The 57,671-nt window shown below is 72.3% G+C and carries 49 protein-coding genes (1 of these 49 running past the window's edge); 14 read left to right on the plus strand and 35 right to left on the minus strand.

Annotated elements, in window-relative coordinates; genetic code table 11:
* The 3 genes from E1166_RS05710 to E1166_RS05725 form a co-directional block, all read left to right on the plus strand.
* On the plus strand, positions 1–1,188 hold a 1,188-nt coding region (locus E1166_RS05710), incomplete at its 5' end, for a hypothetical protein (protein ID WP_207914030.1).
* 33 nt (positions 1,189–1,221) lie between these two features.
* Positions 1,222–1,698, plus strand: coding sequence for a DUF5946 family protein (locus E1166_RS05715; RefSeq protein ID WP_207914032.1), 477 nt, complete (start codon positions 1,222–1,224; stop codon positions 1,696–1,698).
* Positions 1,699–1,813: 115 nt separating this feature from the next.
* Entirely contained in the window at positions 1,814–2,296 is a 483-nt protein-coding gene (locus E1166_RS05725) for a maleylpyruvate isomerase N-terminal domain-containing protein (RefSeq protein ID WP_132336435.1), read from the plus strand.
* A gap of 64 nt (positions 2,297–2,360) precedes the next feature.
* Here the strand turns inward: E1166_RS05725 and E1166_RS05730 are convergent, their stop codons facing one another.
* Positions 2,361–5,378: an RICIN domain-containing protein gene (locus E1166_RS05730; RefSeq protein ID WP_207914033.1), complete on the minus strand. Its 3,018-nt coding sequence runs from the start codon at positions 5,376–5,378 to the stop codon at positions 2,361–2,363.
* A 414-nt stretch (positions 5,379–5,792) separates the two neighbouring features.
* Here E1166_RS05730 and E1166_RS05735 point away from each other — a divergent pair, with 414 nt between their 5' ends.
* The gene (locus E1166_RS05735; protein ID WP_132336439.1) at positions 5,793–6,026 is read left to right on the plus strand and encodes a hypothetical protein; all 234 of its coding nucleotides are present in this window, start codon (positions 5,793–5,795) and stop codon (positions 6,024–6,026) included.
* A 233-nt stretch (positions 6,027–6,259) separates the two neighbouring features.
* On the opposite strand, the gene E1166_RS05740 is transcribed toward E1166_RS05735, so the two are convergent.
* Positions 6,260–6,916 carry a MerR family transcriptional regulator gene (locus E1166_RS05740; RefSeq protein ID WP_132261336.1) on the minus strand — a complete coding sequence of 219 codons (657 nt, stop codon included), beginning with the start codon at positions 6,914–6,916 and terminating at the stop codon, positions 6,260–6,262.
* A gap of 486 nt (positions 6,917–7,402) precedes the next feature.
* Between E1166_RS05740 and E1166_RS05745 the strand changes: the two genes are divergently transcribed.
* Positions 7,403–8,140, plus strand: coding sequence for a helix-turn-helix transcriptional regulator (locus E1166_RS05745; RefSeq protein WP_132336499.1), 738 nt, complete (start codon positions 7,403–7,405; stop codon positions 8,138–8,140).
* Positions 8,141–8,312: 172 nt separating this feature from the next.
* On the opposite strand, the gene E1166_RS05750 is transcribed toward E1166_RS05745, so the two are convergent.
* The 9 genes from E1166_RS05750 to E1166_RS05790 form a co-directional block, all read right to left on the minus strand.
* A complete protein-coding gene (locus E1166_RS05750) occupies positions 8,313–9,653 on the minus strand; it encodes a cytochrome P450 (RefSeq protein ID WP_243710202.1) in 1,341 nt (446 codons plus the stop codon).
* Between the two features lie 20 nt (positions 9,654–9,673).
* Positions 9,674–10,213: a flavin reductase family protein gene (locus tag E1166_RS05755; protein ID WP_132261338.1), complete on the minus strand. Its 540-nt coding sequence runs from the start codon at positions 10,211–10,213 to the stop codon at positions 9,674–9,676.
* Positions 10,214–10,236: 23 nt separating this feature from the next.
* On the minus strand, positions 10,237–10,665 hold the full coding sequence (locus E1166_RS05760) for an acyl-CoA thioesterase (protein WP_132261339.1): 429 nt from the start codon (positions 10,663–10,665) through the stop codon (positions 10,237–10,239).
* Positions 10,666–10,667: 2 nt separating this feature from the next.
* The gene (locus tag E1166_RS05765) at positions 10,668–16,442 is read right to left on the minus strand and encodes a type I polyketide synthase (protein ID WP_132336443.1); all 5,775 of its coding nucleotides are present in this window, start codon (positions 16,440–16,442) and stop codon (positions 10,668–10,670) included.
* Entirely contained in the window at positions 16,439–17,446 is a 1,008-nt protein-coding gene (locus E1166_RS05770) for an enediyne biosynthesis protein (RefSeq protein ID WP_132261341.1), read from the minus strand. The genes E1166_RS05765 and E1166_RS05770 overlap by 4 nt, the downstream gene beginning before the upstream one ends.
* Positions 17,447–17,451: 5 nt before the next feature.
* Positions 17,452–19,422 (minus strand): CRTAC1 family protein, encoded by a 1,971-nt coding sequence (locus E1166_RS05775; RefSeq protein WP_132336445.1) that lies wholly within the window; start codon positions 19,420–19,422, stop codon positions 17,452–17,454.
* A 3-nt stretch (positions 19,423–19,425) separates the two neighbouring features.
* Positions 19,426–20,400 (minus strand): DUF1702 family protein, encoded by a 975-nt coding sequence (locus tag E1166_RS05780; protein WP_132336501.1) that lies wholly within the window; start codon positions 20,398–20,400, stop codon positions 19,426–19,428.
* 170 nt (positions 20,401–20,570) lie between these two features.
* Positions 20,571–21,557 (minus strand): DUF1702 family protein, encoded by a 987-nt coding sequence (locus tag E1166_RS05785; RefSeq protein ID WP_132336447.1) that lies wholly within the window; start codon positions 21,555–21,557, stop codon positions 20,571–20,573.
* A gap of 80 nt (positions 21,558–21,637) precedes the next feature.
* Positions 21,638–22,714 (minus strand): carboxymuconolactone decarboxylase family protein, encoded by a 1,077-nt coding sequence (locus E1166_RS05790; RefSeq protein ID WP_132336449.1) that lies wholly within the window; start codon positions 22,712–22,714, stop codon positions 21,638–21,640.
* Positions 22,715–22,926: 212 nt separating this feature from the next.
* Here E1166_RS05790 and E1166_RS05795 point away from each other — a divergent pair, with 212 nt between their 5' ends.
* Positions 22,927–23,958 (plus strand): SDR family NAD(P)-dependent oxidoreductase, encoded by a 1,032-nt coding sequence (locus E1166_RS05795; RefSeq protein ID WP_132336451.1) that lies wholly within the window; start codon positions 22,927–22,929, stop codon positions 23,956–23,958.
* A gap of 147 nt (positions 23,959–24,105) precedes the next feature.
* Here E1166_RS05795 and E1166_RS32450 read toward each other — a convergent pair whose 3' ends face one another.
* On the minus strand, positions 24,106–25,155 hold the full coding sequence (locus E1166_RS32450; RefSeq protein ID WP_279433209.1) for a carboxymuconolactone decarboxylase family protein: 1,050 nt from the start codon (positions 25,153–25,155) through the stop codon (positions 24,106–24,108).
* A 111-nt stretch (positions 25,156–25,266) separates the two neighbouring features.
* Here E1166_RS32450 and E1166_RS05805 point away from each other — a divergent pair, with 111 nt between their 5' ends.
* The gene (locus E1166_RS05805; RefSeq protein WP_132336455.1) at positions 25,267–25,806 is read left to right on the plus strand and encodes a helix-turn-helix domain-containing protein; all 540 of its coding nucleotides are present in this window, start codon (positions 25,267–25,269) and stop codon (positions 25,804–25,806) included.
* A gap of 33 nt (positions 25,807–25,839) precedes the next feature.
* On the opposite strand, the gene E1166_RS05810 is transcribed toward E1166_RS05805, so the two are convergent.
* Together E1166_RS05810 and E1166_RS05815 are read right to left on the minus strand one after the other, a co-directional pair.
* Positions 25,840–27,495, minus strand: a complete 1,656-nt coding sequence (locus E1166_RS05810) for a GMC family oxidoreductase (RefSeq protein ID WP_132336457.1) — start codon at positions 27,493–27,495, stop codon at positions 25,840–25,842.
* The gene (locus E1166_RS05815) at positions 27,492–28,022 is read right to left on the minus strand and encodes a DUF5987 family protein (protein ID WP_132336503.1); all 531 of its coding nucleotides are present in this window, start codon (positions 28,020–28,022) and stop codon (positions 27,492–27,494) included. Before E1166_RS05815 ends, E1166_RS05810 begins: the two co-directional genes overlap by 4 nt.
* 274 nt (positions 28,023–28,296) lie before the next feature.
* On the opposite strand from E1166_RS05815, the gene E1166_RS05820 reads away from it, so the two are divergent.
* The 4 genes from E1166_RS05820 (at position 28,297) to aroH (ending at position 30,918) form a co-directional block, all read left to right on the plus strand.
* Positions 28,297–28,887, plus strand: coding sequence for a hypothetical protein (locus E1166_RS05820; RefSeq protein ID WP_132261349.1), 591 nt, complete (start codon positions 28,297–28,299; stop codon positions 28,885–28,887).
* Position 28,888: 1 nt separating this feature from the next.
* On the plus strand, positions 28,889–29,515 hold the full coding sequence (locus E1166_RS05825; protein ID WP_132336459.1) for a copper resistance protein CopC: 627 nt from the start codon (positions 28,889–28,891) through the stop codon (positions 29,513–29,515).
* Positions 29,515–30,318, plus strand: coding sequence for a TIGR03084 family metal-binding protein (locus E1166_RS05830; RefSeq protein ID WP_132336461.1), 804 nt, complete (start codon positions 29,515–29,517; stop codon positions 30,316–30,318). The genes E1166_RS05825 and E1166_RS05830 overlap by 1 nt, the downstream gene beginning before the upstream one ends.
* A gap of 192 nt (positions 30,319–30,510) precedes the next feature.
* Positions 30,511–30,918, plus strand: coding sequence for a chorismate mutase (gene aroH, locus E1166_RS05835; RefSeq protein WP_243710198.1), 408 nt, complete (start codon positions 30,511–30,513; stop codon positions 30,916–30,918).
* An 82-nt stretch (positions 30,919–31,000) separates the two neighbouring features.
* Here aroH and E1166_RS05840 read toward each other — a convergent pair whose 3' ends face one another.
* The 20 genes from E1166_RS05840 to E1166_RS05930 form a co-directional block, all read right to left on the minus strand.
* Positions 31,001–32,452 (minus strand): multicopper oxidase family protein, encoded by a 1,452-nt coding sequence (locus tag E1166_RS05840; RefSeq protein WP_132336463.1) that lies wholly within the window; start codon positions 32,450–32,452, stop codon positions 31,001–31,003.
* A gap of 78 nt (positions 32,453–32,530) precedes the next feature.
* The gene (locus E1166_RS05845) at positions 32,531–33,688 is read right to left on the minus strand and encodes an epoxide hydrolase family protein (RefSeq protein WP_132261353.1); all 1,158 of its coding nucleotides are present in this window, start codon (positions 33,686–33,688) and stop codon (positions 32,531–32,533) included.
* A gap of 23 nt (positions 33,689–33,711) precedes the next feature.
* On the minus strand, positions 33,712–35,097 hold the full coding sequence (locus E1166_RS05850; RefSeq protein ID WP_132336507.1) for an FAD-dependent oxidoreductase: 1,386 nt from the start codon (positions 35,095–35,097) through the stop codon (positions 33,712–33,714).
* A 30-nt stretch (positions 35,098–35,127) separates the two neighbouring features.
* Positions 35,128–35,547 carry an SgcJ/EcaC family oxidoreductase gene (locus E1166_RS05855; protein WP_132261354.1) on the minus strand — a complete coding sequence of 140 codons (420 nt, stop codon included), beginning with the start codon at positions 35,545–35,547 and terminating at the stop codon, positions 35,128–35,130.
* Between the two features lie 374 nt (positions 35,548–35,921).
* On the minus strand, positions 35,922–37,103 hold the full coding sequence (locus E1166_RS05860; protein WP_165944252.1) for an acyl-CoA dehydrogenase family protein: 1,182 nt from the start codon (positions 37,101–37,103) through the stop codon (positions 35,922–35,924).
* Positions 37,104–37,308: 205 nt separating this feature from the next.
* The gene (locus tag E1166_RS05865; protein ID WP_132336465.1) at positions 37,309–38,694 is read right to left on the minus strand and encodes a condensation domain-containing protein; all 1,386 of its coding nucleotides are present in this window, start codon (positions 38,692–38,694) and stop codon (positions 37,309–37,311) included.
* 171 nt (positions 38,695–38,865) lie between these two features.
* Positions 38,866–40,635 (minus strand): non-ribosomal peptide synthetase, encoded by a 1,770-nt coding sequence (locus E1166_RS05870; RefSeq protein WP_132336467.1) that lies wholly within the window; start codon positions 40,633–40,635, stop codon positions 38,866–38,868.
* A 79-nt stretch (positions 40,636–40,714) separates the two neighbouring features.
* A complete protein-coding gene (locus E1166_RS05875) occupies positions 40,715–41,941 on the minus strand; it encodes a cytochrome P450 (RefSeq protein WP_207914035.1) in 1,227 nt (408 codons plus the stop codon).
* 2 nt (positions 41,942–41,943) lie between these two features.
* The gene (gene hppD / locus E1166_RS05880; RefSeq protein WP_132336471.1) at positions 41,944–43,023 is read right to left on the minus strand and encodes a 4-hydroxyphenylpyruvate dioxygenase; all 1,080 of its coding nucleotides are present in this window, start codon (positions 43,021–43,023) and stop codon (positions 41,944–41,946) included.
* Between the two features lie 66 nt (positions 43,024–43,089).
* Complete coding sequence (locus E1166_RS05885) at positions 43,090–43,293, minus strand: MbtH family protein (protein ID WP_132336473.1); 204 nt, start codon at positions 43,291–43,293, stop codon at positions 43,090–43,092.
* A gap of 256 nt (positions 43,294–43,549) precedes the next feature.
* Positions 43,550–44,980, minus strand: coding sequence for an extracellular solute-binding protein (locus E1166_RS05890; RefSeq protein ID WP_132336475.1), 1,431 nt, complete (start codon positions 44,978–44,980; stop codon positions 43,550–43,552).
* Between the two features lie 73 nt (positions 44,981–45,053).
* A complete protein-coding gene (locus E1166_RS05895) occupies positions 45,054–46,637 on the minus strand; it encodes an MFS transporter (RefSeq protein WP_132336477.1) in 1,584 nt (527 codons plus the stop codon).
* A gap of 134 nt (positions 46,638–46,771) precedes the next feature.
* Positions 46,772–48,142: a class I adenylate-forming enzyme family protein gene (locus tag E1166_RS05900; RefSeq protein WP_165944253.1), complete on the minus strand. Its 1,371-nt coding sequence runs from the start codon at positions 48,140–48,142 to the stop codon at positions 46,772–46,774.
* Positions 48,136–48,651 (minus strand): hypothetical protein, encoded by a 516-nt coding sequence (locus E1166_RS30770; protein WP_165944254.1) that lies wholly within the window; start codon positions 48,649–48,651, stop codon positions 48,136–48,138. Before E1166_RS30770 ends, E1166_RS05900 begins: the two co-directional genes overlap by 7 nt.
* Positions 48,638–49,771 (minus strand): beta-ketoacyl-[acyl-carrier-protein] synthase family protein, encoded by a 1,134-nt coding sequence (locus E1166_RS05905; protein WP_132336481.1) that lies wholly within the window; start codon positions 49,769–49,771, stop codon positions 48,638–48,640. Before E1166_RS05905 ends, E1166_RS30770 begins: the two co-directional genes overlap by 14 nt.
* Positions 49,768–50,244, minus strand: coding sequence for a beta-hydroxyacyl-ACP dehydratase (locus E1166_RS05910; protein WP_132261365.1), 477 nt, complete (start codon positions 50,242–50,244; stop codon positions 49,768–49,770). Before E1166_RS05910 ends, E1166_RS05905 begins: the two co-directional genes overlap by 4 nt.
* Entirely contained in the window at positions 50,237–50,704 is a 468-nt protein-coding gene (locus E1166_RS05915) for a thioesterase family protein (RefSeq protein WP_132261366.1), read from the minus strand. Before E1166_RS05915 ends, E1166_RS05910 begins: the two co-directional genes overlap by 8 nt.
* Positions 50,701–52,083, minus strand: coding sequence for an aminotransferase class III-fold pyridoxal phosphate-dependent enzyme (locus E1166_RS05920; protein ID WP_132261367.1), 1,383 nt, complete (start codon positions 52,081–52,083; stop codon positions 50,701–50,703). Before E1166_RS05920 ends, E1166_RS05915 begins: the two co-directional genes overlap by 4 nt.
* Positions 52,080–52,337: an acyl carrier protein gene (locus E1166_RS05925; protein ID WP_132261368.1), complete on the minus strand. Its 258-nt coding sequence runs from the start codon at positions 52,335–52,337 to the stop codon at positions 52,080–52,082. Before E1166_RS05925 ends, E1166_RS05920 begins: the two co-directional genes overlap by 4 nt.
* A gap of 369 nt (positions 52,338–52,706) precedes the next feature.
* Positions 52,707–53,258, minus strand: a complete 552-nt coding sequence (locus E1166_RS05930; protein ID WP_279433210.1) for a dihydrofolate reductase family protein — start codon at positions 53,256–53,258, stop codon at positions 52,707–52,709.
* A 221-nt stretch (positions 53,259–53,479) separates the two neighbouring features.
* Here E1166_RS05930 and E1166_RS05935 point away from each other — a divergent pair, with 221 nt between their 5' ends.
* Genes E1166_RS05935 through E1166_RS05945 form a run of 3 tightly spaced genes read left to right on the plus strand, consistent with a single transcriptional unit; the run spans position 53,480 to position 56,376 of the window.
* Positions 53,480–54,526 (plus strand): ketoacyl-ACP synthase III family protein, encoded by a 1,047-nt coding sequence (locus E1166_RS05935; RefSeq protein WP_165944255.1) that lies wholly within the window; start codon positions 53,480–53,482, stop codon positions 54,524–54,526.
* Between the two features lie 39 nt (positions 54,527–54,565).
* Positions 54,566–54,814, plus strand: coding sequence for an acyl carrier protein (locus tag E1166_RS05940; protein WP_132261370.1), 249 nt, complete (start codon positions 54,566–54,568; stop codon positions 54,812–54,814).
* A complete protein-coding gene (locus E1166_RS05945) occupies positions 54,811–56,376 on the plus strand; it encodes an amino acid adenylation domain-containing protein (protein ID WP_132336485.1) in 1,566 nt (521 codons plus the stop codon). Before E1166_RS05940 ends, E1166_RS05945 begins: the two co-directional genes overlap by 4 nt.
* A 163-nt stretch (positions 56,377–56,539) precedes the next feature.
* Here the strand turns inward: E1166_RS05945 and E1166_RS05950 are convergent, their stop codons facing one another.
* Positions 56,540–57,671, minus strand: the 3' portion of a protein-coding gene (locus tag E1166_RS05950) for an MFS transporter (protein ID WP_132336487.1). It continues 497 nt past the right edge of the window; only the last 1,132 of its 1,629 coding nucleotides appear in the window; its start codon lies off the right edge, out of view; the stop codon is at positions 56,540–56,542.

A 57,671-nucleotide genomic window follows, 5' to 3' on the forward strand; every position in this document is an offset into this window, starting at 1 on the left:
TCGCGGCACAGGGTCGGGCGGGCCGGGCGCACCGGCAGGCCCAGCCGCGCGCCGACCAGCCACGCGCCGACCAGCCGCGTCGCGACGACGCGCAGGACCGGCGCCGACACCGCCGCGGTTGAGGTGGCCCGCCGCTCATCCGGCTGTCTGCCGGTTCTCGTCCTGCTCCTGGCACCGTGTTTCCTCGGGTACGCGATCGGCCTTCCCGTACTCGCTCTGGCCTCACCGGCGCTCGTGCCCTATATCTACCTCCACGATCCGGCCCAGTTCGCCGAACACCGCACCATCGCACTGTCGACGCTGGCGGCCGCGCCGGTGCTCGCCTTCCTGCTGGTCCGCTGGGCCAGCCCCGCCGGCGGGCGGTTACGCGGTAGGCGCACCCGGCACGCGCCACCGAAGGGCCGGTTCAATCCCCGCGCCCGCCGCCCCAACCCGGTGCTGGGCTACCTGGGTCGGATCGCCCTCCTGCTGACCGCCACCTCCACCACGGCGCTGTGGCTGCTGCTGCGCAGCAACGACGGACGCGGTCCGCAGGCGATGCAGGAGACGCTGACCCTGGTCGGCGGCGTCGCCGGGGCGACGGTCGTGGTGCTCTTCGCCATCCGCCGCTGGGACCGGCCCTACATCGCACCGGTCACCCTGGCGACCGTCCGCACCCAGGCCCGGCAGGCCGAGAAGGCGCTGCGCCGGGTACGCGCCGACAACGTACGCGTCGAACGGCTGGTGGCCGAGGTCTCGGCGAAGCTGGTGGACGCGCACACCAGAACGGACTTCGCCACCCTGCGTACCCTGCACACCGAGTCGTACGGATGCGCCGACAGCGTGTACGCCCACTACCGCTCGGTGCAGGAGACGCTGGACACCATGACCCACACGGTCCGGAGCGTGCGGATGGGCAGGTGGCAGCCGACGGGTGCGGTCATCCGGGCGGTGAGCCGCGGTGCCCGCACGGAGGCGGCGCAAATGCGAGTGGCCACGGCCGGGCTCGCCGCGACGGTCGCGAGCCTGAACGCCGAAACGGCCCGCAACCGGAAGCTCGTCGATCAACTCAACATCCGCACGGCGGAGGTCAAACACCGGATCCGCGACGAGTGCGGTGCGGTCGGGTTGCGGTGGTTCGAAGACCTGGAGGCACGCCGGGAGGCGGCCCGCGCCGCCGAGGGCAAGCCGCTGCGCGCGGCACGCTGACCGGAAGCGACGCTGCCGATGGAGGATGCGGACGTGGCACACACGACCTGCGCGGAGTGCGGCGCGCCGCAGATGCCGCGGCCCTGCCAGGACCTGTTCCACGAACTGCTGGCGTTGGACTACTCGCAGCGGGCGCCGTGGGCGCCGGTGCACACCGTTTCGGTCGCGTGTTTCTACCTGCAGCACTCCTCGCACGTCCCGACAACCGGTCGCGACACGCACTGGGCGATCCTGCAGATGTATCTCCGGGATGGCCTGAGCGCTTTGCTGCCGGCAGCCCGGCAGGCCGTCCGAGGCAACTCGCATCGCTTCGGCGGTCGCAAACCCGCTGCGGACGACTTTGCCGGCGGGCCGCCATTCCCGGTGGCCGCGCCCGTGCCCGGGCGGTTCACCACCACCATCGTCGACGTCGCGCTCGACGGCACGTTCCCGCCCGAGGGCCACGAGGACCGCGTACGGCGCTGGGCCGCCGACACGGTCGCGGCCTGGACCCCCGCTGTGGACCGTTGACGGCGCTCGGGCACCGGCCCGTCCGGCAACCGGGCCGGTCATCACGGTGCGGACGGCAGCCGGGCGGCACCCGCCGACGGCGATCGGGAGATCGACGGTCATCGGCTGAGTCAACGTGGAGCGCTATCTCGACGCGCCGGTCCCCGAGGGCATGGACCAGATCGACGCGGTGCGGTACTTCCTGGCGGCCGGTGACCCGCAGGCCGGGCCCGAGGACCCGACCCAGCGACACATTCGCGCCCGAGGCGAGCAAGCCGCCGGAGGCGGTCCCGCCGATCTCGCCGACCGGTTCGACGCCGCCCGTGCCCGTCTGGGACTCCGCCTCGCCGACCTGCCAGGCGAACACCCGGTACTGGTGTTCGACCGCTGGGCCATGCCTCTCGACCAGTGCCTGATCACCCGCCTGATCGAACTCGCCGTCCACCTGGACGACCTCGCCGTGAGCCTCGACATGCCCACGCCCGCCATCCCCGACGAGGCCGCGGATGTCGTGGTCACCACCCTGGCCCGGATTGCCAGAGCACACCACGGCACCCTGCCGCTGCTGCGTACGCTCTCTCGCCGCGAGCGGGCACCCGACGGGATCAGCGCCTTCTGAAAGCGGTGCGGGCGGCTGGAGAGAGCGTTCCCGCCCTCTCCAGCCGCCCGCGCCGATCGATCTGTCAGCTCACCGTGACCAGTCTCCAGAGGTGGTCGTCGGTGCCGGTGTCGTTCCACTGGATCGCGGCGGCCCCGGCCGCGGTGGACATGTTGTTGATTCCGAGCACCAACCCGCTGTTCTTGTTGACCAGCTTGACGTACCCGCCACCGGCGTCGACCACCTGCCACAGGTGGTCCGCCGTCAGGGTGTCGCCCCACTGCAGAGCGGTCGCGCCGGCGGTGGTGGAGGCGCCGTTGATGCCGAGGACGAGACCGCTGTTGCGGTTGAAGATCTTGTAGTAGCCGTTCTCGGCCGGCGTCAGCTGCCACTGGTGGTTCAGGCTGGTGTCGGCCGCCTGCTGGGTGGCCGCCGCTCCGAAGCTGGGCGAATCGCCGGCGATGCCCAGCTCCAGGTTGCTGTTCTTGTTGACGATCTTCACCGGTGCCTGCACCGGGTACCAGGACTCCAGCTCGGTCACGCCCACGTACTTGCCGGCCTGTGGGGTGAACACGACCCGCAGCTGCGAGGTGGTCACCGTGGAGAACTTCACCTCGTTCGGCTTGTTCGCCACCGGGGTAACCGGCGTCTTGACCTGGTTCGGCACCGACTGCCACGTGCCGCCCGACAGATACTGCACGTCGAAGCTGACCGGGACGCGGACGTTCTGCCCGTCGTCGTACGTGTAGATCTTCACCTGGTTGACCGGGCGCTGGTACCCGAAGTCCACGCCGAGGTGATCGGTGCTGTTCGGCGAGCCGGCGTTGGTCCACCGGTCGTCCGGGGTCCGGTCGTACCGGATGTAGCCGTTGGTGGCCTTCAGCGGTAGGTCGTACGCCTCCACGCAGCGGGGGTTGTTGGCGCTGCGGCAGCGCTTGCCGTTGGACACGGTGTTGGTGTACGAGGCGAACGCCTTCGGGAACTTCTGCGTGTAGGTGCGGTTGTCCCAGCCCTTGAACCACTCCTGGTCGGCGTTCCAGGCGTTGGCCGCCACGTTCTCCAGCTTGGGCGTCGCCGCCGGGGCGACCGGGGCCGCCACCTGGACGGTGGTGTTGCCGAGGCTCGCCGACTGGTGGATGCGCGTGCCGTCCTGGAAGATCTGCAGGCCGGAGCCGTTGTTGTAGTGCGTGCCGTCCCGGTCCCACACGATGGTGTACGTGTGGCCGTGGTACGGCAGGTTCTGCAGGGCGAAATAGTTCCAGCCGTCCGGCACCAGCGGCTTGAGCACCAGGGTGTCGTCCGCCTGGGGCTTGATGCCCAGCAGGCCGCTGAGGACCAGGTCGACGAAGCTCGAGTGGTTGTAGTGCTCGCTGAAGTTGACCGCGTCGTAGACCCACTCGCCGGTGTCGCCGTTGGCGGCCTCGGCGACGTACGGCTTGCCGTTCTTGTACTGCAGCGCGGCGAACTGGCTGAGCAGAGTGTTGTAGGTCTGCTTGGTGACGTGGCTCTGCGCCGGGTAGTCCTGGAGCAGGTTCGCCAGCCCGGTCAGCGTCGCGCTCGTCGCGAACGGCCAGCTCGGCCCGTTCCAGTGGCAGCAGTTCGTGTCGTCGAAGTTCTGCGTCGCCGGGTACGCCTGGTAGTTGAAGTAGGGGTTCGCGGTGATCCGGTCCAGTTCCGCGTACCCGGTGGCACCCCTCATGAACTTGAGCGTGTTGGCGCCGGCCTTCATCGGCACCTGGACGGTCACCACCTGCGAGTTGGAGAACGAGCCCCAGGCACCGGTCACCGGGTAGCTCACCGTCATGGGCGTGGTCGCCCCGTTGACGTACAGGTTGTGCGTCGAGGTGGCACCGGTGGCGTTGGCGTAGTAGATGTTCACCGGGTACGTCCCCACGCCCGGAGCGTTCACGGTGAACGTCACGTGGCTGTCGGAGAAGTCGATCTGCCCGACGTACTGGCCGTTCGAGGCGCTCGACGCGGTGCGGATGTTCGCCCGGCCAACCGTGGCCTGCTCGGCCTCGAAGTCGTGCACCCGCTCCAGCGTGTAGGGGCCGTACGCCCCGGCGAAGCGCTGCGGGTCGGTCAGGTACTTCCAGGCCGCGGAGTACTGCGGGTCCGGCAGCCCGAACGCCCAGGGGGCGAAGCCCATCGCCTCCCGCCACGTGGTGCGGGTCCAGGCGATGCCGCTGTTGGTGGAGTGGTTGTTGTAGACGTGCATGAAGAACTGCCGCTGCGGGTCCCACAGCGAGTTCTGCACCCCGGCCTTGAGCGCGGCGGCCCTGGCGGCGTAGTCGTTGGCGGTCGTGGTGTCCCCGGTCATCGTGGCGATCTTGCTGATCGCCTGGGCAGCCGCGTACATGTAGCTGTTGATCGTCGGCCGGTAGCCCAGGCCACCACCGAACCAGTCCGTGCTGCGCATCGAGGTCTCGGTGTACTCGGTGGCGTCCGAGAGCGGGGACTGGAAGTACAGGTCGTCGGTGGTCGGGGCCCCGTTGACGGTGATGTTCTGGGTGAAGTTGGAGTCCCACTTCTTGTACAGCGCGATGAACTGCGGCAGGTACGCCTTGAGCTGCGTCGCGTCGCCGGTTGCCAGGTAGCGCTGGTACGCCGCGCTGGCGATCCACTCGCTGAAACCGCGGTTGCTGCCCACCCCGGACCCACGCAGCCAGTATTCCAGGTAGTCGTCGGTGTACTTGCGGTCACGCAGCCACCGGCCGTCGAGGATGTGGTATCCGGCCGCGTCCACCAGGCCGCTGTAGGAATCAGCGCGTGAGTACCAGACGGGCTGGTCGTACTCGGTGGAGATGTATCCGGTGCCCGGCACCGTGTAGCGCAACGCTCGCTTGTGGGTGCTCCACCGGTAGTAGTAGACGTCGTTGATCTTCGTGTCGGGAGTGTCGAGGAACGGGATATTGTCCTTGTACCACTGCGGCTCGTCGAGACCTTGGGCGGCGAGGATGCCGTCCTCGTCGAGCACCGAGGCGCCGGCGGCCCGGGCGGGGGTGTCGCTCTGGGCCTCCGTCACGCCCCAGGCGAGGCTGGCGACCAGCGCTAGCGAGAGGGCAGCGGGAAGCGTACGGCGACGAGGGTGGGTACTGCGCACGAAATCTCCAACCGTGCGAGAAGTTGCGGGGTGGGGTTTTGTGGTGTGGGAGGCGGGGATGGCTGTTAGCGCTAACATGCGGGGTGGTCCGATTGTGGCGGGCGGCAATCCGCTCGTCAACGGCCACTTCACCGGCACCATCGGGCACCCTCGCGCCGGCCGACGCGTTCCCCGGCCGGGCGTCCATGCGGTGCGGCCGGGCGGTGACATCTGCACGCCGGACCTGGTGGCGCTGGCCGGAGTACCCGCCGGCCCGTCGCGCCGCACCTCTGGCGAGGAAGCGGACCACCGGACTCAGTGCTGCACGTTCGGGGTACGGGTGGGCGGCACCCGGGGCCGGGACGACATGGTCACCGTCACGGCCGTCCGGTACCCCAGGACAGTAGGGCCGCGGACGGCGACGGCGCGGCACGGATGGCCCACCGGTACGCGCTCCACCGGTATCGCAGGGGTGGACAGGTCCGTGACGTCACCGGGCTCGCCGCAGCCACCTTCGTGGAGCCGAGCACGCCGCCCGTGACAATGCTGGCCGCCTACGACGGGAACCTGCGGGTGGAGGCGATGTGGCTGGGCAGCCGCCGCGACGACCCACAGGACGTGCAGCGGCGACTGGTCGCGGTCGCCGATTCCATCGTGGCGAGACTCTGACAGCACGACGACCCACCAGAGGGCCCCTGCATTGGTCAGCGCCGTGTTCGCGGGCGTCCACCGTGGTGGGTGCCGCGCCGGGCGCGAACGCGACGAGGCCCGGTGAACTGCGGCAACGCTAGACGGGAGCATCGGTCAGCGACCGCCCAGGCCGCTGGACGGCAGGTTTCCCGTCAGATGGGTCCTCCCTCTGGAGGCTTTTCTTCCACGTTGCTTTTCCCGTCCCAGGAACGCTACTCCGCGTGAGATCCGCCGATGCCACCCTGTGCACGCAGGGCCAACTGGTGCTCCTGGGCGAGTGCCCGCAGCGCAGTGAAAGCCGCCTCGAACAGAACCAGCCGGGCAACCCAGGCACTGGCCAAGGCTTCCGTGGCAGTCTCACCGGAGAGCGACTCGATGTCGTACGCCGACAGCCGATCGGCCGCCCGGACATAAGGGGCGAGGTAATCCATGTCGAACTGGTCGTCGAGTTCACGTAACGCCACAAGCACCTGAACCAGTGCGGACCGGGCCGGCGCCCGCGGGTCGACCTGCCAACCGAGTCGACTGATGCACTCATCCACCTGCCCTCGGAGCCTCCCGACCTCCGCAGGCTCGTCCGGAGTCGGCGGCAGTGCGGCGAACAGCGCGTCGTTGACGGCGGCACAGAGCCCGGCCAGCGACATCTCTCGATCGTCGATGGCGGCCAGGATCCCGCGCACCGAGGCCAGACTGAAGCGGCCGACGACGGTGAGGACCTGGATCAACTGCAGGCGCGACAGGTGCCCCTCGTCGTAGTTCGCCTGGTTGCGAGCCGTACGGGCGCCGGGCGGAAGCAGGCCTTCCCGCAGGTAGAACTTGATGGTGGCAACCGGCAACCCGCTCCGCCTGCCAAGTTCCGAGATGCGCATCGAGCTCCGTGGGAAATGGTGACTCTACCTCCCGACAGTCTGCCACACCCACCCTCGTATCGCGATTGTCCGGTATGCGGCTGCTGGCCGAATCGTCACCGCGGCCACCCGCCGGTAAATGGATAGCAGGACTGACTAATCATGCATTGTCCCGCTAGTCGGTGACTGCGCTGGGTGACATCGACACCGGGCTTAACTGTCACGATGAGTAATCACATGATCACGACACATATTGCCGCCCGGACCTGGGTCGGCTAGCATCGGTTCAGTCATTGGGGCAACGATTCCCGGCGTCAATACCGTCACTCGTCGTACATGCCGGCCTGGCAGCGAAGAGCACATGAATAACTGTTGACGAAGCCGTGTTGCCGCACCCTGGGCAAAACATCTGGCAGTTCCGGGAAACCGTTGTCGAGGTGGCCATCGAAAAAGGGGGAGAAATTGACGGAGCCGAGCGAGAAAGCCGCCGAACGCGTCATCGAGTTCATGCACGACAATCTCGGTGAGCAACTCACGATTGACGACATGGCCCGGGCGGCGCTGTTCAGCAAGTTCCACTTCTCTCGGATCTTCCAGCGAGCGACGGGGTTGTCGCCGGGTCGGTTCTTGTCGGCCCTGCGGTTGCAACGGGCCAAGCAGCTGCTGGTGTCCACGTCCCTGAGCGTGGCGGACGTCAGCCTCCGGGTCGGTTACGCCAGTGTCGGCACCTTCAGTTCCCGCTTCACCCGTAGCGTGGGCCTGTCACCGACGACGTACCGGCGGCTCGGAGGGTTCACCACGCGGGTGCCCGTCGAGGACGGACAGGCCATCGTCAACCGGCCAGCGGGCCGCGTCCAGGGCCGGTTGACATGTGCCCCGGAACTGCCGGGCAGCCGAATCTTCGTCGGCGTGTTCCCGGAGCGCATCCCCGAGGGCCGACCGGTGCAGTGCTGCATCCTGGACCGGCCCGGGAAGTTCGTACTCGACCGGGTTCCCGCCGGGGTGTGGCACATCCTGGCCCACTCCGCCGCGGAGGAGCACACCGCGTCCCCGACCACCGGCACCCTGGTGGGCAGCCACGGCCCGGTGGCCGTCCGGCGGGACAGCGTTGTGGAGGTCGAGATGACCCTGCAACCGATGCGGATCATCGATCCGCCGGTGCTGCTCGCCCTGCTGGACGTTCGGCGCTCGGCCATCGAGCGGGTCGCCGCCGAACGCCGGCCGGTCGGAGTCAGCAGCCGCTGACCAGCCCACCACCCGGCCCGGCCGGGTACGACGGCCGTGCTTGATCGACTCCGTTCGGCGCAGATGGCGGTGTCCCGATGCAGGGACACCGCCATCTGCGGCACACGGCCGGGGCGGCCCGGCAGAGGGCCGGGCGGCCCGGCGGCCAGGCGGGCCTACCCGACCGCCGCGGTCAGTCCAGGGGCTCCACCCGCACCGGCAGCCCGCCCCGCACCCGCAGCGACAGCATCGGCTCGGGAACGACCTGGTGGGTCGGTACCCGGGTGAGCCGCAACTCCCGCGACACCAGGGCGAGAACGAAGGTGGCCTCCAGCATTCCCAGGTTGTTGCCGACGCAGAACCGGGGACCGGCCCCGAACGGCACGTACGCGTACCGAGGCCGGTCGGTCGGCCGGCCCGGGTCGAAACGCTCCGGGTCGAAGCGGTCCGGCTCCGGCCAGAACGCCGGATGGCGGTGCAGGGTGTACGGGCAGATCAACACGTCGGCGCCGGCCGGCACGTCGTACCCGCCGACGGTGTCGGGCCCCTGTGCCTTGCGCGACAGCATCCACACCGGCGGGAAGAGCCGCATCACCTCGTGCAGCACCATCGTGGTGTACCGCAGCGCGGACAGATCCTCGTACGTCGGAAGCCGGTCCCCGAGCACCGCGACAGCCTCGGCGTGCAGCCGCTCCCGGACCTCCGGGTAGCGGTCCACCAGATAAAAGCTCCACCCCAGGGTGCTGGCCGTGGTCTCGTGCCCGGCCAGCAGCAGGGTGACCAGTTCGTCGCGCATCCGCTGGCGCCCCCGCCGGGGGTCCGCCTCCCGCCGGGTGGACTGGATCAGCCGGGACAGGGCGTCGTCCCCGTCGGGGTTCTGCCCGTCCCGCGCCACCCGCTCGGTCACCATCCGGTCGACCACGCCCTGCAGGTCCCGCCGGGCTCGCCGGAACCTCAGCTGCTTGGGCAGCGGCACCCACATCGGCACCATGCTCATCGTGGCCAGCTCGAACATGGCCTGGTCCTGCATCGCCTCGAAGGACCGACCGATCGAGTGGTACGCGCTCAGGTCCGTGTCGAGCAGGGTACGACCGAGCACCCCGAGGGTCAGCGCGGTCAGCTCCTGGATCAGGTCGACCGGACCGTCGCCGCGCAGCGCCCGGAGCCGGGCGACGAAGCCGGCCGCCTCCTCCGCCACCACCCCCGCCTGGCCGGCGATGCGCTTGGCCTGGAACACCGGCTGGGTGGCCCGGCGCTGGGTGCGCCACAGTTCCCCCTCGCTGGTGAGCAGCCCGTCGCCCAGCGCCCGGCGGGCGTGCACCAGACCGATGCCCTTGTGGTAGTTCTGGCTGTTGTCGGTGAGTACGTGCTTGGCGTGGTCGGGATGGTTGAAGAAGTAGAACGGCCGCGGCGGCGGCGCCAGCCGGACCGCGTCGCCGTACCGGTGGGCCGCCGACGACATCAGCCCGAGCCGGTCGGACCCGAACTTCCACAGTGTGCTGATCAGTTCCCGGCCGTGCGGACCGGGCGGCACGGCGCGGACACCGGTGAGAGTCACCTCCGCACCTCGCTCCGGTCCGGCCCGACCTGACGGAACCGTCCCCGCAGGAACAGCATGGGCTCCTCCTCACTGAGCCGCTCCACCGTCAACAGCCGGCCGATGAAGATGGAGTGGTCACCGCCGTCGTACGCGCGCCAGAGCCGGCACTCGAAGCCGGCCAGGGCGCCGGAGATCAGGGGCGCCCCGGTGGCCCGGCCGGGCACCCAGTCGACCGTGTCGAACTGGGCCCGGCCGAGCGGCCGCCACCGGTTGGCGAAGTGCCGGGCGACGGGCTCCTGGCCCGCCGCCAGGACGGAGACCCCGAACGCGCCGGCGGCGTGCAGGGTGTCGTGCATGACCGCCTTCCGGTCCACGCAGACCAGGATCAGGGGCGGATCCAGGGAGACCGAGGTGAACGAGTTGGCGGTCATGCCGTGCGGTTCCTGCCCACCGACGGTCACCACGGTGACCCCGGTGGCGAACGTGCCGAACGCCCCACGCAGCTGTTCGGGGTCGACCAGCTCGCCGGTCGTCGGTTGATGGTTGACGGTCACGGTGGTCCTCCCTCCGCCCGCGGTCACGCCCGGTACGGCTGCAACGCGCGGACCAGTGGTTCCGGCACCCGGGCCGGGACGGTACGGGTGTTCGGTCCCCGCATGCAGGCCACCCGCTGCCGGCCCCGGGCGATCAGCGTCTCGCCGCCCCCGGGGTCGAGCCGGACGTAGTCGAAGCTGAACTCGATCTGCGTCTGCGCCAGGTCGACCAGGCGCATGCGGATCGACAGTTCGTCGAAGGCGGTGATCTCCGCGAAGAACTCGCAGTCGACCTTCAGGGTGAACAGCTTCAGGTCGTCCTGGAGTTCGGCCAGCACCTCCGGTGCGAGCCGCTTGAGGAACATCTCCCGGCACCGCCCCTGCCAGCGCAGGTAGTTGACGTAGTAGACGTTGCCGACGATGTTGGTCTCCTCGAAGCCGACCGTGTGCAGGTACTCGAAGTGGTCCGCCACGATCAGTCCTCCTTCCCGCACAGCACCGCGAAGACGATCGGCTCGGGCCGGTCGCGGAGGGTGGTCACCAGCGTCGCGATCCGCAGCGTGCCGCTGGCGAACACCAACCAGCCGTCCCGCCGTTCCTCGGACAGGGCCAGCGGGCCGCCCGTCGTCAGACCCGCCTTCTGCAGGCACTCCAGAGCGGTCCACACCCGGGTGGCGGCGACGTCGGCGCCCTCACCGGTCTCTGCCGTGATCAGTTCGGCCAGGGGCCGGTGGCCACCGAGTAGCTGTCCCCAGTCCTCCGGGCTGCGCTGCGCCACCGACTCGACGTCACAGCCGACCGGGCCGGTGGCCGCGACCGCCACCGTCAGCCCCGCGCCGTGCGCGGCGGAGACCCGGTGGTCCCCGTCGATGGAAGGCGCCCCGTCCGGCCGGTAGCGGAGTGCCACCGCGCGGCCCAGGGCCCGGCCCACGGCCACCGCGGTCCGTTCCCGACGGGCGGCGACGCCCTCGGCCGGATGGGCCGGGTCGTCCGGTTCCACCGCCACCGCGACCGCCGCACCGAGCAGGTCCCCCACGGCCCGTTCCAGGTAGGAACCGAGCAGCGGCGCGACCCAGGGGCCGGAGCCGTCCTTCTTGCGGACCGCCCGCAACCGCAGGCCAGCCCACCGCTCGACGACCTCGCCGGCGGCGTCGCGGACGGCGATGTCGTAGACGTAGGTGTCCCCGTCCCGGCTCCGTTCCGTGGCGCAGTACCGCAGTTGGCCGTCGGCCGGCCGGGCGCCAGACGGGACGATCCGCTCCACGCCCTGCGGCAGCAGGGTGCCGTCCGGGACGCAGACCTGGTTGCCGTGCATCAGCGCGTCCCGCATGCCGGGGTCGCCGAGCAGCAACTGGGCCGGCAGGAAGCCGGCGAACCAGTCGCCGTCCGCGACGACGGCCACGTCGGCGTCGACGTCGCGGGCCGCGGCCCGGTGGTACCGGAGCAGCCGCCGGAACCGGTCGCCCTGGAACAGGGTGTCGCCGTACAGGTCGCGTGCCGGGTCGAGCGGTACGGCCGGCAGTCCGTCGCCGACCTGCTCCGGCGGTCCGGCGAGCACGCCGGGGTCACCGAAGCGCAGCCGGGCGCGGAAGTGGTCGGCCGCGAATCCGGTCTCGGCGCTGCGGATGGCGATGTCCACGGTGTCGTCGTCGGTGACGACACCCGCGATCCGGACGGTGGTGCTGCCGTCCGGCGGCACCACGATGGGCCGCAGGAACTCGGCCTGCTCGATGACGGGTACCGTGCTCCGGCCGGTCAACGCGGTGGCCACCTGGGTCATCGCCTCCATGCCGAACACCGCCGGGAACAGCAGGTTCCCGTCGAGCAGGTGGTCGGCGAGGTAGAGGTCGGCGCCCGGGCTGAGCGTGGTCTCGGTGACCAGCTCCACCTGGTGGTAGTGGACCAGGGGTTTGTCGACGAACCGGAGCAGCGGCAGCTCGGGCAGGTCGTAGCGGACGGTGCCGAGACCCTGGGTCCGGCCGCTGACCACGACCACCGAGGGGGCGTCCGGATCGGTGACGAGCCGGCGCATCAGGGCCACGCCCTGGTCCAGCGAGACGGGCGTGACGCCCTCACGGGACAGGCTCTCCACCACCGACAGCCGCTCGCCCATGCCGACACCGGACCAGACCGACCACTCCACGCAGAGGCTGCGGCAGTCGGGGTGCCGGCGGCCGAAGTCGGCGGTCAGCTCCGCCAGCCACTCGTTGGCGGTCGCGTAGTGCGCCTCGCCCCGCAGCCCGGCCCGCCCGATGATGCTGCCGAAGGTGACCAGCAGCCGCAGCCGGTCCGGGTCGACCGCGTCGAGCACCGCCCGCAGGCCGCCGACCTTCGGGGCGAAGGTGCGCCGCACCGTGGCCATGTCCAGGTTCCCCAGGGCCGTCGGCTCGTTGCGGCCGGCTCCGTGCAGGACCGCGGTGACCGGACCGAGCGCGTCGGTCACCTCGGCCACCGCCCGCCGGACCTGTTCGGGGTCGGTGACGTCGGCGCGGGCGTAGTGCACCCGTACCCCGCCGGCCGCCATCCGCCTCAGGTTGTCGGCCAGTTCGGCGTCCTGGGCGGGGTCGGAGCGGCCGAGCACGGCCAGCCGGGCCCCGCTGTCCATGGCGAGCGCCAGCGCGCACTCGGCGGTGATGCCCTTGCCGCCGCCGGTGACCAGCAGGACATCGTCGTCGCCCAGGGGCGGGGCGGACCGGGCCGGCCGGACCGGCATCGCCCGCAGGATGGGTACCCGACGGACGCCGTCGGCGTCGTAGTGGACCTCGACGAAGTCCTCCGTCGCGGCCACCTCGTCGCGGATCCGTTCGGCGGTGACCACCGGCAGTGGCGCGTGCACGACGGTCACCCGCAGGTGGGGTGCCTCCAGGCGCAGGGTCTTGGCCAGTCCCGCCGCGCCCCGACCGTCCTGCAGCAGCACGTACCGGGTGCCGGGGCCGCCGCCGAGCGCGGCGCGCGCACCCAACAGGGCCAGTTCCAACTGCTCGTCGACGCAGTCGGTGGGCAGGCAGACCAGCACACCGGAACCGACAGCGCCCTGTTCCAGCGCCTCACGCAGGTGACCGGCGAGTTCGTGGTCCTCCGGCGCGTAGACCTGCCAGCGTCCGTTGCCCTCGCCGGTGCGCGGCTGCGGCGGCGGCACCACGTCGAGGTCGACGGTGAACGCCCGGGCCCAGGCGGCGGCCCCGGTGACCGGGGTGCTGCGGGCGCTGTCCTCGGGGCGCGCGGTGCTGACCAGTTCGTCGAGCGCCTCGGCCAGTTCCCGGACGGTGGCGGTGGCGAAATTGGTCGGTGTGTCGGCCGCCGCGATGCCCTGGCGCTGGGCGGCCTGGTTGACCACCTGCCCCACGGTGATCGAACTGAGGTGCAGGTCGTCGAGGAGCCGACTGTCGTCCCGCACCATCTCCAACGGCAGTTCGGCCCGCTCGGCGGCGAGCCGCCGCAGCAGTTCCAGGCTCGACTCCCCCTCGCGTGCCGCAGCGGTCTCCACCGGGGCGGAGGCCACCGCTGCCCGCTTCACTTTCGGCGCGGCCACCTGCGGCGCCTGCTCGCAGGGGCTTTCGAAGAAGCGGAACTGGCGACCCAGTTCCAGGGGCCGGACCAGCCGTCCGTGCAGCAGCCCGGTCTGCAGGTCCCCGGCCGCCGTGACGTACGCCGCGGCGGCCACCCGCAGCAGCCCGCCGAGGGATTCGTCGTCGGTGTCGAGGGCGACCGCGGGAACGTCGGTGACCTCCGCGGCCAACCCGCTGAGCACCCGCCCCGGGCCGACCTCGACGAACAGGTCGATGTCCTTGGCGGCCACCTCCACCGCCTGGGCGAAGAGCACCGGATCGGTGATCTGCCGGTGCAGCAACGCCGCGAGGTCGGTCTCCGGGGCCAGCACGTCGCCGGTCACCGTGGAGACCACCGACCGGCCGACGGCTCCGAAGCGTTCCCCGGCGAGGTGCCCGGCGAACGCGGCGGCGGCCGGAGCCACCAGCGGCGAGTGGAAGGCGTGCGAGACGGCGATCCGGTTGGCCCGCAGGCCGTCCTTCCGGGCTCGGGCGCACAGTGCGTCGACGGCGTCGACCGGGCCGGCGACGACGGTCTGGGTGGGACCGTTGTAACCGGCGACGACCAGCGGTGTACCGCTGATCAGCCCGGTGACGACCTCGGCGGAGGCCGCCACGCTCGCCATCGTCCCGGACGCGCTGTGTTCGGCCATGGTGCGCCCCCGCACCCCGGCCACCCGCAGCAGCGTCGCCTCGTCCATGGCCCCGGCCCAGTGCAGCGCCGACAGTTCGCCGAGGCTGTGCCCGACCGCCACGGCGGCCTCCAGCCCCAGCTCGGTCAGGGCCGTCAGGCCGGCCATCGAGCCGGTGACGATGCGCGGCTGGGCGACCGCCGTGGCGACCATGTCGCCGCTGGTGGGCAACGCCGCGCGGGCGTAGACCCGGTCCACCTCGGGGAAGCGGCGGCGCAGCGCCCCGCCGCTGGTGCCCCGGCCGGAGCCCTGGCCGGGGAAGAGGTAGCCGACCCGGCCGGTGCCGTTGGTGTGGTTGAGGAAGCAGCGGCCGTCCGGGGAGAACATCCGGGTCTCGCCGCCGTCGAGCGCGTCCGCGATCCGCCGCAGCTGGTGCTCGGCGTCCTCCGGGGAGGCGACCACCACGGCGGCCCGGTAGGGCAGGTCGCGCAGCTCGGCGTGCAGGGTCGCGGCCAGGTCGGTGAGCTGACCGTACGCGACGGTCGGCACGAACTCGATCAGCCGGCCGACGCGGTCGCGCAGATCCCGGGCGGAGAGCGCGTCGAACAGCAGCAGCTCCAGGTCCTGGCGGGACGACGCCAGCGCCCGGGTACGGGTGTCCAGCGCCCCACGCCGCCGGGGCCTGCGCTTCTCCAGCACGACGTGGGTGTTGATGCCGCCGAAGCCCATCGCGGTGATGCCGGCGCGGACCGGCACGTCGGTGGGCCAGCCCTCCGCCTTCGGTAGCACCCGCAGGGCGGCGTCGTCGGCGGTGAGCAGCTCGTGCGGGTCGACGCAGCCGATCGCCGGCGGGAGCACCTCGTGGTGCACCGCCATCGCGGCCTTGATCAGGCCGGCGACGCCGGCGGCAGCCTTGGTGTGGCCGATCATGCCCTTGATCGAGCTGATCGCGGCGGGCCGGGCATCCGGGTCGGCGTCCCGGCGGGCGGTGGAGAGCGCCCGCAGTTCGGTGGCGTCCCCGACCGCGGTGCCGGTGCCGTGCCCCTCGAACAGGCCGACGGTGTCGATGCCGAAGCCGGCCCGCTCGTACGCCCGGCGCAGCGCCAGCCGGTACCCGTTGACCTCGGGCCGGGTGATGCCGCCCTTGCCGTCGGAGGAGATGCCCCAGCCGGCGATCGTGGCGTACACCCGGTGGCCGGCCTCGACGGCGTCCCGTTCGCGCATCAGCACGGTCATCCCGCAGCCCTCGCCGGGCCAGAAGCCGTTGGAGCGCTGGTCGTACACCCGCATCTCGCTGCGGGCCAGCGCGCCGGTCTTGGCGAAGCCGACGATCTCGAACGGGTCGATGGACAGGTCCACGCCGCCGGCCACCGCCACGTCGACGTCCCCGTCGATCAGAGACTTGCAGGCGGTCGCCACGGACAGCAGGGACGACGAGCAGGCACCGTCGACGGTGTAGCCGCCGCCCTTGAGGTCGAAGTGGTTGCAGATCCGTCCGGCGATGGTGTTCGACAGGCCACCGGCCAGGGTGTCCTCGTCGATCTCGGGGAACGGCGACTTGTAGCGGGTCTCGAAGTCGGCCATGAAGACGTCGAGCTGGTCGTCGTTCCAGTCCTGCTCCTTGAGCGCGGCGGCGACCATCCGGCGGACGTACGGCCAGCGCAGCCGTAGCTGGTTGGCGCGGGAGAACTCACCGGTGAGGCTGTTGCCGATCACCACGCAGGTGCGGTCCCGGGGCAGCCCCTCGGCCATCGGGAAGCCGGCGTCGGCCAGCGCCGTGGCGGCCACGTCGAGGGCGAGCCAGTGGGTCAGGTCGGTGGACCGGTAGGTGCTTCCGGCGACCTTGTACGCGACCCGGTCGAACTCGTACCCCTCGATGACCGCGGCGTTGCGGGCGTAGAACCGGTCGGGGGCGGCGGGGTCGGCGTCCCAGTAGTCCTCCAGCCGCATCCGCACGTCGGGCAGGCGGCGGAAGGCGCGGCGCCCGGCGAGCGCGTTCTCCCACAGTTCGCGCGGGGACGCGGCGTCCGGGTAGCGGCACGCCATGCCCACGACGGCGATCCTGCTCATGCCGGTACCACCTTCCGGTCACCGTGCACCGGGCCGCCGTTGACCGAGATCGCGGACACCGGGGTGGCCGGTGCCGGCTCGCTCGCTGGTGGCGGCGCGGCGGCTCGCTCGGCGCGGGCCTTGTCGATGAAGTGCAGGGCCCAGTGGAAGCCGCCACGGGCCAGGCAGACGAGTGCGGTGGCGAAGAAGATGCCGTAGGCGATCCCGGCTCCGGTGAGGAAGGCGTACACGACGGCTACCCCGGCGCCGAAGGCGAACTGCGCGGCCGGGTGGGAGGGCGTGGTCCCCGGGTCGGTGACCATGTAGTTGGTGAAGAGGATGAACGCGGTGCCGGTCATCATCGCCAGCGCGCCGGGGATCGAGGTGTCCAGGATCAGGCCACGCACGACCGCCTGGATCGCGAAGGCGAGCAGCCAGCCGAAGATCAGCCACATCCGGCCGGTCAGCTTTCCGTTGATCATGGTGCCGCCGAGGATGATCAGCAGTGGCAGCGCCCAGTCCAGCGGGCCGGAGATGTGCTCGGTGAAGTGGTACGGCGGGGCGATGCTGCCCCAGGGGAAGAGCAGCAGGATGACGGCGATGCCGAAGTTCGACGGGTTCATGTAGTGCCGCATCCGGCCCTTGACCGGCGCCCGCAGCACCCACTTGGCGCCGATCGCCACCGACACCCCGAAGATCAGCACCAGGACCTGGTCGTTGACGTAGGTCAGCATGTTCATCGCCAGGCTGGTGATGTGCGCCGGGTAGAGGAACTCGACCAGGCCGCGTACGCCGTTGCCGAGGAAACGGGGCCGGCGGCCCTCCATCCGGGCTCCGATCACCTCCAGCACGATCTCCAGGGTGTAACCGGTGGCCAGGGCCACGAACGGCCACAGCCACGGCTGCTCGAACCCGAGCACGGTGTACCCGACGATGTTGAAGACCGTGATGGAGATGGCGAAGTTCCGCAGAGCCTTGACCACCTTGAGGTCGTGGCGCGGAGGGCTGATCGTGGTCTCAGCCATGTCGGTCACCTTTCCTGAGCCTGCGAGCCGAGCTGGATCGAGTGCCAGCCCGGGGTCAACGTGAGGGTCTGCTTGTGGGTGCGGCCGGTCCGGTCCCGCCAGCACAGCTGCACCTCGACCGGGCCGGTCACGTTCCGGCCGAGTCCGACGTGGACCTCGCTGCTGCGCTTGCCGGAGTGGCCGCTGCCGCCGTCGACGCGGCCGAGGAGTTTGCGGCCGTCGCCGGTGGTGACGGTGACCTGGGCGCCGACCGCGGGGGAACCGGTGACCGGCTTGCCCGCCGGGGTCTGGCCCGGGGCCGCCCCCTCGTGGGTCAGCCGCAGTCCCAGGAACGCCCCCGGTGACGGGCTGTCGTTGTGGTAGAAGACCGGCTCGTCCCACTGCCGGGCGACCGCGAAGTCCAGCCGGCCGTCGCCGTCGGCGTCGCCGGTGGCGATGCCCCGGGTCGGCACCGGGATGTCCAGGCCGAGTTCACCGGCCAGGTCCACGTACCGGCCGTCCTCGCCCTTGGCGAAGAAGTGCAGCCGCTGGCTGCCGCCGATGTCGTCGCCGGCGGTGACGTGCGGCCACCACAACGGGTTGGCCAGCAGCTCGTCGTTGGCGGTGGCCAGCTCCTGCAACTGCGGCCAGCGGTTCACGTCGCCCTTGACGAAACCGGTGGTCTGGGCGACGACGAGGTCACCGCCGTTGTCGAAGTCGGCCAGCTTAACGTCCCAGCCCCAGCCGGACCAGGCCAGCCCGAGCGGCGCGCTGCGGTCGTCGAAGGGCGCTTTGCCCCGGGCGAACTGCCGGGCCAGGTCGCCGTGGTCCCGGGCGGAGTTGACGAAGGCGAAGTGGCTTTCCTCGATCCCGAAGGAGGTGGTGATGTTGCTGACGAACATGTCGTAGAGGCCGTCGCCGTCGAGGTCGCCGAAGTCGACGCCCATGCCCTTGAAGGAGTCCAAACCGACCCGCTTGGACTTCGGGACCAGGGCGCTGCCGCGGGCGCTCTCCACCAGGGCAAACTTGATCTTCCCTGGGGTGGAGCGGTTGTGCAGCAGCCGGTCCGGGCCGAAGTCGTGCGCCACGTACAGCTCGGGCAGCAGGTCACCGTCGAGGTCGTTGGCCCCGGCGGCGAGCGCCCAGCCCTTGGAGACGTCGCGGGGCAGCACGTTGTCGACCTTCTGGAAGGTGGCCGTGGGCTCGGCGCCGCCGCTGCCGCCGGTGAAGCGGAAGAAGTAGTCCTCCCCGCCGTTCAGGCCGTACGACATCGACCGGTTCATCTCGACGCCGCCGTTCTGCGAGTCGTCCAGCACCGGCCCGTGCGGGAAGTAGTTGCCGATGAAGATGTCGACGTGACCGTCGCCGTCGAAGTCGTCGACCGCGGCGGCGTTCGTGTTCCACTGCGGCTCGGTGTACTCCGTGCTGGAGCCGGGCACCAGCTCGACCGGCCGGTACGCGGCGGTGGACAGCGACCGGGCGCCGTCGCGGGCGAGGTAGATGATCGGCGTGCGGCCCCAGAGGTAGACCAGCAGGTCCATCCGGCCGTCCTCGTTGAAGTCGCCCGGCACGCAACCCATCGGCGCCATCACGTCGTTCATCGGCAGGGGAGCCGGGTCGAGCGCGAACGGGGCGTACCGGTCGGACTTCGCACCGGGCGTCGGAGTGACCACCACCTGATCGGTGCGGGGGTCGGTGATGCAGAGGTCGTTCGCGAGGCCGTCGCCGTCGAGGTCGTTCATCGCGACCCCGGAACCGACCGAGGAGATCCAGGCGTCGATGTTGCGGTAACGCTGGTTGACCTTGCGGATGGTCTGCTGCGGGAATCCGGCGGGCAGCGCGATCGAGGTCGGGCTGAACGCGTACCGCTGCGCCAGGTCGTCCCGTTCGGCCGCCGACGCCGTCGGCAGTCGGGACGCGAAGAACAGGCTCGCCATGACGGCGAGGGCGATGACCCCGGCCAGGTTCCGCCGAAGCCAGCCTACTGACATAGACATCTGCTAGTTCCTCCCGATCGCCACGAACTCGTCGGCGACCCGCTGTCGCCAGATCTCGTACGCCGGCAGCTGGTGGCCGTCCGGCGTGGCTGGACGTCGCTGCTCGGTCAACTCGGCCGCCCGCGCGGTGCTCATCCCGCAGAACACCTCGGCAGCCAGCTCGTTGTGCGGTACGACCAGGCCGGCCCGGACCCGGGCGGTCGCCCCGAAGGCGCTGCCCTGGGCGAGCTGCGGTCGGTACTGGCCGGCACGCTGCCAGAACGCCCGCAGCTCGGCCTCCTCGCCGCCACCGGCGTAGGTGGCGGCGAGGCCGGCGCCGCCGAACAGGTCGGCCCGGCGGTGCGGCGCGAACCCGCCGATCGTGTCGACCACCCGGTCCGGGTCGGTGCCGCAGACGAACCACAACGCCCGCCCGATGCCCTGGTCGATGGCGCGGTTGGCGTACCCCGCCGGGCCGCCGCCCGGCCACCGGAACCCGGGGTCCTGGTACCGGGCCCGCACGTACCGATCGGTGTGGAAGTACGCCTGGTGGAAGCCGTAGCCGTCGAGGACCAGCCAACGCAGCAGCGGGTCCGGCATGGCGAGCCGGTGCCACAGGAACCGGGGCAGCCGGGCCATCGCCCAGCCGACGCCCACGTACGCCATGTAGAGGTGGGCCGACCCGACGCCGTCCAGGAATCGCTCGACCCGTCTCCCCCGGACCGGCGACAGCGCGTCGACAATTGCGAGTGCCATTGCCGCACCTTCGTAGGCGAACCCACGGAAACGGCGCTCCAATTGATCCAGGTGTGGCGCGAAGTCCTCATCCGTGCGCGATTGGGCAGCGGCTGCGAAGCCGGTGAGAAATGACTCGCCGACCGTCTCCAGCACGGTTCGGGTGGCCCGGCTCTTGATGTGGAATCCCCGCACGTCGAGCCTGGTCTGGGAAACGTCCGGCGTCAGGACGCGACGCCTGAGCGTACGCCAGTAGGTGGTCAAAGCGTCCCCCAAGAAAGATCGGAAAGCAACCGTTTAAGGTGCTCCTGGACGATCCTGCCAGGCAGCCCGACACACGTCTTCTTCAGAATTGCCGAGCCCGGCAAGCAGCACGGGATAATTGCCGACAAGGACAGTGTCGAGCAATAAGTAATCCATCGGAACGAACGAGCTCAGGAAGGATGCGTGGTCAGGCAACGCACCCGGACCCGCCGCCGCCACTCCTCGTACGCCGGCACCCCGAGCGGGGCCCGCAGGTCGACGGCCACATCGTCGGCCAGCTCCGCCGCCCCGGCCACCGACATCCCGGTGAACAACCGGGTCGCCTGCTCCGAGTGCGCCGGGACGTGCCCACTGAACGCCCGCGCCTTGGCCGCGAAGACCGCGCCCTGGGCCAGATCGCCACGGTGCTCGCCGGCCGCCTCGCCGAGCGCGGTCAGCGCCCCCTGGTCGGCGCCGCCGGCGAACGTCGCCGCCAACCCCACACCGCTCCACAGGTCGGGCCGGCGTTCGGTGGCGAACGCGCGCACCGCCGCCGCCACGTCGACGCTCCGCGCCCCGTGGATGAACCACAGCGCCCGGCCGATGCCTTGGTCGACGGCTTTCGGGAAGTACCCGGCGTCGCCCTGCCACGGGTACGGTCGCAGCCGCTCCTGGGCCCGCACCACCCGGTCGGTGTCGAAGTAGGCCCGGTCGAAGCCGTACCCGTCGACGGCCAGCCAGCTCATCGTCGGGTGGTACGGCATGCCGGGCAGGTCGGGCAGCACCGTCCGCCAGAGCCGGCGGGGCAGCCGGGCCATCGCGAACCCGATGCCGATGTAGGCCAGGAACAGGTGCGGCCGGCCGGGCCCCAGCAGCAGCTCACGGGTGAGCGAACCGCGCCCTGCGCGCATCGCGTCGCGGACCGTGCAGGCCATGGTGGCCCCCTCGTACGCGAAGCCGCGCAGCGCCACGTCGACCAGTTCCAGCCGGCGTTCCAGCTCCCACTGGTCCCGGGCGTCCACCCCCCACTCGAAGCCGCAGACCACCGACTGCGGCACCGCCTCCAACCAGCGGGCCACGGCCGCGTCCGGCTTCGGGAAGCCCCGCCGCGCGAAACCGACCTCGGCCAGTGACGGAGCCAGTGCCAGCCGGCGCAACGAACCCAGGACGGTCGACACGTTCGCCTCCTCTTGGTCGGAAGATTCGGGTCGCCGACGTCCCGAGGGCTCTCGGTCGTCCTCCCGGGACGCCGGCGAGGTCACTGCGGTGGTGCCGCCCGGTCCGGAGCCAGGTGCCAGGCACCCACCCGCCGGGCGGCGGCGAGGCTGGCCCAGGCGGCCACCTCCACCAGCTCGCGGTCACCGGGGTGCTCCCGCCGGAACTCCGCCACCACGCTCTCGTCCACCTGGTACGAAGCCACGGCGGTGAGCAGGGCGAGCCGCCCGGCGGCCCGCTGCCGTACCGGCAACCGCTCGACGAGGTCCTCGCACCACTGCCGGTCCAGTCCGGTCTCCTCGCCCCGCCAGTCGGCCAGGAGCTGGTGCACCAGTGCCCGGACCGCCGGGGGCACCGAGCGGTCGCCGGCCGCCTCCAGGGCGGCGTACGCGCGGGCCACGGCGCCGGCGACCGTCTCGCTGCCGGCGGCCCAGCCGGCGTCGGTCGGCAGCGGCGTCGCCGGCAGCAGCGACAGGGCGCGTCCGGCCGGAACCTCCCGCAGAGTGGGGCTGAGCAGGAGGCTGATGCCGTGCTTGAGGCGGCGTCGGGCGGCCGGGGTCAACCGGGGCGGCAGCAGGAAACTGGCGAGAAAGACGTTCACCATCCGGGTCAGGTAGTGGAAGGCCACCACCACGCCCACCAGCTCGGCTCGCTGCTCCTCGGCGAAGGGCGCCGCCGAGCCGGCCTGCTCGTCGGGCAGGTGCGCGGTACGGGCCCAGTGCACCAGCGGGCGCAACGTCGGATCCGCCACGTCGCCGGGCCGGTCGGCGACGATCGCCTCCGCGTCGTCGGCGTCGGCCAGGTCGTACATGCCGGTGCTGTGCATGTCCACGCAGTACGGGCAGATGTTGGCCACCGACACGGCGGCGGCCACCGCCTCCTTGGTGGCCCGGTCGACGGCCCCGGCGGCCATCAGCGGTTCCCGCATCAGCATCCAGTACGCGGCGAGCACCTCCGGGGACGGCGAGTGCAGCAGCACCGGCGGGATGACCAGCCGCATCTCCTGCTCGACCTGGTCGTAGACGGCGGCGACCAGCCCTTCGGCGGCGGCCCGCGCGACCGGCGTGACGTGCTTGACCTGACGCTGGACAACCGACGATACGACCCGGCTGGCGAGCATGCCGCCTCCCTGGTGCTGCGGTGGGTGGACTCCCGCCGGTATCCGGTCGGGGGTTGTTGCCAGCATGGCCGGCTCCGCTCGGCCGGAAAAACTCCGAGATTGCGCACCTGTGGCACCCACCGGACGGCCCGACGTGCGCACGGCAGGAGAACCGCGAACGGCTCACGGTCGTCGATAATCACCGGCGTGACCGCCGTACCGAGGAGGAACGGATGAGGGTTCTGGTGACCGGCGGTACCGGCTTCGTCGGGTCGCACACGGTGGCCGCGCTGCACCGCGACGGCCACCGGATCCGGCTCCTGGCCCGGGATCCGGCCCGGGTACGGCCGGTGCTCGCCCCGCTCGGCGTCGACCCGGAGCAGGTCGAGGTGACCTGCGGGGACGTGACCGACCCCGACGACGTGGCCGCCGCGGTCGCCGGCTGCGACGCGGTGCTGCACGCCGCCGGCGTGTACAGCTTCGACCCGCGCCGGCACCGGCGGATGCGGGCGGTCAACGTACGCGGCACCGAGTTGGTGCTCGCCGCCGCCCGGGCCGCCGCCGTCGACCGGGTGGTGCACGTGTCCACCTTCGGTGCGCTGCTGCCCTGCGGGGCCGGGCCGGTCACCCCGGACACCCCGGTCGGCGCTCCCCGGGAGACGTACCTGGCCAGCAAGGCAGCGGCGGACGCGGTCGCCCGTCGGCACCAGGGCGAGGGCGCCCCGGTCCTGATCAGCTACCCGCCGGCCGTGCTCGGGCCGCACGACCCGCACCTCGGCGACCAGACCACCCGGATCCGCAACGCCCTGCGCGGGCTGATGCCGATCTGGCCACGGGGCGGCTTCCCCGTCGGCGACGTCCGGGACCTGGCCCGGCTGCACGCCGCGTTGCTCGCATCGAAGCCACGCTCCGGGCGGTATCTCGGCCCCGGGGCCTACGTCGACACCGGCGCGCTGCTCGACACGCTGCGTGCCGTCACCGGCCGGCGGCTGCCGGCCGTCCGGCTGCCCGCCGCGGCGATGCTGCCGGTCGGCGTGCTGGCCGGCCTGGCACAGCACGTCGTCCCGGTGCACATACCCGCCGAGTACGGGGCCATCTACACCTGCCGGGTGGCCCGCCCGATGGACACTCACGCCACCGACGAGCTGCTCGGCCGGCCGGCCCGCCCGCTCGGCGAGACCCTGGCCGACACGGTGCGCTGGCTGCACGCCGCCGGCCATCTCAGCCGCCGGCTGGCCGGCCGGGCAGCCGGCCCACCGCCGTGAGGCCGGCTCGGCAGCCCGCCGTGAGGCCGGGCGTCGCGTTGAGGACCTGGGCGTCCGGCCGGTGCCAGGCGGCCTGCCAGGCGGAAAAAGCGGCTGGGCAGCCGCGTCGTGCCGCCTGCGGGCGAGCAGTCCAACCGGGCAGGCCGGTCAGCCGCGTGGCCGGGCCGCTCCGGTCGGCCCGCCGGACGCTCCGATCCAGAGCCGGGCCCCGACGCGCCGGGCGGCGGTGAGGCTGGCCCAGGCGGTCAGGCCGATCAGCTCGGCGTCGTCGACACCGGTGCGGCGGACCTCGGCCACCGCACCGTCGTCGACCTGCCAGGACGCCAGCGCCGCCAGCAGGGCCAGCCGGGCGGCCGGGCGGTCCACCGTGGGCAGGCCGGCGACCGCGTCGTGGACCCAGGACCGGCTCGGGCCGGTCGGGCCGTCCCACCGGTCGACCCGCCCGACGACCAGCTCCCGTACCGCGGGGCTGACGGTCCGCCGGCCGGCGTCCTCGATGACCGCGGCTGCCCGGGCGAACGCCGCCGCCACCGGGACCGACCCGCGCGCCCAGGCCAGGTCCGCGGGCAGCTCGGCCACCGGGAGCCGGTCGGCCGCCGTCCCGGCCGGGCCGGCCTGCGCCGCGGTACGCCGGATGCGGACCCGCAGCAGCTGGCGCAGCACGTCCCGCACCGGTGCCGGCGCGGCGGCCGGCAGCGGGGAGTCGTCGAGGAAGATGTTGACCATCCGGTTGATGTAGTGGAAGGTCACCGCCACCCCGACCAGCTCGGCGGTCGCCGCCGGTGACAGCGACGAATCCAACGGGTGCTCGCCGTCGGCGCGTACCCACTCGACGAGCCGGCGGGCGGCCGGGTCGCGGACCGCGCCGGTCCCGTCCCGGAGCAGGGCGGCGGCCTCGTCCGGGCCGGCCAGGGCATGCACCGCGCTGCCGTGCACCTCCACGCAGTAGGGGCAGGCGTTGGCGGCGGACACGGCGGCGGCCACCGCCTCCTTGGTCGCCCGGTCGACCTCGCCGGCGGCCACCAGCGTCTCCCGCAGCATCGCCCAGCACGCGCCGAGCACCGCCGGGTCGGGCGAGTGCAGAACCACCGGCGGCGCGAGGACGCCGAACTCCCGCTCGATCCCGGCGTACACCTCGGCCAGCGCCGCCGGTGCCACAGCGGGCCGGACGGGCACCACGTGTCGGATATCGGTCAACGACCGACGGACGGCCGTCCGGAGCAACCATGAGCGCACGTCCACTCCCTCCCGGTGGCCCGGCCGAAGCCGAACCACGCTGGGTATCGACAAGGTCACTAGAATGGGTCGATGGTGAGCCACAATCGACAGGCCTGCTCGATCGCCCGCGCCCTGGAGGTCGTCGGCGAACGGTGGACGTTGCTCGTCGTCCGGGACGCGATGCTGGGCGTGACCCGGTTCGACGCCTTCCTCAAGAGCCTCGGCGTCGCCCGCAACATCCTCGCGGACCGGCTGTCCACGCTGGTGGAGGCCGGCGTCTTCGAGCGGGTGCCGTACCAGCAGCGCCCGCTGCGCCACGAGTACCGACTCACCGACCGGGGGCGGGAACTGGCCCCGGTCGTGCTCGCCCTGATGGAGTGGGGTGACCGGCACCGCGCCGACGAGGCCGGGCCGCCCCGGCTCGCCGAGCACGAAAACTGCGGTGGCCCGGTCCGCACCGAGGTGCACTGCGCCCGGTGCGGCGGTCCGCTCACCGAGGCGGAGATCAGCACCCGGCTCTCCCCCCACTACGTCGCCCACCGCCAGCGTCAGGGCCGGGAGGTCGCCACCTGGCCGTCGGACGCCACTGCCGCCGCCCGGCGTCGACGACCCGGCCGCCGGACCCGGTGAGCTTCCGGGTCCGGGCCGTCGGCGCCGGTGGCCTCACTGCCGGCTGAGGTTGTCCACCAGCGGCAGCACCGCGCGCCGTCCGGCCGTACCGCCGTCCGGCGCGGGTGCCCCGTACGTGACGTCGACACCGCGCTCCCGGGCGGCCTGGACGATGCCCGGCACCGACCGCTCGGCCAGCGCGGCGATGGTCATCGCGGGGTTGACGGTCAATGCCCCGGGCACGGCGGCGCCGTCGGTGACGAATATTCCGGGATGGTTCCGCAGCTCGTGGCGGTCGTCCAGGGCACTGGTCGTCGGGTCGTCGCCGATCCGGCAGGACGCCAACGGATGCACCGTGTACGCCCCGACCACCTCGTTGGTCCACGGCATCACCCGGGACAACCCGTCGCGTTCCAGGATGTCGCGCACGGCCGCGTCGGACTCCGCCCAGCCCCGTAGCGTGTTCGGGGTGGGCCGGTAGCGCAGCGCGCCCCGGGCGAGCATCTGCTGCGACAGCCGGGTCGCGTTGCCCCGCTCCGGCGGCGGCCCGAAGACACCTTCGTTGTCGTCCTCGCTCATCGTGAAGACGGTCAGCCAGGAACGCCAGGTACGCAGCAGTTCCTTCTTCTCCGCACCGAACCAGGTGGGGCCGGTGGCGTCCGGGACCTGAGCGAGGATGGTGCCGAACCCGGGCGGGAAGTAGAGCTGCTCCAGGGAGAACCGGCTGTACTCCGGCAGCGAGCCGTCCAGCCGGTCCCAGGTGGCCACGCAGGGGCCCTTGCCGATCTGGTAACCCTCGTACGGCACGCCGTCCGGGCGGGACAGCCCGAGCACGTCGCGGACCCGGTCCTCGTTGACGATCGCGGTGTTCAGCCGCTCGCCGTTACCGGAGAAGTACCTGCCGACCGCCGCCGGCATCCGCCCCAGGTGCGGCTCGGAACGCTGGAGGATCACCGGGGTCGCGCCTGCGCCCGCCGCCAGGATCACGATCTTCGCGTCGATCGTTCCGCTATCCACCACCACCCGGTAGTCGGTGTCGTCGACCACCGTGTAGTGCACCCGGTAGCCGCCGTCGTCGGTGCGCGAGAGGTGCTGGACCTCGTGCAGCGGGCGGATCGTCGCACCGTGTGCCAGCGCCGCCGGCAGGTAGTTGAGCAGCAGCGACCGCTTGGCGTCGAAGCGGCAGCCGGACATCATCCAGTTGCAGTTGGTGCACTTGTCGTGGTCGACGGCCACCGGCACCGGGTTGGCCGTCCGACCGGCGCGGTCGCAGGCCGCGCCGAACACGCCACCGGAGAAGGGCACGTCCTTCCACTCCTGCCGCACCACCGGCAGCGCCTCGGCCACCCGGTCGTACCAGGGTTCCAGGGTGTCCCGGGAGATCACCGCCGGCCACATCCGCCGGCCGATGCTGCCCTGCCGTTCGAAGACGAAGCGGGGGGCGCGGGGCATCGCCGCGAAGTAGACGACGCTGCCGCCGCCGACGCAGTTGCCCCCGAGCACGCTCATCCCGTCGCCGATGACGAAGTCGAACGCCCGGGTGGAGGAGGAGCCGAACTTCAGGTCATGGTCGAAATCCGGGCCGGTCAGCCAGGGGCCGCGTTCGAGAACGACCACCCGCGCCCCACCGGCGGCCAGGTGGTAGGCGGTGATCGCACCGCCGAATCCGCTGCCGACGACCAGGACGTCGGTGCTTTCGGTGACCGTCATGCCGGGCTCCCTGAGGGGGTTGTGTCGGGATGCGGCCGGGCCAGCACCCGGCCGTAGGAGAACGAGGGGAACCGCCACAGCCCGTCGGCGTCGGGCCCGCGGTAGCCCATCGTGGTGAGGCCGGGGTGGCCGGCGGCCAGCGCATCGACGGTGTGCAGGTGCGCTGCGGCGTCGAAGGCGATGGTGCTGAACATCGCCACGCTCACCCACGCCTCCCGCTCGGGGTGGTCGGCCGCGACGAGCTGACCCACCAGCGCCACCCGGTGGTCGTAGGCGAGGGCGACGAAGGGCGGGACCGCCGGGTCGAGGGTCAGTCCGTGCTCGCCGGCGTACCGGGTGGCATGGTCGTTGAGCAGGTCGGCGAGGGTGTCCAGCGCGGGGCCCATCCCGCCCTCCTCGGTACGCAGCACGTCGAGCGCGCCGGAGGCGACCGCGCCGCCGCCGGTCGAGACGCCGGCCACCGCCCGATCGTCGGGATCTCGCTTCTCGCCGGGCAGGATCGTGTCCGCGTACGCCTCGAGCGTCATGGCCCGCGCCGGATCGGCGGCGGGAAGTACGGATTGCACGGGGGTTCCTCCTGTCGTTGGGGAACAGACCGGGTTCCGGGGCCTGCGCCGCGCCGGGCCGTCTCATCGTTCTGGCCACACGAGGTGGGCTGCATCTTCTCGGTTGCTTTTTGAGACCGAACCGATCGACCGGCCCGAACGACCCCTCCGGCAACTGCGCAACCTGGAAGAACCCTCATGTCATCGCTGTCGGTAGCGTGACCGTGCACGCCCTGCGACAGGATGGGAAGCGGAAATGGCAGTCCACGCGGAACCGCGAAAAGCCGGCCTCGTCGGCCGGCTCAACGGCGCCCACCACCGGGCCGCCCTCAACATCTACCTGCTGATCGTGGTCGCGCACTGGGCCGAGCACCTGGTCCAGGCGTACCAGATCTGGGGATTGGGCATGGCCCGGCCGCAGGCCCGGGGCGTGCTCGGGCAGTACTACCCCTGGCTGGTCACCTCGGAGTGGCTGCACTACGGTTACGCGCTGCTGATGCTCGTGGGCCTGTTCCTGCTGCGTCCCGGTTTCGTCGGCCGCGCCCGTACCTGGTGGACGGTCAGCCTGGCCCTCCAGTTCTGGCACCACATCGAGCACGCCCTGCTGTTCCTTCAGGCCCAACTCGGCACCATGTTCTTCGGTGCCGCGGTGCCGACCAGCGTCGTCCAACTCGTACTGCCCCGGGTCGAACTGCACCTGTTCTACAACTCGGTGGTCTTCGTGCCGATGCTCATCGCGATGTACCTGCACCTGCGGCCGAACGCAGCCGAGCTGGCGGCCACCACGTGCAGTTGCGTGGCGCACAGCCACCGGCAGCCGCGTCGACCCGCCACCATGCCCGTCTGAGATGGTCACCCCCGGCACCCGAGGGGGGATCCTCGCGGCGGCCGCGGTCGGCCTCGCGATGACCGTGACCGGCCTGGCCCTCCCGGTGCCGGCGGTGGCGGCGCCCCGCATGGACACCGGCGGTGACCTGGTCACCGCCAGTGTCCCGCCCGCCCAGGCTGTACTGGCCACGGCGCCCACCCGGGTCGTGGTGACCTTCGCCGCCGAGCCGCTGGCCGAGGGGTACCACCTGACCGTGCTGGACACCGAGGGACGGCCGGTCGGCGACACCGAAGCCGTCCGGTCCGGGCACACCCTGACCCGGGACGTCGCCATCGACCGGCCGGGTGACTTCACCACCGTCTGGCACGTGCGGTTCGCCGACGGCCGGGAGCTGACCGGCTGGCGACGCTTCAGTGTCGGCACCGGCCAGCCCCCCGCCCCGCTGAGCGACGCGCAGCGCCAGGCTGCCGAGGCGGTCGGGTCGACCCACGGGCACGGCGTCGACCCGGTCAGCGCCGTCCTGCTCGTGGTCAACGCCCTGGTGGTAGCCATCGTGGTGACCATGCTGCTGGTCACCCGGCCGCCTCGGGGCGACACCGACGACTCGCCCGACCCGCCCCTGTTCCGACTCCGAGAGGACGTCTGATGACCCCACAGCCCGACGTGTACAGCGACCTCGCCGCCGAGGGCGAGGACGTCGACCGGATGCTCGCCGGTCTGGACGCCGAGACCTGGGCACGCCCCACGCCGGCGCCAGGCTGGACCATCGCCCACCAGGTGGCCCACCTGGCCGCCACCTTCCGGTTGGCCGCGCTGGCCGTCGCCGAGCCCAAAGCCTTCCAGCAGGTGACGGCCCGGCTCAGCCCCGACTTCGACGCCAACGTCCGGCACGCGCTCGCCAGTTACCTCGCCGACCCGCCGGACGTGCTGCTGAGCCGGTGGCGGGAGGAGCGAGCCGGCGTGGAAAAGGCGCTCGCCGCGGTCTCCCCCGACCAGCTCGTACCGTGGCTGGTCCGGCCGCTGCCGGCGGGCGTCCTCGCGGCGGCCGGCATGATGGAGTTGTTCGGGCACGGCCAGGACATCGCCGACGCGCTGGGGGTACACCGCGAACGCACCGACCGGATCCGGCATCTGGTCGGGTTCGCCGTACGTACCTGGGACTTCGGCTACCTGGCCCGTGGCCTCGAGGTGCCGGCGGTGCAGCTACGTTTCGAGATCACCGCGCCCTCCGGGGCGCAGTGGACGTTCGGGCCGGCCGACTCTCCCGAGCGGGTCAGCGGGCCGGCGGTCGACCTCTGCCTGCTGGTGACCCGGCGTCGCCACCGCGCCGACCTGGCCCTCACGGCGATCGGCGACGAGGCCGACCGTTGGCTCGACATCGCGCAGGCCTACCGTGGACCGGCCGGCCCCGGCCGAGCACCCGGCCAGTTCGCCGACGCGACCCGGTGACCGGCTCCCGATCGGTCGCCCATCCCGGAGTGTGACCTCGGCGCCGATCCGGTGTCCGCCGCGGCGGACACCGGATCGGCGCCGTCCGTGCCGGCCACCGCCGTCGCCCCTGGGTACGCTTCGGGCTGCACCGGACCGAACACCGGCCGACGGCGACCGGGTGTCCACCCGACGAACGGAGGTACGCCCGCCATGACCGCGGACCCAGCCCTCCCCGACGCTTCGGAGCAGGCGGCCCTGACCGTCCGCGCGATCCGGGGCGCGATCCAGGTCGACCGCGACGACCCGCGGGACATCACCACGCAGACCCAACGGCTGCTCACCGAGGTGATGCGGCGCAACGAGCTGACCGAAGACGACCTGATCAGCGTCTTCTTCACCGCCACGCCGGACCTGGTGAGCTGCTTCCCGGCGGAGGCGGCCCGTCGGCTCGGCCTGACCGACGTGCCGTTACTGTGCGCGACGGAGATCTCCGTACCGGGTGCTCTGGGCCGCGTGGTCCGGCTGTTGGCGCACGTCCGCACCGCCCGGCCCCGCGCCGCAGTCAACCACGTCTACCTCGACGGCGCCGCCCGCCTCCGCCCCGACCTCGCCGGCTGAGCCCTACGGTCGTCGATCGCCGGGTGCCGGCGGCGAACGGCGGTGCCCCGGGCCGGGACACCGCCGTGAGCGCGAGCTCGGTTCAGGGGACGATCCGCAGCTGCGCCATCATGCCGTACGCCGAATGCTCCAGCATGTGGCAGTGGTAGACGTAGCGACCGAGGTACCCGCGGAACGTCGCCTGGACCCGGACACTCTCGCCGGGGGCGAGGAAGACGGTGTCCTTGAGCCCGCGCTCGCCGGGAGCCGGCGGCCGGCCGTTGCGGTCCAGCACCCGGAACTGCACGAGGTGCATGTGGAAGGTGTGGTTGACCCCACCGAACTCGGTGTCGGTGTTGGTGATCCGCCAGACCTCGGTGGCCCCGTGCCGGATTCGGAAGTCGATCCGGTCCGGATCCCAGAGCTTGCCGTTGATCAGGCTCTCGATGGTCTCGAAGTTGGTGCTGAGCACGACCTCACGGCGTACCGTCGGCGGCGGCAACGCCGGCAGCGGCCGGAGCCGGTCCGGCAGCCGGCTGTGGTCGTGGGCGTGCCGCACCACGTCGAACCGGAGCACCGGCCCCCGGGTCTCGGACAGCACGACCTGACTGCCCGGGCGGCGCCGGGAGAAGTCCACCACCACGTCGGCCCGCTCGGCCGGGCCGAGCCGCAGCTCGGTGACCGGCACCGGCGCCGGGAGCAGTCCGCCGTCCGTGCCCACCTGGACCATCGGCAGGCCATCGAGGTGCAGGGTGAGCGTGCCGTGGGTGGAGGCGTTCAGCAGCCGGAGCCGGTACCTGCGGGCGGCCACCGGGAAGTACGGCTGTGGCCTGCCGTTGACCAGCACCACCGGGCGGTCGAAGTCGAACGGGTCGAAGTACAGGTTGCCCTGCTCGTCGAAGCGGGACTCGCGCAGCATGATCGGCACGTCGTACGGACCGTCCGGCAGGCGCAGGTGCCGCTCCTGCGGGTCGTCGATGAGGTAGAAGCCGTGCAGGCCGCGGTAGACGTGCTCGGCCTCGGTGTGGTGGCTGTGGTCGTGGTACCAGAGGGTGGCCCCCCGTTGCCGGTTCGGGTAGTCGTACACCCGGGACCGGCCCGGCGCGATGACGTCCATCGGGTGGCCGTCGTCCTCGGGGGCGACGTGCCCGCCGTGCAGGTGCACGTTCGCCGGGTGGTCGAGCTGGTTGTGGTACTCGACGCGGATCCGGCGACCGGCCCGGGCCCGGATGGTCGGGCCGACGAACCCACCCCCGTACGACAGCACCGGCGTCCGTACGCCGGGCAGCAGCTCGACGGAGGCGGTGCGGATCGGGATCCGGTAGTGGTCCACGCCGCCCCACGAGCGGACCGGCATCGCCACCGGCGGCACCGGCATCCGGACGCTGAACGGCGTGCCCGTCGGCGCGGCGCCTCGGGGCGGCGAACCACCGTGCGTCCCGTGCCCGTGCTGCCCGCCGCTCGAAGCCACCGCCCGAAGGTGCTCCCCGGCCGGGATCACCAGACCGGCTCCGGAGAGGGCGCCGGCCGCCAGGAGATTCCTTCTGCTGATCATTTCTCCCCCAGTTCCACGGCCGCCGCGGACGACCGGCTCGGGTCACCCGCGGCGGGAGGCCGCACCGCCGGACACCGGTCAGCGCAACGGACGGATGAAGCTTCTGATGTCGTCGACCAGCAGTTGGGGCTGTTCCAACGCGGCGAAGTGACCGCCCCGGTCGAACTCGGTCCAACGGCTGAGGGTGGGCAGGATCCGCTCCGCCCACCGCCGGACCGGGCGTACGGCGTCGGCGGGGAAGCAGGCCACCCCGACCGGCATCCGCAGCGGCCAGGGCCCGGCCCAGGTCCGGACGAAGTCGGCGTCGAGCCGGTTGGACTCGTAGTAGAGCTGGGCGCTGGAGCCGGCGGTGCCGGTCAACCAGTAGATCATCACGTTGGTGAGCAGATCGTCCCGGTCGACGGCGTCCTCCGGCGCCTTCACCGAGTCGGTCCACTCCCAGAACTTCTCCACGATCCAGGCGAGCTGCCCCACCGGCGAGTCGGTCAGGGCGTACGCCAGGGTCTGCGGACGGGTGGACTGGATCTTGCGCCAGCCGGCGCCGTCCTGCTCGAACGTCTGCGCGAATTCCAGCCGGGCGAGGTCCTCCACGCCGAGGTCGGCGAACATGGCCGGGTCCTCGGGCGGGAAGGTGGCGAGCATGTTGACGTGGACGCCGGCGACGTGCTCCGGGTCGGCGAGCCCCAGCTCCAGGGAGATCGGCATCCCCCAGTCGCCGCCCTGGGCGACGTACCGGTCGTAGCCGAGCCGCCGCATGAGTTCGGCCCAGGCCCGCGCCACCCGCCGGGTGTCCCAGCCGACCTCCCGGGTCGGGCCGGAGAACCCGTACCCCGGAATCGACGGGATCACCACGTGGCAGGCGTCGGCCGGGTCGCCGCCGTGCGCGGCCGGATCGGTCAGCGGCCCGACGATCCCGAGGAACTCCACGAACGAACCCGGCCAGCCGTGCGTGAGGATCACCGGAGTCGCGGTCGGCTCGGCCGAGCGGACGTGCACGACGTGCACGTCGGTGCCGTCGATCTCCGTGACGAACTGCGGGAAGGCGTTGAGCCGTCGCTCGGCGGCCCGCCAGTCGTAGCGGTGCCGCCAGTGGTCGACCAGGTCACGCAGGTAGTCCAACGGCACCCCGCGCTCCCATCCCACTCCGGGAAGCTCGGTGGGCCAGCGGACGGCGGCGAGCCGACGGTCCAGGTCGTCGAGGTCGGCCTGCGGGACGTCGATCCGGAACGGACGCATGGTGGACCCTCCGTTTCTCGTGGTCAGGATCGTCCGCCGAGCAGCTGGCCCGGCCGGGCGGGGGTGTGGTTCGTGGCCCGGGGGCGGCCGTGGCGGAGCACCCGGAGCATGGTGGCCGGGCGCATCAGCGACGATGGGGGGTCGATCAACCCGGCCACCCGGATGAACGCGTCGGTGAGGCGGGCATCCCGGGTGGCCGCCCGTTGCAGGCGTGCCACGTACGCGTTCGCGAAGCGGATCTTCGCGGTCCGCTTGCCCTCGACCCCGGCGTACCCGAGGTCGGCACCGCCGGAGAAGTCCCACGGCGAGTCGAGCTGCCGCGCCAGGTCGCGGAAGAAGGCCACCGGCTGTGGCTCACCGTGGCGCAGGTGCTCGGCGAGCACCAGTGAACCCAGCGCGGCGGCGGTCATCCCCTGCGCGTAGATCGGGTTGAAGCTGCACACCGCGTCGCCCATCACGAGCAGGCCGGCGGGGAACCGGGTGAGACGCTCGTAGCGCCGGCGGACGCTGGCCGGGAACCGGAAGGTCACCGCGTCGTCGACCGGCTCGGCGTCCTGGACCGCCCGGTAGATGTCCGGCACCGGCAGGGAGCGGACGAAGGCGAGGAACCCCTCCGGGTCGGCCGGCGGGTAGTCGCCGAGGATCCCGGTCAGGGTCAGCTCCACCACCCCGCCGTCACCCGGAACCCGGTAGAAGAAGGCGCCCCGAGGGCTGGTCGGGGTGGCAGCCGGGATGATCGCCAGGTCGCTGCCGAAGGGGTCCTCGGGCAGCCGGAAGTGGCGGGTGGTGTACGCCAGGTCGATCTTGACGCGGTCCTCGGCCGGTCGCTGGTAGCCGAGCGCCGCCAGCCATGCCGGAGTGCGCGACCCCCGACCGGTCGCGTCGACGACCAGGTCCGCGTCGAGCACCTCCTCGCGGCTGTCCTCGGCCCGTCGCTGGACCCGGGCCCCGATGACGCGGGCACGGTCCGGTGTGGTCACCAGGCCGACGATGTCGTGCCGTTCCAGGACGCGCACGTTCGGGATGGCCTGCACCCGGTTGCGTACCGCGTGTTCCAGGACCGGCCGGGTGGCCGGCACGGAGACCAGCCCCGAACGGGACGGCAGCATCCGCTGCCCGTCCACGTACCAGCGGATGTCGCCGCTGAAGTCGCCCGGCACGACCCCGGCCGCCCGCAGGTCGTCGGTGAGCCCCGGGAACTGGCTCTCCAGGATCTGGTACCCGCGCGCCACCAGGCCGTGCGCGTGCCGGCCGTGCGGCACCCCCGGCCGGTACCCGGACACGCCGGTGACCTCGTCCCGGTCGACCAGCAGCACCTCGGCATACCGGTCGGCGAGCACCCGGGCGGCCAGCAGGCCGCCCATGCTCGCCCCGAGCACCACCACCCGTCGGGTGGAACCCTCCCCCATCACGTCACGTCCTCGCCCGGTGCGGCCGGCTCAGGCCGGGTTGGCCGGGGAGTTCTGGTACGCGGTGAGCAGCCACTGCCCTTCCCGCCTGACCAGCAGCCAACTGGCCCGCACCGCCCGCTCGGCGGCAAGTTCGGTCTGTCCCGGGGCGAGCACGCCCCCTTCGGTGAGCACGAGGACGACGTCGTCGGCCAGCACCTTCATCGCGACGGGCGTACCGGTGACCCGGGTGCCCTGGTAGGGACCGGCGAATGCCTGCGCCATGAAGCCGCGGATCTCGTCACGGCCGTGCCGGGCGAGCCCGGGCAGGATCATGCTGCCGTCCTCGGTGAAGGTGGCGGCGAAGGCGTCGGCGTCGTGCGCGGCCCAGGCGGCGATGATGCGCTGCGGCACGTCGCGCACCGCCGCCTCGTCCTCGGCGCTGAGCGAAACCGTGGTGCTGTTCGGCATGGGTCTGGTCCCTTCCTGGGGTCGGGTGGCCCTCCGGTACGCCGCCGGCGTTCCCGGACGGCAGCCGGTGGGGTGCGATGCGGGGATCACGGCAGCCCGGGCCGGCACCGACACCGTGGTAACGGCTGGGGTCGGTATGGCCGGCGGTCCTGCCTGCTCGACGTCCTGCCCAGTCCCATTCTGTGGCGGTGGCCGGGCCGGCTCATCTCCGAGATTGCGCGGTCCGGAGCCGCGTTCGCGCAGCCCGGCCGGGCAGGTCGGCCGGGCACCTCCCGGTTGGGGAGATGCCCGGCCGACGGGGCCGCGCCCACCCGGGTGAGCCCCGCGGGCGCGACCGGCACGGTGGCGGCGGATCCCGGCGCCGCCACCGCGGGTCAGATGTAGAGGGTGTTCGGGCCGAGGCCGCAGAGGATCCGGCCGTACAGCTCCAGGTTCGTGTTGGGGTGCATGATGGCGTGCAGGTTCAGCGTCTGCACGTCGCGCGCGATACGTTGGATCGGTACGTCCTGGTAGATCGACGAGCCGCCGCTCGCGGTGTTCAACAGGTCCACCGCTTCCTTGGACCGCTGACACACCGCGCCCAGGTCGAGGCGGATTCGGGCGCGTTCCTCGATGGTCCACTCCTCACCCGCGGCCGCCTTGCGGTCGAGCAGCTCCGCGGAGCGGTACGCGTGGAAGTCGGCCTCGTCGATCCTGGTCGTGGCATCGGCGACCTGGAGGTGCGTGATCGGCGCCTGGCTCTGGTCGGCGTAGTCGGTGTAGGTGATCTTCCGGCCGGGCAGCCGCTCGAAGAACGCCTCGCGCGCCCCCTTGGCCAGGCCGAGACAGCTCGCCCCCACCGTCGTGCAGGCCATCGACATGAACGGGACGCGGTACATCGACGAGCCGGCGTTGGAGTTGGTCAGCGGCGCGCCCTGGATGACCGGCCCCATCGACACCACCCGGCGCTCCGGGACGAACACCCCGTCGGCCACCGTGGTGACACTGCCCGACCCGCGCATGCCGGCCGTGTGCCAGTCGTCCACGATCTGCAGGTCGCTGATCGGCACGGCGACCATGACCGGCTCGTGCCCGCCGTCCGGCGTGGGCCGCACCGCCGCGTTGGTGTTCCAGTGGCTCTGCGTCGCGCCGGTGTTGAACGACCACTTCCCGTTCAGGATGACGCCACCCTCGGTGGGCACCGCGACCGCGCCCGGGCTGAGGATGCCGCTGATCCGCACGTCCGGCGTGGAGAAGATCTCCTCCTGCACCTCGTCCGGGAAGAGGCCGGCCATCCAGCTGCTGATCATCCAGACGGCCATCGTCCAGGCCGTCGAGCCGTCGCCCCGGCCCAGCTCGGAGACCACGTCGACGACGGTACGCATGTCCGACTCGTAGCCGCCGTACCGGGCGGGCAGCCGCATCTTCAGCAGACCGGCGTCGGTGATCGCCGCGATCACGTCCTCGGGCAGGCGGCGGCTCTCCTCGGCCTTCTGCGCCTTCTCCCGGAGCAGGGGCACCATGTCCGCGGCGCGGCGGGCAAGCTCGGAACGGGGCGGTGCTGCCATGGTCTCCATCGAACCTCCTGGTACGTCGAACGGCTGACACGACGGGCACGTACGGGAAGGCCGGGCGCGGCCCTCCGATGAGAACGGACGTCGCCGCGCGGCGCGGCGGCCGGGCGACCGGCCTGGCCGGCGCACCCCGACCCTGGCATCCGCGGGCCGGGGGCGCACCTTCCGAATTGCGACGTCCGATGCTTGACGGGAGGTGGCCGGCGGCCTATGCGGCGGCCTCGACCGGCTCGCGGACGGCGTCGGGCGCGGCCACCAACTCCGCCAGCACCTCCTGGTAGGCGGCGACCAGACCGGCGACGGTCGCCTCGTCGAACAGGCCGCTCTTGTAGGCGACGCAGCCGATCACGTCCCCGCACGGGTCGAGGTTGAGCGTCCACAGGGCACCATCGGGAACGTCCGAGCCCAGCGGCTGCGACACCAGCCGGCGGCGGATCTCCGTGTACTCCAGGTCGCCGACCCGCTCACCGTCGAGCAGGAAGGGGAACGGGAAGACCTGGAACACGCAGACCGCCCGGTCGTCCTCGATCGCCGGCAACATCAGCTCCGGCGCGTGGGCCAGGATCTGCGGCACGTCGTGCGAGTAGGCGTCGACGCAGACGTTCCGGGTGGCCACCACGGCCTCCCGGAAGGTGCGGCAGCCGGTCAGGTCGACCCGGATGGGCATGAAGTTGAAAAACGACCCGACGGTGTACTGGAACAGCTCTCCACCCCGACCCGGGGTGAAGGTGGGCACGACCACGTCCGGTGAGCCGCCGACCCGCTCGGCGAAGACGGCGAAGGCCGCGAACAGCACCATGAACGGCGAACTGCGGGTGGCCCGGCCCAGCTTGAGCGCCGGACCGATCACGTCCGCGCCGATGAGGAACCGGTGCACCGCGGTGGTCGGCTCCGCCGCCGCCGAGCGCGGCCGGTCCGTGCCCACCGTGAAGACCCGGGCCCCCCGCAGGTTCTCCGACCAGAACCGGCGTGGGGCGTCCATGACCGCCGGATCGCCGACCAACGCGCGCTGCCACTCCGCGAACTCCCGGTACTGCCGTGGCTCCGGCAGCGCCGGCAGATCGTGGCCGCACCGCACGGCGTACCGGTGGGCGAGATCCCGGATGATCAGCCGCATCGACCAGCCGTCGGTGGCGGTGTGGTGCGAGACCAGCAGCAGCACCGCGTCCCGGTCGTCGAACCGGGCGAGCACGGCCCGCAGCAGCGGCAGCGCCGTGCTCGGAAAGGTGGCGGCCTCCGCCTCGATCAGCAGCCCCTCGGCCGCCGCGTCCCGGTCGCCCGGCGGAACCGTGGACAGGTCACGCAGCGTCAGTCGGGGCGAGCCGGGCGCGCAGATCGCCTGGTGGCGGTCGTCGGGGGTGCGCACGATCGTGGTCCGCAGCGCCTCGTGCCGGGCGACCACGTCGTCGAGAGCACCCTGCAACGCCTCGACGTCGACCTCGCCACGGACCCGCCAGCCGTGGACGATGTGGTAACGCGGGCCGAAGGGCCCCTCCTCGTCGCCCCGGTCGTACATGCAGAGAAAGTCCTGGTTCAGCGACAGCGGCGCCTGGTGCACCAGGCCGCCCGGCGCCGAGTTCTCCGGAATGCTCATGGCCGTCAGCCCTTTCGTCGTTCCCGGTCAGTGGTCCATGTAGGCGGCAACAGCCGCCGGTCTGGTCCATGTAGGCGGCACCAGCCGCCGGTCTGGTCCATGCAGGCGGCACCAGCCGCCGGTGGGTACCGGCCCGGGCCGACCCCGCTGTCGCGCCCGGGCCGGCCCCGGTCACCGCAGGCCCGCCGGGGCCGGATCCGCGCCGACGGACAACCGCTCGGCCAGGCCGGCCACCGTCGGCGCCTCGAACAGCGCCCGCAGCGGCAGCTTCGCCCCGAGACCCGCCTCGATCCGGCTGATCAGCCGCATCGCCAGCAGGGACTGGCCGCCGAGCTGGAAGAAGTCGTCGTCCACACCCACCCGGTCCAGCCCGAGCACCTCGGCGAAGATCTCGCTGAGGATCTCCTCCTGCGCGGTACGCGGCGCCCGGTACGCCACCGCGGCCTCCGGGTCCGGCTCCGGCAACGCCCGACGGTCCAGCTTGCCGTTCGGGGTCAGCGGCAGGGCGGACAGCGCCACGAAGGCGTCCGGAACCATGAAGTCGGGCAGGCTCGCGATGGCGTACGCGCGCAGCGCGCCCAGGTCGACCTGCCCGTCCCGGGCCACCACGTAGCCGGTCAACGACCGTTCCCCGGTCCCCAGTTGCCGCGCCACGACCGCGACGTCGGACAGCCCGGGAAAGCCCGCGAGCGCGCTCTCCACCTCGGCGAGCTCCACCCGGAAGCCCCGGACCTTCACCTGGTCGTCGGCCCGGCCGACGAAGTCGATCAGCCCGTCGGTGGTTCGCCGGACCAGGTCGCCGGTGCGGTACATCCGCTCCCCACCACCGGCGAACGGATCGGCGACGAACCGCTCCGCGGTGAGGTCCGGCCGACCGACGTACCCGCGGGCCAGCCGGGGCCCGGCGACGTACAGCTCACCCACCTCACCCTCGGCGACCTCGGTGAGCGACTCGTCGAGGACGTACACCCGGATGCCGTCCATCGGCCGGCCCACCGGCACCGTCGGGCCGGGCGAGAACGGCGCGGCCATCGGCGAGTGCGTGGTGAACAGGGTCGACTCGGTCGAGCCGTACATGGCGCGGACCACCAGGCCGGGACAGGCGTCGAGGACCCGCTGCACCGCCCTGGGCGCGATCACGTCACCGCCGGTCATCACCTCCCGCACCCCGGCCAGGCAGTCCGGCGCCTCGTCGGCCACCACCCGGAACAGGCCGGCCGTCAGGTGCACGGCGGTGATCCGGTGCGTGTCGACCAGCCGGCGCAGGGTGGCCACGTCGAGGTCCGCCGACGGACCCACCACGACCTGACCACCCCGGGTCAACGGCACCCACAGCTCGTAACTGGAGACCTGGAAGGCGTACGGGGCCACCATCAGCACCCGCAGGTGCCGGTCACCGGACCACGCCTCGTCCCGGATCAGCCGGGTGACGGCCCGCTGGGGGATGGCCACCCCCTTCGGGTCGCCGGTGGACCCGGAGGTGTACATGACGTACGCGATGTCCTCCGGGTCGGTGGGCAACGCCGGATCGGTCGACGGCATCCCGGCCAGCTCGGCGTCGGCGTCGACCAGCAGGACGGTGCCGCCCTCGGGCAGCCCGCGCCGCTGGGTTGCCGTGTCGGCCAGCAGCGGCGGGCTGCCCGCCTGGTCGAGGATCCACCCCATGCGCTCGCGCGGGTAGGCCGCGTGCAGCGGCAGGTACCACGCCCCGGCCTTGAGCACTCCCAGCAGGGCCACGACCAGCTCCGCGGTGCGCTCGGTCAGCACCGCCACCGGCTGCTGCGGTCGTACGCCCAGGGCGATCAGCCGGTGCGCGAGCCGGTTCGCCCGCTCGTCCAGTTCCCGGTACGTCAACCGGCGGTCGCCGGCCACCACGGCCACCGCGTCCGGGGTCCGGCCCACCTGCTCGGCGAACAATTCATGAACAGAGGTGGAAGTCATCACCCGCTCCAATCACGTGGACTAGGACCACGACGCCTCGATGCCATTTCCGAATACGCACGATCGTTGACGGGAACCGTCAGCCGGCCGGGCCGAACGCCACCGGCAGACTGCTGTATCCGCGCAGGAAGGTGGAATAGAGCGGGGTCGGCCGCCCACGCAGCTCGATGGTCCGCACCCGGCGGCGCAGCGCGTCCACCACGGCTCGGACCTCCGCCCGGCCCAGAAACGCCCCGAGGCAGAAGTGCGGCCCGTGCCCGAAGGTCAGGTGCTTGTTCGGCGACCGGCCCAGGTCGAACACGTCCGGCCGGTCGAAGACCTCCTCGTCCCGGTTGGCCGAGGCGTTCCAGACGGTCACCACGTCCCCCGCCGGGATGCTCTGCCCGCCGAGCACCGCGTCCCGGCGGGCGACCCGACCGACGTGCATGGCCGGGGTGTTCCAGCGCAGGATCTCCTCCACCGCGTCGTCCGGCGACACCTCGCCGCGGCGCAGTGCCCGCCACTGCGCCGGGAACTCGACGAAGTTCAGCACCGCGCTGATCATCGCCAGCCGGCTGGTCTCGTCCCCGGCCAGAATCAGCCCGTAGCAGTTCAGCACCACCTCCTCGTCGGTCAGCGGCGCCCCCTGCACGTCACAGGTGGCGAGGGTGCTGATCACGTCGTCGCGGGGGTTGCGCCGCCGGTCCGCCGCCAGGCCGTGGAAGTAGAGCAGGATCTCGTTGCGGGCCAGCCAGGTCTCGTGGTCGGGCTGGTCCGGCACGTCGGAGCTGAGCGCCTGCTTGCTCAGCCGCAGCAGGGCGGCCCGGTCCGCCGGCGGCACGCCGAGCAGGTCGCAGATCGTGCCGATCGGCAGCTCGTCCGCGACGTCCCGGGCGAAGTCACCACCACCGGCCGTCACCATCGCCGCCACCAGCCGGTCCGCCCGGGACCGGACGGCATCCAGCACCGGCTTGAGCATCCGGGGGGAGAAGGACCGCAGCAGGGTGGCGCGGACAGCGGTGTGCCGGGGCACGTCGGAGACCGCCAGCAGTTTCCCGCCAGCGGTGTCCCCACCGGTGAGCAGCGAGGTCAGCATGTTCCCGTGGCCGGAGACGAAGGTCGCCGGGTCCTTGTAGACCGCGAGGGCGTCTGCGTACCGGGTGACGACCCAGAAGTGCGGGCCGTGGACGGTCCGCGGATGCCGCCAGACCGGCCGGGTGGCGCGCAGCCGCCGCCACACCTCGTCCAGTCCGGGACCGGCGAAGGTCGCCGGATCGGCGAGATTGACCCCGGCGAGGTCGTCGGCGACGCCGATACCGGAGGTCACCGTCAGTCCCGTTCCGCCTGGCGCTGTGCCTCCACGGCCTCGTACAACGCCTTGATGTTGCCGCTGCCGAAGGTACGGGCGCCGAGCCGCTCCACCATCTCGAGAAAGAAGGTCCGCCGGGGATGCGCCGACCGGGTGAAGATCTGGAACAGTTGGCCGTGATGGTCCTCGTCGACCAGGACGTTGACGTCACGCAGGTCGGTCACCGTGTGCCGGGCCAACTCCAGCCGCTGCGGCAGCATCGCGTAGTAGGTGTCCGGGGTGGACAGGAACTCCACCCCCCGCTCACCGGCCTCGCGCACCGCACGCACGATGTCGGTCGCGGCGAAGGCGACGTGCTGCACGCCCGCGCCGCCGTGGTTCTTGAGGAACTCGTCGATCTGCCCTGGGCTGCGGGAGACGTCCGGTTCGATGAGCGTCAGCGTCACCGCACGGCTGGCGTCCTGCACGACCTTCGAGTTCATCGCCTGGGCGCCGACCACGATGCGCTCCTCGAAGATCATCCGGAAGTCGAGGACCGTCTCGTAGAACTGCACGGTCGGGTCGAGCTGACCGGGCTCCAGACAGACCGCGAAGTGGTCCACGGCTGTCAACCCGCTGTCCCAGGTCGGCTCGGCGCCGTGGTGGGGCAGCAGGCCCGGCAGGTGGCGGGCGTCCAGACCCCCGGTACGGCGGACGAAGGTGTGCGCGACGTCGCCGAAACCCATGACGGTGGCCTGGACGACACCGTCCCGTTCCCGAGGCGGCGACACCGGCCGGGCGCCCCGGCGTACCGCCTCGGTGAAGGCGGTGGCCGGGTCGGCGACACCGAAGCTGATGTCGGCGACGCCGCTGCCGTGCTTCTCCACGTACGCGGCGGCCGGGTGGTCGCCCACCAGCGGCTCGGTCAGCACCAGCCGGATCTCCTCGCGGCCCACCCCGGCCGAGCGCGCCTCCAGGGGCGCCGTCGGGTCGGTGCCGGCGTAGACGGCGAAGCCGAAGCCGTCCACCAGTCGACGGGTCTCGTCGGCCAGATCGCTGACGTAGAACTCGATGTGATCGAGGGACAGTTGGCCGAAAACCGAGGTCGGTGCTGTGCTCATCAGATCATCTCCCCTTGTCGTGGGTCGGTTCGGCGCCGCCGCCGGCACGGCCCGGCGGGACACCGGTCAGCGGGTGTCGACGAGCCGACGCGGGCGGGGGTCGGTCCAGTGGGTGTTGACGTACCGCAGGCATTCGTCCCGGCCGGTCGGGCCGTGCACGGCGGTCCAGCCCGCCGGCACCTCGGCGAATTCCGGCCACAGACAGTGCTGGCCCGCGGCGTTGACCAGAACCCGGAAAACGCCGTCCTCGACATCGAAGGGATTGGCCATCCGATTCCTCCAGCCGGATCGTTGGATCACCACGCGGAAATTGCGTACGCCGGCGTCGCGGACGATTACCCGCGACCTCATCGGCACGTTTAGACGGTGCCACCGGCGACTCGTCGGACGCATCTTCCGGGTTGCGGCGAACCGCCCGACGAGGTCACGAAACGGCAGGACCGTCGGTGGCGCGCACGCGCCACCGACGGTCCGTTCCCGCGGATACGGGCGGGTCAGGGCAGCGTTTGCCGCCCGGTGGGTCGGGTCAGCCCCAGACCCCGACCTGGTAGCACTCCGCGGGCCGTTGCCCCGCACCCACGCACCGGGCGTTGTACGCGTCCAGCAGCCGCTGCGCCCGGGCGTCGGCGAGCCGGAACCGGGCGACCCGGTCGGCGCCCCGCAGCAGCACGTCGTCCATCGCCTGCACCAGCTCGTTCTGGATGCCGTCGAATGCCCCTGTCACCACGCCGAGACCGGCCGGCGACCGCTTCGCCGTCCGGATCCGGTCCAGCGCAACCTTCGACGACGGGTGCTCGGCGAACCAGCCCTCCTGGTGCAGCAGCTGGATCGAGTGGGTGTTCATCGGCAGGTAGCTGGTGCTCTTGTGCCAGGCGGCGGAGTTGCGCGGGCTGTTGAGGAACTGCATGAAGGCCAGCGCACCGTCCTGGGTCTGCCGGTCCAGCCCGGCCCGCAGCCACAGTGAGTCACCGGAGTTGACGTTGCCCACCGACCGGCCGTACCCGTCGTGCGGCAGCGGCGCGGCCGCGACACCGAAGCCGGCCTCCGCACCGAACTGGGCGTAGGTGTCGCCCATGTTGGCGGCGTCCAGGACGAACGCGACCTGCTGGCCGACGAACGACTCGAAGTTCGCGCCCCAGTCCTCCGGCGTACCGCTGTAGCGGTAGTGGCCGGCGCGGTGCATCCGCTGCCACCACCCGGCGTAGGCGAGCATCTGGGGCGAGTCCAGGTGCACCCGCGTCGCCCGGCCGCTGCGGCCGTTGTCCCGGTCGGTCAGCAGGCCGTCCTGCTGGGCGATGGCCTGCTGGAAGAACCAGTTGTGGTTCGGCCAGGTGACGCAGTGCTCGGGGGCGTCCGGCAACGTGGCGATCCTCGCGCAGGCGGCCTCGATCTCCGCCCAGGTACGCGGCAGCCGCGAGATGCCCGCCCGGGCGGTGACGGTGGTGTTGGCGTACAGCAGGCTGGTCATGCTGGTGACCGGGAAGGACATCAGGTCACCGCGGTAGGTGTAGTAGTCCCGCACCTGCGGCAGCAGGTCCCGCAGCACCACCCGCTCGCCGAGGATGTGGCTGCGCCCGCCGATCGCCCGCTGCACCGAGGTGAACAGCGGTCGGCCGTCGCGGCCCCTCGCGTCCCGGGCGATCTGGGTGGCGTTGTAGTAGTAGTTCGCGACCTCCGGCGGGTTGCCGGCGCTGACCGCCTCGGCCACCTTGCCGGGCAGGGCGGTGTAGTCGTGCGCCTCCACCTTGACCTGGTAGCGCGGGTGGGCCCGGTTGAACTCCTCAGCCAACTGTTTGCGTTGGTCGAGGTAGCCGGGGAAGGGATAGTCGGCGAGCCATACGTCGATGACCACCTTCTTGTGGGTGGCCGCCTCCGCCGCCGCGGCGGCCGGCGGGACGAGGGACAGGGCGACCGCTGCGCTGAGCGACGACGCGATCAGTGCGCGGGATGTACGCATGGGACCTCCAGTGGTCGATTCCTCGGCTACCGAGACGAGTCACCGTTCATCCTGTTGGCCGACGGCCGCCGGCTCATCTCTCCGATTGCGCAATAGCCGGAGGGACGGGCGGGCCGGTCTGGACGGACGCGGTCCCGGTGCCCGGTGACCGGGCCGGGCGCAGGGCGAGCGCGGTCAGTACGGCGAGGGCCACGGAAACGACCGCCCCGGCCACCGCGACGACCGCCAGCGCGGCGGTGTACGCCTCCCGCGCCGGCGCGAGCACCTCGGGCAGCCGGTGGGCGACCCGCAGCGCACCGGAGAGCCCGTCCAGCGCGGTGGCGGCGTCCGCCGCCGGAATCCCGTCGGGCACCGCCTGACCCAACCGGCCCCGGTAGACGGCGGTGGCCGCGCTGCCCAGCACGGCGATGCCGGTGGCCAGGCCGAACTCGGTGCTGGTCTCGCAGAGGCCCGAGGCGGCCCCGGCCCGCTGCGGTGGCACCGCGCCGACCACCAGGTCGACGCCCAGCCCGGCGGGAAGGCCGTTGCCGAACGCCACGACCGTCCACCCCGCCAGCACGGCACCGGTGCCACCCGCGCCCGCCCCGGCCAGGACCGCGAAGCCTCCGGCGGCGACCAGAAGACCGGAGGCCATCACGGGACCGGCTCCGAACCGGGCGGCCAGCACGGGCGCGAGCATCGTCCCGACGATCATGGCCAGGGTGGACGGCAGCAGCCACAGCCCGGCCCGCAGTGGAGACAACTGCCCGACCAGTTGGAGGTACTGGGTGACCAGGAGGGTGCTGCCGCCGAGCAGCACACCACCGGCGACCAGCACCACCAGCACCGGCCGGACCGCCCGCCGGGCGAACAGCGACAGGTCCAGCAGCGGGTCGGCCAACGCGCGCTGCCGCCGGACGAAGGCGACGCCGGCCGCCACACCCACCGCGGTCGCCAGCGGCACCACCGGGTGCCAGCCGTGCCGGGCCAGGTGTTTCAGGCCGTACACGATCGGCAGCACCGCGGCGAGGGAGAGCAGCACGCTGGGCAGGTCGACGCGGCCCGGGTCCGGGCGGCGCCGCTCCGGCAGCAGCAGCGGACCGGTCACGAGCAGCAGCAACATCACCGGGACGCCGAGCAGGAACGCCGAACCCCACCAGAAGAACTCCAGCAGCGCCCCGCCGACCAGCGGACCGGCGGCGTTGCCGGCGAGGAAGCAGCTCATCCAGACCGCGATCGCCGTCGCCCGCTGCCGGGGCTGCGTGAACAGGTCGCTGATCAGCGCCAGCGTCGAGGGCATCAGCGTCGCGCCGGCCACCCCCAACACCGCCCGGGTGGCGATGAGCATCGCGCTGCTGGTCGAGAAGGCGGCCAGCACGGAGGCCGCCGCGAACGCGGCGGCGCCGACCAGCAGCAGCCGTCGGCGCCCGACCCGGTCACCCACCGCGCCCATGGTGACCAGCAGCCCGGCGACCATGAAGCCGTACACGTCGGTGATCCAGAGTTGGGCCACCGCGTCCGCACCCAGGTCCGCGCTGAGTTGCGGCAGGGCCAGGAACAACACGCTCATGTCCACGGCGAGCAGCACCGTCGGCAGGGCGAGTACGGCCAGGGCGAGCCATTCCCGCCGCCCCGCGGCGCCGGGCTCCGGGGAACCGCTGGGGCCAGTTTCGGTCATGGCCCGACCCTGGCAGCCGGCCCCGGCCGGCACATCTTCCACCGTGCGCAACCCTCGGGCGGGGTCGCTGTCCGTCGCTGTGCCGGCCCGGCCACCTACGGGATCGGGCCGGTCCGGCGGTGACGCCGACGGGCCTACTTGTGCCCCAGGTCCCGCAGTGACAGCGTCCTGATCCGGCTCGGCCACTCGGTGCGGACGAGCTGCCGGCGCAACTCGCGGCGGACCTCCTCGGCGACGACCGGGTCGGCCTCGTACAGGTACAGGTCCAGGTCGAACCGGGTGCCGTCGTGCGCCTGGTAGGTGCGGGTAGCCGAGGCGATCACGTTGGGCAGGGCGTTGGCGATCCGCCGCACCGATGCCAGCGACACCTTCGTGCCGCCGGTCACCACAAAGTCGGAGAGCCGGCCCCGGAAGTGCAGGTAGCCGTCGTCGTCGAGGAGGAACAGATCTCCCGTGGCGATCTGGTCCGGGCCGACCAGGCAGTCACCGACCCGGCCCTCCGCCACCCCCACCTTGCGCCGCAGCACCGTGTCAGAGGTGACGAGCAGCTCCCCCACCCCGTCCGGGCCGGGGTCGCGCAGCGCCACCCGGACGCCGTCCAGCGGGCGGCCCACGGTGCCGAGCCGGCGGCGCGGTTCCCGGTGGGCGGCGAGGGTGCTGACCCGGGGCCCCGCCTCGGTCAGCCCGTAGGTGAGGTAGAGCTCCAACCCGGGGCTGCGGTCGAGCACGGCTCCGGCCGTCGCCGGGTCCAGCGACTCACCGCCGACGGTCAGCATCCGCAACGACGGCGGCGGACGCCAGTCCGCCGCGACCAGCCCCCGGACCATGTACGGGGTGACCGACGAACTGGTCACCGCGTGTTCCCGCACCGCTGTCCAATAGGCGGCCGGCGTGAACGGCGGCCCGGCGATCACCAGCCGGGCACCGGTGACCAGACCGGCCAACGCCTGCGCCACCAGCGCGTAGGAGAAGTACAGCGGCAGGTTCACCAGGATCGTGTCGTCGGCACGCAGCCCGACCGACCGGGCGTGCCGGGCCGCGTTGCGGGTCAGCGACGAGAAGCGGTGCAGGCAGCCGCTGGCAACCCCGGAGGTGCCCGAGGTGAGGATGACGACGTGCCCCGGCTCGTGCCGCTGCGGGAGCACCCCGGTGAGGGTCTCGACCTGCACCGGCCCGAGCTGCCGCCGCCCGGGCGGGTCGGCGGGGTGGCCGGTGGTGATCAGGGTACGGGCGCCGATCCGGTCGGCGATCTCCCGGATCCGTCCGGTGGGCGTGCCGGGGGGCACCAGCGCCGGCACGCCACCGGCGAGGAGCACACCGAAGAAGCAGCGCAGCAACGCGGCTCCGTTGGCGAGCGCCACCAGCACCACCTCGCCGGGCCGCCGGTCCAGTGCGTGCAGCTCCTCGGCGACCCCGTCGAGCAGGCCGGCCGCGTCCGGCGTCGGCTCCAGGTCGACCACCCCGTCGAGGTACGCCGCGATCTCGTCCCGCGAGTACGTCAGCACCGGGCCTCCGCGCTGGTCAGGACAACTGTGTGGACGGTGTGTCCAGCCGGGCCCCGCTCGTGCTCGGAGACGACCACCCGACGACACACCCCACCGGTGAGCCAGGCCCGGGCCAGCAGCGCGACGGTCGGTCGGGCTGCCGGGGGCGGCATCGACAGCATCAGGCTCGGACCCCGCAGCCCGTGCACGATGCAGGCGAGACCAGCCACCGACCCGGGGTTCGCACCGGCGAACCGCAGTGGTGAGACTCGTCCCCGGTCCCGCATCGCGGTCACCTCCCGCATGGTGTGGCTGGTGCCGTACTCGCTGACCGCCAGCACCCCGACGTCGGTGCCGGTGCCCTTCCCGCTCTGTCCCGCCGCGTCGAACACCGCACCGACCGCGTCGGCGACGAGCCAGGCCACCGGGTCGGCGTAGAAGGATGCTCCCCGGTGCCGGCCCGGTTCGTCGCCGCCGGTCACGGTGGCGGTCGCCAGCACGGCCAGCGCATCCTGGTCAGCCCAGACCATCGGGCACCCCGGCCAGGACCAGGCTGGTGTTGAACCCGCCGAACCCGAGCGTCACGCTCAGCCCCGCTCCGTCGCCCAGCGCGACCGGCCCGCCCCGGGGCATCGGGAGCGTCACTGCGGCGGCGACGGTCTCCAGGCCGTACACCGGCGGCACCTTGCCGTGCCGCAGCGCCTGCACCAGGGCGATCGCCTCGATGGCGCCGGTCGCGCCGAGGGTGTGCCCGAAGGCGCCCTTGGTGGCGAAGAGGACCGGCCGGGTGCCGTCGGGGAACAGCCGGGCGAAGCTGGCCGCCTCGACCGCGTCGTTCACCGGCGTGCCGGAGCCGTGCGCGTTGATCACGGCTATCTGGTCGGGCCGCAGGCCCGCCTCGGCCAGCGACCGCCGTACCGCCAGCAGCACCGCCGCGCCGGACGGGTCGGGCGCGGTCATGCCGGCCGCGTCGTTGGACGAGCCACCACCGAGGAGGGTCGCGTACCCGCCGACGCCGCGCCGGTGCGCCCGGTCGGCCTCCTCCAGCACGACGACACCGGCCCCCTCGCCCAGCAGCGTCCCGTCACCGTCGGCGTCGAAGGCGCGCAGGGTGGTCGGCGACATGGTGCCCAGCGCGCTGTGCCCCAGCCGCTTCGCCTCGGTCAGCACGTCCACCCCGCCACAGACGCAGACGTCGGCCACGCCGGCGGCGATCAGGTGCCCACCCACCATGATCGCGTCCGCGCCGGACGAGCAGGCGGTGGAGACCGAGACCGGTGGCCGGGTGAAGCCGAGTTCCGCCGCCACCGCCGTGGCCCAGTCATGCAGCCCGCCGGCGCGGGGGTCGTCCAGCTGGGCGCCGTAGCTGGTGCCGAGCACCAGCAGCGCCGATCCGGGCTCGCCGCCGAGGCCGGCGTCGCGGATCGCCCGGTCGACCGTCCGGGTGGCGAGGGCAACCTGCCGCCGGGCCGGCGCCCAGTCCGGCGGCGGGTCGGCAAGCGGCGCCGCCGTCCGGTTGCGCAACCCGTACGCCGACGGCACCTCCCGCAGTCCGGTCTCGCCGGCCAGCAGACGGGCCCAGACCTCGTCGAGCGAGGTGCCGAGCGCGGTGTCCCAGGCCATGCCGGTGACCAGGACGCGGCGGTTCACCACAGCTGGCGCCCGAGTTCGTCGACCTTGGTCCGCACCAGCGATCCCCGGAACGCGGCGACCCGGTTGCCCTGCACCGTGGCCCGGCAGGAGAAGTGGAACGACGAGCGGTAGAGCCGGTCGCAGCGGACGTCGAAGACGACCTGGTCGCCGGGAACGACGACCCGGGTGAACCGGCTCTGCACCGAGCCGATCAGGGTCAGCTCGTCGTCGGCCAGCGGCGAGGTGCTCAACTGGTACAGGATGATCCCGGACTGCGCGAACGCCTGCATGAGGTGGCTGCCGGGAAACACCGCCCGCTCGGGAAAGTGACCGGCGATGGCGTCCATCGTCCCGGACACCGACATCAGGCTGCGCAGGTACTCGCCGGGGCGGTGCTCCAGCACCCGGTCGATGTAGATCATCGGGTGCCGGTGGCGCAGCCAGCTCTTCAGCTCGGTGAAACCGAGGGAGGTGTCGGTCGTCTCACTCATCGCGATCCCCTTCCGCCGCGGTCGGTGCTTGCCTCTCGTGCCGGCACTCGCGCAGAGCCCGGCGCAGCGGGGCCGGCAGTGCCACCGCCTGTCCGCCGGCCCGGTCCACGACGCAGAGCACCAGCGCCCCGGTGGCCAGCAGCTCGCCGGCCACGTCGCCGTCCGGTTCACGGTGCACCGCGCCGGACAACTCACAGGTGGCGCCGGCGACCCGGTCCACCTGGACGTCGACCCGCAACCGGTCCAGGAACCGGGCCGACGCCCGGTAGCTCATGCGCAGGTCGCGCACGGCCAACTCCAACCCCTGGTCGGTGAGCTGCCGGACGCCCACCCCGAGCCGGTCCAGGTTCTCCAGCACCGCCGTCTCCAGCAGCGAGGCGTACCGGCTGAAGTGGACGACGCCGCCCGCGTCGGTGTCGACATGCTCCACCCGCCGGCGCAGCTGCCGAAGCCCGGTCATTCCCGCGACCCGCGGAACACGCGGGAGCCGTCGGCGATCCGGCCCACCAGTTCCTCGGCCTCGTCGAAGGTGGTGATCAGCGGCGGCGCGACCCGCATGGTCGGGAAGACGTACCGCAGGCCGCGCGAGCGACGGCCGGCCCCGGCCATGAACTCGACGTACGCCCCGGCGCGGACGACCTGCTCCCGCAGCTCGGCGAGCCGGCCCGCCGCCCGCTCGGTCAGCTCGACACCGTGCATCACGCCGGTGCCCCGCGCCTCCTGGTACAGGTCGGGGAATGCCTCGACCAACTCTCGGCGGAGCAGCCCGGCGAGGTGCTCGCCGAGGGCGACCGAGTGGTCGAGCAGTTTGTCGCCGACCATCAGGCCCAGCCCGTCGCGGATAACGGCGCAGGCCAGCGGACGCAAGTCGGAGGTGGCCACGGCGCCGGAGCCACGCGGCGACAGGGACCGCCGGGCGATCACCATGGACAGCGACAGCGCACCCATGCCGACGCTCTTGCCGATGACCGTGACGTCCGTCGGGACCGGGCCCGCCTCGTCCGCCATCGCGAAGAACCGGCCGGTCTTGGCGAAGGTGAGCACCTCGTCGGCGACCAGCAGCGCGCCGTTGACCCGGCACAGCTCGGCCAGCGCACGCAGATACCCTGGCGGCGGCTGGAGGATCCCGGCGTCGCCCTGCACCGGTTCGACCACCACCCCGAGCAGCCGGTGGCCCTTCTCGGCGAACCAGGCGGCCAGCACGTCGGCGTCGCCGAAGGGCAGGTGCTCGACGGTCACCCCGAACGGCCGGTCCGGCGCGAGCGCCGGCAGGCCCACCCGGTAGTGGCGGCGGTTCAACAGCGGCACCAGGCCGCCGGTCCACCCGTGCCAGGCCCCCTCGAAGGCGAGGATGATGTCCCGGTCCGCCGCCTCGGGACGTGGTCGCAACGTGTGCCGGTCGAACCGGGACTCCAACACCAGCCGCAGGGCCAGTTCCATCCCCTCCGATCCGGAGTTACGGCCGCTGACGTGGTACTCGCCGGCCGGGAAGTGGTCGGTCCACAGTCCGTCCGGGCCGAACAGGTCGGTCAACAGGCGGGCCCGTTCCAGGGAGCCGACCTCGTCGGTGGCCTGGCCACCGTCACGGACCCCCCGGTTCAGTGCCCGGCGTACCGTCTCGTGGCCCGCGCCGAGGCAGGCACTGCCGTACGCGCCACTGGCGTCGATCACCTCGAACTCCCGGCCGGCGTCCGGCCCGTCCAGGGGTACCAGCCGGCTGCGCACGCCCCGCCCACCGGTGACCGCGTACGGCAACCGGTGCGACTGGTAGTGGTCCAGGTGCAGGTCACGACCGGCCCGCAGCAGGCGCAGCAGGTCGGCCGGCAGGTGTCCGGTCACGCCCGGGCCTCCGTACGCAGCCGGCGGACCAGAGCGGCCACGGTACGCAGGCTCTGGAAGTTCTCGGGGGTGAAGTCCTGGTCGGAGATCCGCACGTCGAACATGTCCTCGCACTGCACCCGCAGTTCCACGAAGCCGAGCGAGTCCAGGCCGTACACGGCGCGCAGGCTGTCGTCGAGGCCGATCTGCTCCGGCGGCACCTCGACGAAGAGCTCGGTGTTCAGGATCTTGCGGATGCCGTTCTCGATCTCCATGGAGGCACCTTCGTCTCAGGATGGGGGGTCGCTTCCGTCGATCCACCCGCGCCGCGAGGGCCAGGTGGGGCGGCAGGCCACGGCACGGATTCGGGTGCGGACCGCGTGGGCAGCGTGTCGCGCCCGTGGTGCGGTCCGCTTCCGTCCGAGCGGTCCGGGTACGGCGGCGCGCTTCCGCCGTCCCGGCCGGCCGGTGTCACGTCCGGTCGGTTGCTCTGCGGAACTGACCACCACATCCTGCGCGAGCGGGAAGAGACGCCGCATCTCCTGGATTGCGGGCCGCCACCTGCCCGGTCCGGCCGCGCGACCGGGGCCGGACAGCAATCGGCGCCGGCGGCCACGCAGGCCGCCGGCGCCGCAACGCCGCCGTTACTTGACGACCTTGTACCGCAGGTGCGTCACCTCGGGGGTGTGCACGACGCCGATGGTCTCCAGGACCAGCGTGTCCCCCAGGTTGTCGAAGAGCCGGATGCCGCCGTCGATGAGCACCGGCCGGACGGCCACCCGGATCTCGTCGACCAACCCCGCCGCCAGACACTGCTGGGCGATCTGGGCCCCGCCCCCGATGACCACGTCCCGATCGCCCGCGGCCGCCTGCGCCTGGCGCACCGCCGACTCCACCCCGTCGGAGACGAAGGTGAAGCTGGTCTCGCCCTTGGCCGGCTCGTCCGGCGTGCTGTGGGAGACGATGAAGTGCTCCACCTGGAACGGGTTCTCCACGAAACCGTCCTGGCTGGCTCCCATGTCGTACGTCCGCCGGCCCATCACCATGGCCCCGATCGCCGCCATCTGCTCCTCCACCACCCGCTGGTTCTCCGCCGACGGCGAGAAGAACCAGTCGTGCAGCCCTTCGGGCTCGTCGTGGGGGCCGGCGACACACCCGTTCACCGACATCGTCATGTCCAGCACGACCTTGCCCATTCGTACCTCCATCATCTGGGTTTCCGACAGTTCGGTGCGTCCCGTGTCCGGCCCGGACCGGGTTCGTACCCGACCCTGCCATCCCCGCCGCCCCGGCGGGGCACGGTGCGCAATCTGGGAGACGGCCCACCCCACCGACCGGTGCCACGATGAGGCGGCGGCGGCGACCGTCGCCGTGGCCGGGCCACGGCTCGGCAGACACCTGTCGAGGGGACGGACCGATGCGGTGGAACGACGTGTTTATCGGTGCGGCGGCCGCCTCCCTGGGGCACGCCGAGTCCACTGACCAGGCGGTCGCCGACGGCCGCTACCCGGAGAAGGACCGCGACGGTGACGGCTATCTCTCGGTACGGGTCGTCGACCACGGCCCCGCGGTCGACCTGGCGGTCGCGGCCGGCCGCCTCGCGGTGGACCGATCGGGCCACCGGCCAGAGGAGTTCGCCCTGGTCACGCACTCGCACGTCGGCTTCCAGGGCCTCGACGACTTCGCCTCCGCGGCACACGTGCAGCGGCGCACCATCGGCGGGCCGGCGGTCGCGACGGAGGTCCGCCAGGCTTCCAACGGCGGCATGGCGGCCCTGGAACTGGCCGCCGCCTACCTGTCGGCCGACCCTGGCCGCCCGGCCGCCCTGCTGACCACCAGCGACGTCTTCCACCCGCCGGCCTACGACCGTTGGGGCACCAGCGGCACCCTTTACGGCGACGGCGGGACCGCGCTCGTGCTGTCCCGGGGCGCCGGCGTGGCGCGGCTGCTCTCCAGCGTCTCGCTGGCCGACACCAGCCACGAGGGGCTCCAGGTCGGTGACGAACCGTGGACGGTGGTCAGCGGCGGCAACGGCTGGCCGATCGACACCGGCGCGCGGATCGCCGGTTACGTCCGGCAACACGGTGAGGAGATCTTCATCGACCTGGTCCGGCGGATCTTCGACGCGGAGCGGCGGACCGTACAGGGTGCCCTCGCCGACGCGGACGTCGACCCGGCGGACATCGCCTGGTGGGTCTTCCCGAACATGGGGCTGTCGCTGACCGACTGGGACGCCCGGGCGGCGCTCGGCGTGGACCGGGACCGGACCACCTGGCCGTGGGGTCGCCGCTGCGGTCATCTCGGCGCCGGGGACCAGTTCGCCGCCCTGGCGTATCTGCTGGAGTCCCGCCGCGTCCGGGTCGGGGACCGGGTGCTGGTCAACGGGGCCGGCACCGGCTTCACCTTCACCTCGGCGGTGCTGGAGATTCAGGCCGAGCCCGAGTGGACGATCAGCGCCGACTGAGCCGCCCACCACCGTACGCCGAGCCGGAAAGGCGATCCGATGATCACAAAAGAGCGGTTCATCCGTACCGTCCGCGACGAGCTGAAGCTGCCGCTGTCCAACCCGGACCTGGAGCACGACTTCGACCAGCCGGTGCACTGGCGCTCGATGCACCGGGTACGGCTTTTCGCCGCCCTGGAACGCCAGACCGGGCGCAGGGTGCCGGTGCGCCAGCTTTTCGCCGCGACCACCGTCAGCGGAATCTACCAGCTCTACGTCGAGCTGGCCGGAGAGGAGCAGCGCCCGTGAACAGCACACCCACCCTGTACGACTGGTTCGCGCGGTCAGCACGGCGCCATCCAGACAACCTCGCCCTGCGGGCCGGCGGCGTCGACCTCAGCTACCGGCAACTCGCCACGGCCACCGCCCGGCTCGCCGACGACATCGTGGCCCGACGGGGCGTACGCCCGGCCCGCATCGGCGTGTTCGTCTCGCGCACCGCCGGCACGTACCTGGCCTACCTGGCGGCGCTGCGGCTCGGCGTGACGGTGGTGCCGCTGAACACCGACTTCCCGCCCGCCCGGCACGAGCGCATCATCCGCAGCGCGGGCATCGACCTGCTGCTGCACACCGCCGTCGACGCCGAACTCGCCGGCGCCGTCGCGGCGCGGACCGGCACCGAGGTGTGGGAGGTGCCCGACGGGTACCGCAACCGGGAGCGCACCGACGGCACCGGTCCCGCCGACGGGTACAACGCCGACCCCGACGACTTCGCCTACATCGTGTTCACCTCGGGGTCGACCGGCACCCCCAAGGGCGTCCCCATCCGGCACCGCAACCTCGCCCACTGGCTGCCGTACGTGCTGGATCTCTTCGAGGCCGGCCCGGACGTCCGGGTGTCGCAGACCTCGGACCTGGCCTGGGACCTGTCCGTCTGGAACGTCTGGTTGCCCTGGGCGGCCGGCGGGGCGCTGGTCGTCCCGGAGCGCACCGAACTGCTGGTGCCGAGCCGGCACATCCACGACGACGGGATCACCCACTGGTTCTCCACCCCCTCGTCCATCACCACCGCCCGGATGCTCGGCGACCTCGAACCGGGCGCGATGCCGGGGTTGCGCTGGAGCCTGTTCGGTGGGGAGCCGCTCACCCTGGACAAGGCCCGGGCCTGGCGGGAGGCCGCGCCGCACAGCGTGATCGCCAACGTCTACGGCCCGACCGAGACCACGGTCACCTGCCTGACCTACCGCGCACCGGCGGACCCGGGCGAGTGGCCGCGTGCCGCACTCGGCGCCCTGCCGCTGGGTCCGGCGTACCCCACCGTGGAATGCGCGGTGATGGACGACGACGGCCGCCCCGCGGACGAGGGGGAGCTGCTGATCCGCGGGCCGCAACGCTTCGACGGGTACCTCGACCCGGCCGACGACGTGGGCCGGTTCACCCGCTGGCAGGGCGACCGCTGGACGATGACGGAGGGCGAGCCGCTCACCGCCGAGCACTGGTACCGCACCGGCGACCGGGTGCGCCGCCACGACGACGGCTACGCCTACCTCGGCCGGATGGACAACCAGGTCAAGGTCAACGGCTACCGCATCGAGACCGGCGAGATCGAGGCGGTGCTGCGGCTGCACGAGGCGGTCGACGAGGCCGCCGTGGTCCCGTGGCACGCGGAGGACGGCACCGTGGAGCTGACCGCCTTCTTCGTCGGCGACCGGGCCCGGCAGGCCGAGCTGGAGGACTTCCTCGCCGAGCACCTGCCGAACTACATGGTCCCGCGCCAACTCAGTTGGATCGAGCGGTTCCCACACAACGTCAACGGCAAGATCGACCGGCGACGACTGGTGGACCTGGCGCTCACGCTGGCCGACGCCTGAGCACGGTCTCCCGCCACCGCGGGCCGCAGGAGGGCCGGCGGCGCGTGCCGGTGCCCGCCGCCGCGCCGGCCCGATCCCCTGTCCGGGCCCGTTCCGGACGGGCCACGGCCGTGCGGGTGGGTGGACCACCGGAGGCGACCCACCCACCGTGGCTGCGGTCACGTCACGACGCCGGTTTCTGCGCCGCCGGGCTGCGGACCGCGGCGGTCGTCCGCCCGTCCTCCTCGGCGACCGGACCGCCACCGCCGTGCGCCGCCCCGCCCTCGGGCATCCGGGCGTCGCGCAGCGCCAGCACGGCGACGAACGCGAGGGCGAGGAACAGCCCGGCACCGACGAACGCGGCGGCGTTCAGGCCCTCGGTGAAGGCCCGCGCGGCGGCACCGAGCAACTGGTCGGCCGCGCCGGCCGGCAGCTGCTCGGCGGCGGCGACCGCCCCGGTGATGCTCTCCCGGGTGGCCGCGGCGGCCTCGGTCGGGACGCCGACCGGCACCGTGGTGGCGATCTCGCTCCGGTAGACGGCGGCACCGATGCTGCCCATCACGGCGATACCGATGGCGATGCCGAGGTGGTTGCCGGTCTCGGAGAGCGAAGCCGCCGAGCCGGCCTTCTCCGGAGGTGCGGACCCGACGACCAGGTCGGTGCCGAGCGCGCCCATCGGGCCGGCACCGAGGAAGGCCAGCACGAAACCGGTGACCAGCAGCGGCAGGCCGCTGGTCGGGCTGACCTGGGTGAGCAGCAGGTAGCCGAAGGCGGTGACCGCCAGGCCGGCCGAGATGAGGTACGCCGGGCGCACCTTCGACACCAGCGCCGGCGCCATCATCGAGCCCACGATGATGGCCAGCGTGGAGGGCAGCAGCCACAGCCCGGCCCGCAGCGGCGAGAGCCCCTCGACCATCTGCAGGTAGAGGCTCACCAGCAGGTAGATGCCACCGGTGGTGACCGAGCCGAAGAGCAGGATCACCAGCGCGGCGCTGAACGGCCGGGCCCGGAACAGCCGGATGTCGACCAGCGGGTTGGTCAGCCGGCGCTGGCGGGCCACGAAGATCACGCCGAACACGACGCCGGCCAGGATGGTGAGCACCGGCCCGACCGCCCAGCCGTCCTTCGCGACCTCCTTGACGCCGTAGATGACCGGCAGGATCGCCAGCAGGGAGAGCAGCACGCTGGGCAGGTCGAGCCGGCCCGCGTTCGGGTCGCGGTACTCGGGCAGCAGCACCGGCCCCAGCACCAGCAGCAGCACCATCACCGGCGCCCCCATCAGGAACACCGAGCCCCACCAGAAGCTTTCCAGCAGG

Source organism: Micromonospora sp. KC213 (assembly GCF_004348325.1).
Lineage (GTDB): Bacteria > Actinomycetota > Actinomycetes > Mycobacteriales > Micromonosporaceae > Micromonospora.

Coding starts and splice junctions, on each gene's coding strand:
- E1166_RS05735 (WP_132336439.1), top strand. CDS start 5,793: ATGGCCCACCGGTACGCGCTCCACCGGTATCGCAGGGGTGGACAGGTC.
- E1166_RS05740 (WP_132261336.1), bottom strand. CDS start 6,916: ATGCGCATCTCGGAACTTGGCAGGCGGAGCGGGTTGCCGGTTGCCACC.
- E1166_RS05745 (WP_132336499.1), top strand. CDS start 7,403: ATGCACGACAATCTCGGTGAGCAACTCACGATTGACGACATGGCCCGG.
- E1166_RS05765 (WP_132336443.1), bottom strand. CDS start 16,442: ATGAGCAGGATCGCCGTCGTGGGCATGGCGTGCCGCTACCCGGACGCC.
- E1166_RS05770 (WP_132261341.1), bottom strand. CDS start 17,446: ATGGCTGAGACCACGATCAGCCCTCCGCGCCACGACCTCAAGGTGGTC.
- E1166_RS05775 (WP_132336445.1), bottom strand. CDS start 19,422: ATGTCTATGTCAGTAGGCTGGCTTCGGCGGAACCTGGCCGGGGTCATC.
- E1166_RS05790 (WP_132336449.1), bottom strand. CDS start 22,714: ATGCTCGCCAGCCGGGTCGTATCGTCGGTTGTCCAGCGTCAGGTCAAG.
- E1166_RS05795 (WP_132336451.1), top strand. CDS start 22,927: ATGAGGGTTCTGGTGACCGGCGGTACCGGCTTCGTCGGGTCGCACACG.
- E1166_RS05805 (WP_132336455.1), top strand. CDS start 25,267: ATGGTGAGCCACAATCGACAGGCCTGCTCGATCGCCCGCGCCCTGGAG.
- E1166_RS05810 (WP_132336457.1), bottom strand. CDS start 27,495: ATGACGGTCACCGAAAGCACCGACGTCCTGGTCGTCGGCAGCGGATTC.
- E1166_RS05815 (WP_132336503.1), bottom strand. CDS start 28,022: ATGACGCTCGAGGCGTACGCGGACACGATCCTGCCCGGCGAGAAGCGA.
- E1166_RS05820 (WP_132261349.1), top strand. CDS start 28,297: ATGGCAGTCCACGCGGAACCGCGAAAAGCCGGCCTCGTCGGCCGGCTC.
- E1166_RS05825 (WP_132336459.1), top strand. CDS start 28,889: ATGGTCACCCCCGGCACCCGAGGGGGGATCCTCGCGGCGGCCGCGGTC.
- E1166_RS05830 (WP_132336461.1), top strand. CDS start 29,515: ATGACCCCACAGCCCGACGTGTACAGCGACCTCGCCGCCGAGGGCGAG.
- aroH (WP_243710198.1), top strand. CDS start 30,511: ATGACCGCGGACCCAGCCCTCCCCGACGCTTCGGAGCAGGCGGCCCTG.
- E1166_RS05840 (WP_132336463.1), bottom strand. CDS start 32,452: ATGATCAGCAGAAGGAATCTCCTGGCGGCCGGCGCCCTCTCCGGAGCC.
- E1166_RS05845 (WP_132261353.1), bottom strand. CDS start 33,688: ATGCGTCCGTTCCGGATCGACGTCCCGCAGGCCGACCTCGACGACCTG.
- E1166_RS05850 (WP_132336507.1), bottom strand. CDS start 35,097: ATGGGGGAGGGTTCCACCCGACGGGTGGTGGTGCTCGGGGCGAGCATG.
- E1166_RS05855 (WP_132261354.1), bottom strand. CDS start 35,547: ATGCCGAACAGCACCACGGTTTCGCTCAGCGCCGAGGACGAGGCGGCG.
- E1166_RS05860 (WP_165944252.1), bottom strand. CDS start 37,103: ATGGAGACCATGGCAGCACCGCCCCGTTCCGAGCTTGCCCGCCGCGCC.
- E1166_RS05865 (WP_132336465.1), bottom strand. CDS start 38,694: ATGAGCATTCCGGAGAACTCGGCGCCGGGCGGCCTGGTGCACCAGGCG.
- E1166_RS05870 (WP_132336467.1), bottom strand. CDS start 40,635: ATGACTTCCACCTCTGTTCATGAATTGTTCGCCGAGCAGGTGGGCCGG.
- hppD (WP_132336471.1), bottom strand. CDS start 43,023: ATGAGCACAGCACCGACCTCGGTTTTCGGCCAACTGTCCCTCGATCAC.
- E1166_RS05885 (WP_132336473.1), bottom strand. CDS start 43,293: ATGGCCAATCCCTTCGATGTCGAGGACGGCGTTTTCCGGGTTCTGGTC.
- E1166_RS05890 (WP_132336475.1), bottom strand. CDS start 44,980: ATGCGTACATCCCGCGCACTGATCGCGTCGTCGCTCAGCGCAGCGGTC.
- E1166_RS05895 (WP_132336477.1), bottom strand. CDS start 46,637: ATGACCGAAACTGGCCCCAGCGGTTCCCCGGAGCCCGGCGCCGCGGGG.
- E1166_RS30770 (WP_165944254.1), bottom strand. CDS start 48,651: ATGGTCTGGGCTGACCAGGATGCGCTGGCCGTGCTGGCGACCGCCACC.
- E1166_RS05910 (WP_132261365.1), bottom strand. CDS start 50,244: ATGAGTGAGACGACCGACACCTCCCTCGGTTTCACCGAGCTGAAGAGC.
- E1166_RS05915 (WP_132261366.1), bottom strand. CDS start 50,704: ATGACCGGGCTTCGGCAGCTGCGCCGGCGGGTGGAGCATGTCGACACC.
- E1166_RS05925 (WP_132261368.1), bottom strand. CDS start 52,337: ATGGAGATCGAGAACGGCATCCGCAAGATCCTGAACACCGAGCTCTTC.
- E1166_RS05930 (WP_279433210.1), bottom strand. CDS start 53,258: ATGGGCAAGGTCGTGCTGGACATGACGATGTCGGTGAACGGGTGTGTC.
- E1166_RS05935 (WP_165944255.1), top strand. CDS start 53,480: ATGCGGTGGAACGACGTGTTTATCGGTGCGGCGGCCGCCTCCCTGGGG.
- E1166_RS05940 (WP_132261370.1), top strand. CDS start 54,566: ATGATCACAAAAGAGCGGTTCATCCGTACCGTCCGCGACGAGCTGAAG.